The sequence below is a fragment of the Priestia sp. TSO9 genome (assembly GCF_021029645.1).
Taxonomy (GTDB): Bacteria; Bacillota; Bacilli; order Bacillales; family Bacillaceae_H; genus Priestia; species Priestia megaterium_E.
Map to the genome: position 1 here is coordinate 692,058 of NZ_JAJEKD010000009.1, position 57,671 is coordinate 749,728.

Genomic DNA, 57,671 nt, shown 5'->3' on the forward strand with positions numbered 1-57,671 from the left:
AACGGTTTCAGCTGATGATCATCACGTTGAACTTGCAGCTAACATTGGTACACCAGAAGATGTAAAAGGCGTATTAGAAAACGGCGGGGAAGGCGTTGGCCTTTATCGTACAGAATTCTTATATATGGGCCGCGAAGAGCTTCCGACAGAAGAAGAGCAGTTTACTTCTTATAAAACAGTTCTTGAACGTATGGAAGGTAAACCAGTGGTTGTTCGTACTCTTGACATTGGTGGAGACAAAGAGCTTCCTTATTTAAATCTACCAAAAGAAATGAACCCATTCTTAGGATTCCGTGCTATTCGCTTATGTCTAGAGATGCAAGACATGTTCCGTACACAGCTTCGTGCGCTTCTACGTGCAAGCGTATACGGTAATCTGAAAATTATGTTTCCTATGATTGCTACTGTTGATGAGTTCCGTCAAGCAAAAGCTATTCTTTTAGAAGAAAAAGCTAAACTTCAACAAGAAGGCGTACAAGTTTCGGAAGACATCGAAGTAGGGATGATGGTAGAGATTCCTTCCTCAGCGGTAATCGCAGATTTATTTGCTAAAGAAGTAGATTTCTTCTCTATCGGAACAAACGATTTAATTCAATACACGCTTGCAGCTGACCGCATGAATGAGCGCGTGTCTTATTTATATCAACCGTATAACCCAGCGATTCTTCGCTTGGTGAATATGGTAATCAAAGCGGCTCACAAAGAAGGTAAATGGGTAGGCATGTGCGGAGAGATGGCAGGAGATGAGATTGCAATCCCAATTCTTTTAGGTTTAGGCTTAGATGAATTCTCAATGAGTGCAACATCTATTCTGAAAGCTCGTTCTCAAATCCGTCAATTATCAAAAGCTGATATCGAACCTCATTTAGATACAATTCTATCAATGTCTTCTACGGAAGAAGTTATTGAGTTCGTAAAATCAACTTTTCATATTGGATAATAAAAAGGTGTGATCATATATGATCACACCTTTTTTATCTTTTAAGCGAAAATAGTAGGCAGAAGCATATTCGCAAACAGCATTGTAAGAAGTGCTGCTACGATCATGCCAAGGCTAGAAAAAGTACCTTCAATTTTTCCAAATTCAAAAGCTCTTGCTGTACCTGTCCCATGAGAAGCTACTCCTAAAAGAAGACCTCTTGCCAAAGAAGAGTGCAGTGCGAGGAGCTTAATCAGTTTTGGAGCGACCATACATCCTACTACACCGGTTATAATCACAAACATAATGGTGATATTTGGATCTCCTCCTAGCGTCTGAGATACATTCACGGCAATAGGAATCGTAACCGATCTTGGAATCAAGCTATGAACCAGCGTTGATTGTAAATGAAACACTAATGCTAACAGCATGGAAGATATCATGGCAGCAAACGTGCCGAGCCCTACGCTTAAGCTGATTTCAACACGATGTTTTTTGAGTAAATCAAAATACTTAAACATAGGAACAGCAAAAGCAACGGTTGCTGGTCCTAGCATAAAGCTAATAGCACTGGCACCTTGCTTATAATGATCATAAGAGCCATTCGTTACTAATAAGATGCCAATTAAAAGAATGGGGGCTAGTAAAATAGGGGAAACTAGCATAGACTTATATTTTTTATAGAGCACTTTTGTGCCGACATAAACGAGCAGTGTAAGCGGAAGAGCAATCCATGTGAGTAATGTCATTTTAGCGAACCTTCCTTTCTTCTTGAAATATGTTCTGCAATGATTCCCGTTATAGACATCACAATAATTGTACTGATTGTGATAATAATCACAATCTGGATTCCAAAATGCATCAATACATCTCCATAATTGATGAGTCCAACGACGGCTGGTATGAAAAATAATAATAGTTCTCCCACTAACAGTGTTCCACCTTGTTCAACCCAGCTTAATTTAATTACTTTAAAGTACAGTAAGAAAAACAGTAAGAAAAATCCGATGATACTACCTGGCACTGGGAGGTCAAACCACTGTGAAATACTTTCTCCTATTAAAAACAGAGCCGTTAGTAATAAAATCTGTAAAATCACCATAATCAATTTCATGATTAGCCTCCTTTATTTATGTTTTTATTCATTCATTCCTAGTTTGTTGAGACAATAATGGAGTCGTCTATGCTGAAAAGACGACTCCATCATGGGAAAAGAGAAACTATTTGGATTTTGCAAATGGGGATACAACTTAAGTAAATGAATGCTACATACTTATCTTACAAAAAAACGACTATAATATGAAATATATAATAACTATGATAACTATTCTTTTTAGTTATAGTTGAAAGAAATCTCTTTACAAATGCGTTGGTAACCTTTTCAAAAAAGAGTTTGTGAAATATAAGGTGCAATTATTTAATAAAAGGCAATCAAAAAAAGAGATGGAGACATGCCTAAATTAATTCCATCTCAAAACGAACCAATAGGATAAATGATTTAGTATGAATGACTTGTTACACCGCCATGAAAAAAATCCGAACGAGTTTGATTTTCTATCAAGAATCAAACTCATTCGAATTTTTAATTAAACTACTTTTGTCTCAGCTTTGTTAAACTGTACTTTTAATATAATCAATAAAAGCCTGTGTAGCATAAGAGATATAGCGATCTTTTTTAACGATTAAAGCAATTTCCCATGGAATAGCATTCTCGAGATTAATTACTTTCATATGCTCCAAATCAAGCTTTTCACATAATGAATAAGGGAAAAGAGCAATGCCGAGATTAGCAGCTACCAGCTCTCCAATGAAGTCCCACTGAGAGCTTTTAAAAGCAATATTAGGTGTAAATCCATTTTTTAAACATTCGTTATAGACCATTTCATGCATGGTGAAGTCTTCATGAAAGGAAATAAGCGTTTCGTCTTTTAACTCTTTTAATGAAATCGTAGAATGCTGAGCCAACGGATGAGATTTATGCACAACAAGCTGCAGTGTTTCTCGAGCTAAAGGAGTCGTAAAAAACATGTTTTCATCAACTGGAAGTAAAACTACGCCCACATCCACTTCTCCTTGTTCCACAAATTTTTGCATTCTTTTAGCTCCATATTCCACTAATTGAATATGAATCTCAGGGTATTGCTCTCGAAATGCTTTAATGATAGTAGGAAAAAACAATGTACCAATAATAGGGGGAATACCTATTTTGATGGTTCCTCTTTTTAAATGCATTAAATCATAGAGGGAATCCGATAAATCTCGGAGAGAAGATAAAATGCTTTCAGCTTGCTCGTACACGATTATTCCTGCATCGGTAAGCTGAACTTGTTTGCCAGCGCGATCAAACAAAGGGGTGCCGAGCTCTTCTTCTAATGATTTAACCATTTTACTGAGAGAAGGTTGAGAAATATGCAGGGCTTCAGAAGCTCTTGTGAAATTTTTATGTTTAGCCACTTCTGTTAAATAATGCAAATGGCGGACATCCATTTTGTATACCTCCGTGTTTATACATGCTAATTAATAAGATACACACATTCTACCACATTCACAATCAGCTCTATACCTTTCTTTTCTATCAAATAAAATGATCAGTAGAAGAGGCAGTGAATACAAAAGAAATTGCCAACAATATATATTTACACATTGTTTATTTTAGAAGTATAATATATAAATCAGTAGAACGGTTACATATCGATCACAGAATCAATCAATAAGGTGGTTAGAACGGTTGAGTAAAGCAGATGAAATAAGAGATATCGTTTATATTAATGGCCATGTAAATAAAAAATGCTTTATTACATATGGAATTGAATTTAAAGAGTTTTATCATTCCCTTCCTACGCCGCTTGCAAATATATTATTGTTAAAGCATGGTTTTGAAGACAGTGATTACCACTACCAAACCCATATGGACTACGTAGAAGAAGAACAAATTCATCTTTTAGCAGAAGATGATGTTTATAATTATGGTGACTTTTGTTGGATTGATTTTGAGGATATATCTTCGTTGGATTTGTTAGAACCTCAAGATATTGCAGCGCTGCTGTATTTAGGTCATTTAAAAAAACCGCTCAATTCACCATTTAATAATAAACTCGGTAATCAATTTGTTTATTTAGCTCATGATGATGGATTTTATAACAAAATCTATTTTCGAGATGTATATGATATGAAGCATATTTTAAGCCGAATCATTCCGTTAAAAATGTCAGAAATTAAGCAAAAAAGATTTGTATTTAGAAGGAAGAAGTTAGAGTATCCAATATTGCCGCTCGTGTTAGCAAATACGCTTCTTACTTTAACGAATGACGGTTTGTTTATTGATTTCGAACATATGGTTCAATCCCGTAAAGATATTAAAATTCCTTTGTATACAATCGGTGATTTTGACGATATGAATGAAATGTATAACGATCGGTTTGAGCACAAAGAGATGAGTAAATTGCAGGCGCATCTTGTTCTCACTCATAAAGAACTAGAGTGGAGCATTGAAGAAGTTCAATAATCTAAAAAGAGGTTGAGACATAACGAAATGAACCCAATCAACTGCTAGAAGGAACGAAACAGATAAAACTATATTCACCATCACAAAAAAACGAACCACTAATCAAACATGTTGATTAATGGTTCGTTTTTTACTTGGGCTAAAATACCTTTGTCCCAGCCTCTTTTTGAATAGCCGTATAAAATGGATTTTTCCATTCCATTAGTACGGCGTAGTTGTGTGAATCTTCATCTTCAATATAGTTTGCTGCGAGACCAATAGGCGTTCTGCCACAGCGCATTAAAAAGGTCATAACCGGGTCGTAGAGAGTTCCGGCTGATACAAGGTTCATGTATTCAACGGGCGTGTATAAGGAAGACACTGATGCGTATCCAGGGATGCGGCATCCGCCGAGCAGCCTTTCTAACTTGTAGTGAATCACGACTTCATATAAAGACTGCAAAAGAAGCTTCCCAAGCCCCATCGATCGATGCGAAGGAGTGACGCATACGTCCACTACATAAAGCGTATTACCAGAAGGGTCGTGCGTATGAATATATCCGCTTCCTGTTACTTCATCCCATGTGTGAGCCGCATTTCCTTCCACTGAAACAATCGTGCTTGTGATAGATCCGCATATTGTTCCGTCTATCTCCACGCATAGCGCTCCATCGGGAAAAAGGGAAACATGGTTATTTAACTGATCTTTGCTCCATAATAATTCAGAAGGGAAAGGAGGGGGAAAACTTTCTTCTTGAATCCGAATCAACTCATCGAAGTCGCTTGATGTATATGATCGTAATGTACATGTTACAGGCTTATTTTGATGAAAGACAAAGCATTGCTTTTTATACACTGCTTTTTTGCCTCCTTTAGAAAAAATTTTCAGATAATTAAGTATACCATATGGAAAAAAGAAACTATTTCATATTTATTGAAGAATTTGACGAGAACGTGATAAAGTTAAAAAGATTCGAACTATTAGACGAGGTGAAAGAAATGGATGTTGAATTAAAAGGAAAAACAGCGCTTGTATTTGCGGCCAGCCAAGGGCTTGGTAAAGCGATTGCTGCCAGACTTGCTGAAGAAGGCGCAAACGTTATGATTGCAAGTCGCTCAGAAGAGAAACTAATTCAAGTAGCAGAAGAGATTTCATATCTTGGAAGCGGACAAGTGTTACATAAAACGGCAGATGTCACGAAAACTCAAGACATTCAAGATGTTATTCAATATACAGTAGATAAGTTTGGAACCATTGATATTTTAATTAATAATACAGGAGGTCCTAAAGCTGGGAACTTCCTTTCGTTAACAGATGATGATTGGAAGCATGCATTTGAGTTAAATCTCCTCAGCTATATTCGTATTATCCGTGAGGTAGTGCCCGTTATGAAAAAGGGCGGAGGACGTATTGTCAATATTGCTTCTTCTTCCATTAAAGAGCCAATCCCTGGGCTGATTCTATCCAATACATTCCGTACAGGAATTGTAGGGCTCACCAAAACCCTTGCTTCAGAGTTGGCAGAGGACGGTATCTTAATCAACACGGTTGCGCCAGGAAGAATTGCAACAGACCGAGTGAAAGAGCTAGATACCATTCGTGCTGAAAAATTGGGAGTAGGCGTTTCAGAAATTGAAGAAGAGATGAGAAACCAAATTCCTCTTAAGCGCTACGGTCAGCCTGAAGAGTTTGCTAAAGCCGTTGCTTTCTTTGTCTCAGGAGCGAATTCATATATGACGGGCCAGTCATTTCTAATCGACGGAGGCATGGTTAAATCCATTTAGTTACATAGAAAAACCCTGCAGCTGCAGGGTTTTTTGTTAAATCCAAGTTGTAACTTGATCTAATGGTAAACGATCGCTAGCATGTGCTTCTTTAGCTGCTTTTCCAACTGAAATAAGCATAACTGGAATGTATCGATCCTCAATTTTAAACTCTTCTACAAATTTTTGTGCGTTAAATCCGCCCATTGAACATGTGTCATATCCTTTTGCTTTTGCTGCAAGCATGAATGTCATAGATGCAAGAGAAGCATTCGTAAACGCGGCATCGCGGGCAAAAGCACCGTTTTTATAAGCGCCGTTAATTTGTCCTGACAAAATGTTTTTAACGTCTTCTGTCATGTGACCTGCTTCGACTAGTGGGTTGTACACGTCATCTACATTTTTATTGGCTTCTAAATCACCTAAGACAGCTACTACAGCGCCTGCTTCTGTAATTTGTTTTTGGTTATAAGCAATTGGAAGTAGACGTTCTTTCGCATCTTGGTCTGTAATAACAACGAAATGCCAGTGCTGTAAGTTCCAAGCTGATGGTGACTTCACTGTTGCTTCTAAAAGTTCCGTTAATTCTTCTTTGCTTAATTTAGCTGAAGAGTCATATTCTCGAATCGATGTACGTTCATTTACCACATCAAAAAAATCTTTTGTCATAATAAAAACCTCCGTTAAAAGTATGTATTTCTTTAGTGAATCGATGCACATTTTATAATGATACACTATTGAAGTCAATTTATATGCTTCTAGTATACCCGCTCTTATGTGCTATCACTCAGAAAAAAATGCATACACTTCTTACCATCGGCTTAGCGTGATTGACGAGATGTAAGATAAGCTTCAATTCGATCACAGGCTTCACGCAGTGTGTTCATGGAATACGCATACGACAGGCGTACATATCCTTCACCGTGGGAAGAAAAAGCGCTGCCGGGTACTAGTGCAACACCTGCTTCTTTTACTAACTCCAGGGCAAAATCAAATGAATTGCTGTGGAAGTTCTGAATAGAAGGGAAGATATAAAAAGCACCAGTCGGCTTTTCTACGTCAAATCCCATGTTTACTAATCGATCATACACATAATTCAGCCTTTGTTCGTATTCTTTTTTCATATCCACCGCATCGTTTTTACCTGCTGTCAGTGCTTCGAGTGCAGCTGCTTGAGAGACAGAAGAAGCACAGCTCACGTTGTATTGATGAACTTTTAAAATATGTTTGGCTAAATAAGAAGGAGCAAATAAAAGGCCAATTCGCCAGCCCGTCATGGAATGAGACTTTGATACTCCGTTAATAACAATTGTTTTCTCTCTCATAGAGGAAATGGAGGCAATGGACTGATGTTTTTTATCAAAAACGAGCTCGCTGTATATTTCATCAGATAGTACAAAAATATTTTTATCGCTTAAAAGAGCAGCAATTTCTTCTAATTCTTGCTGTGACAACGTCACGCCTGTAGGATTAGACGGATAAGGTAAGATGACGCATCTTGTTTTAGACGTCAAATGTTGTTGGATTAAATCCGCTGTTAGTCGAAATCCTGTTTCGGTTGTATCAATATGTACAGGTTTAGCGCCGTTTAACCGGATAAGCGGTTCGTATCCTGGGTAAACAGGTCCAGGTAAAATAACTTCGGAATCTTCTTCTAAAATGGTGCGAAGAGCAATATCAATTGCTTGGCTAGCTCCAATGGTCACAATCACTTCATCAGCTGGGTTATAGTGCAAGTCATATTTTTCTTTGACAAATTGAGCTGCTGCCTCGCGCAGTTCTATTGTTCCAGCATTGTGGGTATAAGAAGTTTGGTTATCATCAATTGCAGATTTTGCCGCTTCTTTTACATGCTGTGGTGTTAAGAAGTCAGGTTGTCCAATTGTGAGGGATAAAACATCTTGGTATTGTGAGACCATATTATAAAATGTACGTATTCCTGATAGTTCAATTTCTTTGACACGTTTATTGATTAAATGCTCCATGGTTTCAAATCCTTCCGCGTATTTTCAACTCATTTTATCACAATGAAAATAGGTAAAAAACCACTATTTGCGCATTTTGCAAATAGTGGTTTTAAGTTAGGTGTTATATAGCTTATTATAAGCAGTTGTTAGTTCATAAAATTGTTCTTCGTCTCTGTTATCTAACGCATCGTCGATAAGAGATTTCAAATGCTGTTTATTAAAGTTTGTACTCATAGCCGTTAAAATACGATCAGCTTCTTTCGCGTAATAGTGTTGGTAAGGTGTGTACTGAGATGAGTGAGGATAGTGATTCATATTTTTTCGATAAGAACTCATAACATAAACCTCCTTTTTTAAAATAAAACGCAGCTTCTATTACTTGAAATGTACCCTTTCTATATAGTTGTTAACCCTGTTTTTAGCTGCGAATGTGCTAAGGTATGTGTTAGGAAATCAGAGGTTCCTTGCTTTACGTTCAATTCTAGATTCAAAAAAATAAGCGCATAAAAAGACCTGCATATATATGCAGGTCTTGTATATTAGTCAGTGTGTATTTGGCCTTCACGCCAATAAACGGGGGAAACGTAGCCAAAATCAACTTCATGATCGTCCAATGTTACAACGCAGTGATCAGAGCCTTCTTGTTCTTTAATATCTTGATATACAGCTTCTTCTACGTTTTCAATAATGGTCATTTCATTATCGTCATTAAAAAGAATGACGGAGCCTTTCATATTACGAACACCTTCTTTTAAGATTATTCATTCACTTTGTGTAGTATAAACCGTTTTGGCTGTAGAGTCCACAGCTATCTTCGATTTCTTGTTGAAAATTTGTGAACAGGCTTTTAGGAATGAATAAGAAACCCTCTAAATAGAAGAGTAACCGACTTGTCTATTCTTTCTTGAAGGGCAGTAGAGTCGGGTTGGTTGGTACACCAGTAGAGAAGTGTGCCAAAAAAATTAAGTATAGCAATAGAAGCCATTTCTTCGGCAGGGATATCGACTATAAGTTCGCCTCGGTCTTGTCCTGTTTGAAAAACTTTTGTAAAATGAGCGCGCATTTTTTCAATTTGAAGAATTTCAGATTGTTGAAAGGAACTGTTGGTAATAGCAATATGAAACCAAGAACGGATTAGGTGAGGGTTCGCTTCTTCGTTTGATTGTGCTAGTAATAAAAACAGTTGTTTAACAATGGCAGCAGTTGATTCTTCGGTTTGGAGGAGCTGTTCTAATTTATAGGAGATACGGTTTGTAAAATTAATTCCAAGGTAGTGAAGAACTTCTTCTTTTGTTTTAAAGTAATTAAAAAATGTTCCCTTTGCTACACCCGCTTCATGGGTAATTTGAGACACAGTCGTTTTTTGATATCCCTGCTGTTGGAATAAAGAGATAGCTGCTTTTTGGATGCGTTTTTTTGTTTCTTCTTTTTGTAATCCTCTGTTCATAAATTACACCTCGTTTGAATAGGAGTAGTCGTTTGACTCAAGTTCATAAGCTAGTATAGAGAAGTAAAGCAGAGCAATTAAAAAACTGAGCAGAGGATAAGACGAAAGGGATCAACGCTCATGTTTTTATATAGTATATAATATTCTGTTAATTCGTAAAACAATATTTTATGTATATGTTTTAGGGAAAAAGGATAACAAAATAAGAAAATTTTTCTTTACGGATATAAGAGGCGGTCACTATAATAGGAAATATGGACTATTAGATAAGCAGGTGAGATGAGAGGAGTAAGTGATATGAATCGAGATAAAGGAATACTGTTGGAAAGTGGTACAAACGAACTGGAAATTGTCGAATTTGAGATAGGAAATGTTTGGTTTGGCATCAATGTAGTAAAAGTTAGAGAGATTATTAATCCCGTATCTATTACACCTGTTCCAAATGCGCATTCTTACATAGAAGGTATTATAGAACTAAGAGGGGAAGTACTTCCTGTCGTTGACATAGCAAAAGCGTTGAAAATGGAACCTTCAAATACGCCGGAAAAAGATAAGTTAATTGTTACAGAGTTCAATCAGCAAAAAATTGTCTTTCATACCCATGCAGTGACGCAAATTCACCGTATTTCTTGGAAAGAAATTGAGAAGCCTTCGGATTTGTATCAAGGTTTGGAAACGCAGATTACTGGAGTGGTGAAATTAAACGGTCAAATGATTCTGCTGTTAGACTTTGAAAAGTTGATTTCTGACGTGAACCCTGATGCGGGTATTAATCAGTCGAAAATAAAAAAGCTAGGGGCTAGGGAACGCTCTAATAAAAAGATTGTCGTGGCTGAAGACTCGCCGCTGCTGCGCCGAATGATTGAAGATACTCTTGCACAAGCGGGTTATGAGAACACGGAATTTTTTGAGAACGGTGAGGAAGCATGGCACTATCTAAGCTCGGTGATCGATGAAGGAATGGAAATCAGTGATCAAGTCCAGCTGCTTATTACAGACATAGAAATGCCGCAAATGGATGGGCATCATTTAACTAAAAAAGTGAAAGAAAATCCTCAGCTTTCTATACTTCCAGTCATTATCTTCTCTTCTCTTATCACAGAAGATTTACGTCACAAAGGAAAGATGGTAGGAGCGGAAGGACAAGTAAGTAAGCCAGAAATCGGAGAGCTTGTTGAGTTGATCGATCTCTATATTTTGTAGAATCACAAAAAAGTGCCTGAACGCAGATTGCTCCACTTCAGGCACTTTTTTTTAAAAATAACTTTTACCCAGCGGTTTAAACACAGGTGCTTGCCGTTTTCTTGGAGTCGAAACAGGGCTTTTGGCCGGCTGTATGAGATGACCCGTATATTTAGATAATAAGCGCTTTGCATAAGATAATGACATAGTCGTTTTGGGATTTCGATACTGATGGTTTAAATGGCCGAGGTGTGATAACTCTTTGAAGTCTTCTTTCTTTGGAGGCATATGGAAAAAGTAGTCTCCAACTGATACAAGTACATCTGATTTTTGTTGACTTTTACCAGGGTTTGGCGAAAAGTGAAGTCCTTCTTTTTTTGCTTTTCCTTCTAAAATTAGTTGATCTAATGCAATTTTCTTTAACGTATATAACTGCTTAGGATCAGGAGCAGCTTTTGCGTGACGATTTACAGTGAAAATAGCTTGTGCAATCTCAGATACAGACGGGGTCAAAGAGCCTTGTCCATTTGCTTGAGACATACGTTCACTCCCTTTCTATCATATCAGCTGTTCAACCTATAAGCTGAAAGCTGATACGTTCATTATAGCGTGTCTTGTCCCATTTGAAAATAATTACACGAAGAAGTATTTTGGTAATTAATGAAATTTCCTATGTATAGGGTTTGTTTTGTTACGCTTCCTTATACAAGTAAAGTGGAACAGCACGCTATACTTTCTATTTTAAAAAATGCTGCTCGCACAGTTAAACAATCATTAATTAGTAAATCCTGAACTATTGAGCCATTCGTCGAGAAGGGCGAATATAAACACCAGTACCATTTGGCACAATTTGAGCTAGCTCATTTACTTGGGCATTATACATGCGAATGCACCCTTTGGATACGGCTTTTCCAATAGAACTTGGATCATTTGTTCCGTGAATGCCATATGACTTTTTAGACAAGCTTAGCCACATAGTGCCAAAAGGCCCCCCGGGGTTTGGCTCCCGGTTAACGATAACAAAGTCTCCAGTAGGTGTTGCGCTCAGCATTTTTCCTGCTGCAATGGGATAGACTTTTTGTACGATATTATTTTTTCGTAATTCAAGCTGTTTTTCAGCAATAAACACGTGGATTGTGTAAGGAATGAGCTCTTTATCAGGGAGGTTTGGAATGATGATTACTTGCCCAGGCTTCAGCGTGCTATGGCTTACAAAAGGATTAGCCATCCACAGGTCTTCAACCGGAATCCGGTAGTCACCTGAAACGCTTTGCCAGGTTTCACCGTGCTTTACTATATATATCATTAGCTTCGCTCCTTTGATGTATGACTATATTGTAACAGTATACGATTGAAAAAAGTAAAAGTGACCTTTGTGAGCATAAAGTTATTTTGAAAAAGGTGTTGAAATTACATTGACTTATAAGCATGGACTGATTGATATAGGTTCAAATACGATACGCCTTGTTATTTATGAATACAAAAAAGGCAGAGGGTTTAAGCAAATTGAAAACGTGAAAGTAGCTGCACGGCTTCGAAATTATTTAAGTAAAGAAGGAGTGTTAACAGCTAAAGGAATATATACCTTGCTTGATACGCTTAAAACGTTTGGAGTTATTACCAAGCATCAGCAGCTCCCGCACGTTACCTGTGTGGCCACAGCTACGATCCGTCAAGCGGCTAATGCAAAAGAAGTTCTAGCGCTTGTAAAAAAAGAAACCGACTTTTCTATTCAACTATTGTCTGAATATGAAGAAGCGTACTACGGCTTTGTTGCCGTTATTCATTCCACTTCGATCGAAGAAGCCATTACAATTGACATTGGAGGGGGAAGTACGGAAGTTACGTATTTTCGCAATCGAGAGTTAGTGGAGTGCCACAGCTTTCCGTTCGGTGCCTTATCTCTGCGTCTGCAGTTCGTCAAAGGCAATATCCCCACTGCAGAAGAAAAAATGAAAATCCGCAATTTTGTAATCCGGCATTTCCATACTGTCCCGTGGCTTTTAAATCGCCAAGTTCCGATTGTAGCAATTGGAGGAAGTGCAAGAAGTATGGTGCAAGTGCATCAAGGTTTTATCCACTATCCTCTCGCCGGTCTGCATCAATATGAAATGAATTTAGCTGATATATTGCATGTGAAATCTGCTATAGGCTTATTGTCTTATCACAATCTTCAAAAGCTAGACCGCTTGTCAAAAGATCGTGCGGATACAATTTTGCCAGCGATTGAAGTATTTCAATCATTATATGAAACAGTGAACGCGACTCGCTTCATCTTAAGCCGCAAAGGCTTAAGAGAAGGGGTGTTATTTAAGGAAGCGTCTGATGCTAATATCCAGCCAATGTACCCCGATGTCATACAGCAAAGTTTTCAAGAAATAATGGAAGAGTTTGAAGTAAGTAAAGATTACGTCAAACAGCTTACGCGCACAGCTATTATGATGTTTCAGCATTTTAGGGAGCAGGGGCCGGTTGATTTAAAAGAGGATGACTTAGCGCTTCTTATAAGAGCTGCGCAAGTGTATGATATAGGAAAGTATATTGATGCGGAATCAAGCAGCCAGCATACGTTTTATGTGCTTGCTAATCGTACAATTGATGGTATTTCACATATAGAACGTTTAAAGCTCGCACTTGTTTCTTCATATAAAGGGAAGTCTTCTTTTAGGCAATATGTTGCTCCTTTTAAAAAGTGGTTAACAAAAGAAGAACAAAAAAAAGTCCAGCTGCTCGGTGCGGTTTTAAAAATAGCTGACGGTTTACATGCAACAAAGCGAAATGTTGTTCAACATATTGATATGAAAAGCGATGAAAACACAGTTACGATTAAACTATTATGTACAAAAACCTTTCGTCCTGAACAATATCAGGCTGAAAAACAGAAAAAGCATCTAGAAAAAGTAGTGAAAAAAAATATTGTTCTTGAATTTACTAAGCTTTAGAATAACGCTGAATCGGTTAGAATATTCAGTATAGCTAACTAGATTAAATCCATTATCCTGGAAGGTGAGGCTAATGTTAGAAAGTAATCGCACTTATAAGCAAACCATACAAGTGGCTGATTCAGCTTATTACAATAATCGTGAATTGAGCTGGCTGGCTTTTAATAAGCGGGTGCTGGAAGAAGCAGTAGATAAGAAAAACCCTTTGCTTGAGCGGTTTAAATTTCTAGGAATTTTCAGTTCAAATCTGGATGAGTTTTTTATGATTCGGGTAGCCGGATTAAAAGATCAAGTGAAAGCTGGATTTAGCAAACCTGAGAACAAAGCAGGCTTAACTCCTAAACAGCAGCTATTTTCTATCTCCAAACAAAACCACGATCTAGTCAAGCAGCAGTATGATACGTATATTCACACACTTCTTCCCGAATTACAGAAATACGGCGTGGAAATCATTACGGTTGAAAAGCTGGAGAAATTAAATCTAGATAAGCTTGAACAGTATTTTGACGAGCAAATCTTTCCCGTCTTAACTCCTATAGCCATTGATGCCTACCGCCCGTTTCCTATGTTGATGAATAAAAGCTTGAACTTAGCAGTCGTCCTTTCAGAAAATTTAAATGATGAGAAGCAAATTGCCGAGGTAAAAGGAAAATTAGCTATCGTTCAAGTACCTTCGATGCTAACGCGCTACATTGAAATAGCCACGTCAGATTCTACCCGTCTATTTGTATTGCTAGAGGATGTAATTGTCTATTTTATTAAAAAGTTGTTTAAGGGATACTGCGTTTCTTCCGTTTCTCAATTTCGAATTACCCGCAACGCAGATATGACTATTCACGAAGAAGACGCTCAGGATTTACTAAAAGAAATTGAAGAAGAGTTACAGAAGCGAAAATGGGGAGCGGCTGTTCGGCTTGAGATTAAGAATCCATATGATCAGGGTGTACTAGCGTATTTAAAGTCAGTACTTGAAATTGACGATGAAGATGTGTATGAGATCGAAGGACAGCTGGATTTAACCAGTTTATTTTCGTTTTATAGATTACTTAAATCTACGCATGAAGAGTTGGCTGAAAAAGCCTTTATTCCTCAGCTTACAACAGAGTTACATCCCGATCAAAATGTTTTCGACCAAATAATGCAAAGAGATATTTTGCTTCACCATCCTTATGAATCATTTAAGCCGGTACTTGATTTTGTTAACCGTGCAGCAGACGATGAAAATGTGCTTGCTATTAAGCAAACGTTATACAGGGTAAGCGGAGATTCTCCCGTTATTAAAGCATTAAAACGAGCGGCTGCAAAAGGTAAGCAAGTGACGGTACTAGTTGAACTAAAAGCGAGGTTTGATGAAGAGAATAATGTGCAATGGGCTAAAGAGCTAGAGCGGGCAGGGTGCCACGTGATATATGGAATGACTCATTTAAAAACGCATGGTAAAATTACGCTCGTGGTGAGAAGAGAAGGAGAGCATATTAAACGATTTGTTCATCTTGGTACTGGGAATTACAACGATGCGACGGCAAAGATCTATACGGATATAAGTCTTTTTACTGTCAACCTAAACATCGGGATAGATGCGGCCAATTTTTTTAATTACTTAAGTGGCTATACGCAAAAACCAGTATATCATCATTTATCCGTTGCACCATTTGATATAAGAAACGATTTTTTGCATCTCATTGATCAGGAAATCCATTATCACAGAAGGTATGGAAATGGAAGAATCATTGGGAAAATGAATTCATTGACGGATAAGGTTTTAATTATGAAGCTATATGAAGCTTCTATAGCTGGTGTGACAATCGAACTCATTGTTAGAGGAGCGTGCTGCTTGCGCCCTCAAATTCAAGGCGTTAGTGAGAATATAAGAGTAAGAAGCATTGTCGGACGATTTTTAGAGCATAGCCGAATCTATTATTTTCATCATAATAAACAGGAAAAGTTTTTCTTTTCATCTGCAGATATGATGACAAGAAACATGGTGAAACGAGTAGAAATTTTATTTCCTATCTTGGATACACATTTGAAAAAAAGGGTGTGGAAGTGGCTTGAAGTTATGCTTGCTGATAATGTAAAAGCACGAGAACAAGACCAAGAAGGGAATTATCATTACGTCATAAAAAAAGAACATGAGCTCTCTATTAACAGTCAAGAGATCTTTTGTCAATATGCTCTTTGCGGCGATCAAGAATAACATAAAAAAAGCCGAAGACTCGGCTTTTTAGTCATGTTATTATCTAGGAATGGGACCAACAGGACCGTATCCAGGTCCGTAGTATGTGTTATAAACAGGAGCACCGCCTCCATAGCCGGCACCAGGGTAGCCTCCTCCAGGAAATCCACCGCCGTAAAACGGAACTGGATAAGGATAAGGTGGTGGACAGCACCCAGGTCTGCCTCCAAAACCGCCAACAGCTAGTCCGCCAAGCAGCCCACCAGCTAAGCCAGCAACAAAAGGAAATCCAAAAAAGCGCTCGTCACCATTTGGAATATTACGATATCCTGTATAGGGATATTGATAGTACATAATTTAACCTCCTTGTCAGTTGTCTTTGTAGTGTATGGCTGAACGGAAGCTTTTGAGCCTGGTTTATTTCTTTAAGACTAGAATTAGGCGGTCATGATCAGCTAAAAAAAGACAAAAAACATAAAAACGCCCTTACAGGGCGTTTTTATGTTGATTGCAAGGTGAAAAGCGTAATTTCAGGCGTAGCTAAAAAACGAAAAGGAATGCGAGTGGTTCCTAAGCCTCTATTCACATAAAGCTTCATTTTAGAATCTCCAACTTCGTACATTCCTTCGGGGTAAACCGTCCCAAAGGGCGGTGTAATCAAAGGACCGTAAAAAGGAATTTGAATTTGGCCTCCATGACTATGGCCGGAGAGCTGAAGATCTACTGGAAAAGGAGCTGCTTTGACAGCAACGTCAGGTTCATGAATCATAGCAATAGAAAAGATATCCGGCTGTAATTGCCCTAGCGTTCCTTCATATTGTGGGTTCCCAAGCATAATATCATCGAGTCCACAAATATGAATGTAGCTTTTATCGGGCATGGAAACCGTGTCAACTTCATTTACTAAAAGTCTAAATCCTGCGTCTTCAATGGCTTGTTTGTAGATATTTGTTCCATATCCCCCGTGATCATGATTACCATATATGGCATATTTTCCAAGAGGGGCCTGAAGCCTCTGTAAAATCGGGGGAATTCTTTCTGGATGCGGGTATTCATTAGGTACATCCATTAAATCTCCGGTAAATAATATAATAGTAGGCTTCAAATTATTTATGGTCACCATAAGCTGTTCCAGTTGTAATAAATCATAAGAGAGTCCAAGATGAATATCACTAAATTGTAAAATTTTTATTCCGTCAAAGCTTTTCGGAATGTTTTTAGAAGTAATTGTATGACGAACAATTTGCAGACGTCTAGGCTCAATATATTTGGCATATGTATACCCAAAAGACGTGGTGAGCAAAGACCCTAACGAAATAGACGCTAGTCCTTTCAAAAAAGATCGTCTTGTATACGTCTTTTTCATGCAAAATCAACCTATTCCTTATAGTTTTCAAGTCTTCATTATAGCATTGTTTTTTTTATCATCACAACGAGAAGTCTGCTTTTAAGTTAAATGGATAAAAGTTTCACTTTATTCAGAAAAAATAGTAAAATGATAGTTGTAAAACACTTATGTTTTGGGGAGGAATATAAATTGAAGAACAAGGTCGTAATTGTTACTGGCGGTTCAAGTGGAATGGGAAAACACATGGCGAAGCGATTTTCAGAACAAGGTGCTCATGTGGTAATCACAGGCAGGTCAGCCGATCGATTACAAGAGACAGAAAATGAAATTAAAACGTTTGATGGACAGGTACTTTCAGTGGTAATGGATGTACGCAATCCAGAAGATGTGGAACGAATGGTTCAAGAAACGGACAAGGCATTTGGCCAAATTGATTTTTTAGTTAATAACGCTGCAGGCAATTTTATATGTGCAGCTGAAGACTTATCCATTAACGGATGGAACAGCGTAATTAATATCGTATTAAATGGTACATTTTATTGCAGTTCCGCAGTAGGAAAATATTGGATCGATAAAGGTACAAAAGGGGCCATTACAAACATTGTGGCTACATATGCCTGGAATGCAGGAGCAGGTGTTATTCATTCAGCTTGTGCCAAGTCAGGAGTTTTAACCATGACGCGCACGCTCGCGGTCGAGTGGGGAAAGAAATATGGTATACGGGTAAATGCGATTGCACCAGGGCCGATCGAGCGAACAGGAGGAGCCGATAAATTGTTTGAGTCAGAAAAAATGAAAGCGCGTACATTGAATTCTGTACCACTAGGACGCCTTGGAACTCCTGAGGAAATAGCAGGATTAGCCAGTTTCTTATTCTCCGATGAAGCATCTTATATCAATGGGGAATGCATCACAATGGACGGGGGACAGTGGCTAAATCAGCATCCTTTTTAAGGTTGGATACGCACTAAAAAGTACAAAGCAAACCGAGAAGGGCTAGCAAAATTATGCTATTCGTATTATACTAACGTAAAGTGAACAAGGAGAGGGGAGAGTTGAGTGGACCCGTTAGATGTATTAACAAACATAGAGAAAACTCTTCCGTATTATCAAGCAATTTTTAGTGCAGATGGACATAGAGTAATTGGCTATGAAGTGTTGGCGAGGTTTCAAAATGAAGGGGAAATTGAAAGTCTCGGCCCATTCTTTCATGATGATGCGATTCCGGATGAATATCGCATAGAAGTTGATTATGCTGTTTTAACGCAAGCGCTCGAGCATATGTTGACCCAGGAAGAACAATTTTTAATTTTTATTAATCAGAACCCTAATTTATTAATGAACGATCATGGAGAATCCTTGCTGGAATTATTGCAACTTTTCGAAAATAAAGGATTATCGCTTGATCGAATTGTTCTCGAAATTACAGAACACAATTTTAGTGGAGATTTGGAATCACTTCAACACTTACTAAAGTATTATCAAACATATGGTATTAAGATTGCAATTGATAATATAGGAAAAGAAAGTAGTAATCTAGACAGGATTGGGTTGCTTTCACCAGATATCTTAAAAGTAGATTTACATATTCTGAGACAAACGGACATGGCGCAGTCGTATCAAGACGTATTGTATTCTTTATCTCTGTTAGCAAGAAAAATGGGTGCTACGCTTCTATACGAAGATATAGAAGCCTCCTATCAGCTGCAATATGCATGGAGAAACGGAGGCAGGTATTTTCAAGGTTATTATTTACATAAGCCGGCTGCTGAACTTGTCGATCCGAACATCTTAAAGGATAAACTAAAGGAACGTTTTGAAATGTATATCGCTCACGAAAAGAAAAAGCTGCTTGCTGTTTACCAGCTGACAGAACGCTTTCAAGATAAAATGCAGCAGGTAATGACAAAGTGCAGAAAGCTAGAAACGTATGACGATATGCTGCCTGTTATTGCAGAAGAACTATCCAACGTGTGTTTTCGCCTTTACATCTGCGATGAAAACGGATTTCAAAAGTCTTCTAACTATGTAAAGAAAAACGAGGATTGGATTCTTGAACCTGAATATGTAAAGAAAAATTGGAGCTGGCGCCCATATTTTCTTGAGAATATTATTCGAATGAGCTATGAAAAAAAAGGCATATTATCAGATTTGTATAATGATATTGAAACAGGTGAGAATATCCGGACTTTTTCGTATCCGATTGATAATATGCACTATATATTCCTTGATATTTCATATTCTTTTTTATACGAAAGAGACGTTTTGTAGAGAATAAATAAGTTAAAGTTAAACCGGCAACCAGCAAAAGTGGTTGCCGGTTTTTTATGTTTTTTTAGAGGAGAACGACAGTCGGTTGTAGGGATATGCATAGGCAGGGGAATTTTCGGAATTCTAATAAAAAAGAAGTTAAGGAGCTGATTTAATTTGAAGAAAATATGCTTACTTGTCTTTTTGCTGATTGTCTTGCACTCAGGAAAATCTGTTCATGCAGAAGTATCAGGAGAGACTAGGCATGAAATCTTTATAATTTTGCAGGACGCTTATCAGGCTCAGCTAAGAGCTGCGTCTGCCCATGCTAACCCAGACGCTGTTCGCGAGCTGAAATTGTTTTTAGATGATGAGTATGCATCTGTGTTTTTTAATGAGGCTCTCTTACAAAAAGCTCAAGGGTATGTCGGAGAGGGACCTGAATATTTAACACACTATATCCCTTTCTTTTCTTTCGATGAACAGACAAAGGTAGCTCTTCATTCCAACCAAAACAAAGCTTATGTCTATCAATTTTTTCCCGCTGTGCATAATGAACGGGTAAAATACCAAGATCATTACGAAATGATCACGTTAGTAAAAAAACAAGGGAAATGGAAAGTGCAAAAGTTTATATATAGTAAGAAACACTCAAAATAGCTGAGGAAAGCTTATTTTGAGTGTTTCTGTTACCCGATGTTAAGAAGCTTCTCAAGCGCTTGAAGGTCAAATCCTCTGATGATTTCCTGGTCAACACGAATGGTCGGAGTGGAATAAGACTCCAACTCAGTAGTCATTCGTTTTCGAGCAGAAGCATCTTTAGATACGTCAAATTCTTTATAGGAAACGTGATGATGCTGTAAAAACTGTTTAACAATTTCGCAAGGTGGGCAAGCTGGTTGTGTGTACAACTCTATAGATCTCAATGAAAGCACCTCCCTATATTAAAATGAATAGTGTTAAAGTAGAATGAAGTTTTGTATGATACATAGTATATCGCTATGTTATTATAATAAAAAACGACATATATCGCTATAATAAGGCATTTTCTTATGAAAAATCACGTAAAGTACTTGTGTTTTTTTAGTATGTGGCATATAGTGAAATGGTGTCTTTTAAGTATTAGTTTAGATAAAGGTTTTATTTGAATTGATATTGTAGAAAAGTCGAATGCGTAATGATGTAATAGGTGAAAGGAGAGATTATATGTCACAATTACAAGGTATTTTAACTCGTCTTGTGAATCTCCGTGAGCAAGCAAGTGGAAGTGAAGCGCCACAACGCTTCTTCGAAGTAGAGGGAAAAAGAATTTGCAGCGTGAAATATCATGCAAAAACTGAAACATACGAACTTGAAGTATATCAAGATGGTGAAAAGCCAGCCGTTTATCAATTCGATAACGTTGATATGATTGCAATTGAAATTTTTGAACTTATTCATTAAGGGATAAAGCAAAACGAATGCCGCAAAGGATTTTATACTTTGCGGCATTTTTTTGTTACTGCGTATGGAGTTTTTGCGGTGGCTTCTGCCCTATTTTCCCGAGAAATATCGACAAAGTGATAGCGGATTTTCTGATAAATGGAAGGAATGGGTCGAATGCCGTAAAAAAATCAAAATAAAAAAAATCAGATAATTATGAACTTTCGTTGACACTTGTTTTAAAAAAATCTAGACTTAACATATAAGGGAAAACATTGAGTGTGTCTGCTTCTATTCCCTCTTAAAGGTTCGCATTTACGTAAGCAAGCTATTTTCATTTTGTAGCTTGTTCTTTTTCTCTTTACACACGTGGAAGTTATGAGAAATGGAAGGAGAATGTATAAATGATTGATATTGATCACAATCAGTTAAATCAAATTGAACTTCGAGATCTGCTTGTCACTTCTGATAAAGTTGCTCATGTTCAAGTGGGAAATAATTTAGAACATGCTTTGCTTGTGTTAACAAAGACTGGATATACGTCCATTCCCGTATTAAATCCAAGGTTTCAGCTGCAGGGGTTCGTGAGCATGACGCTTATTTTAGATTCGATTTTAGGATTAAAGCGCATTGAATTTGAACGATTAGAAACCATGAAAGTAGAAGAAGTTATGAATCAAAATGTTCCTCGCGTCTCCATGAAAAAATCCGTATTAAAAGTCATAAATGCCATGATTAACCATCCTTTTTTGTGCGTAGAGAATGAAGATGGCATTTTTGAAGGGATTTTAACACGAAGAAATTTGTTAAAATCATTAAGAAGGCAGTCCATCATTCTCCCGAAAGAGTCATTTCAATAATTTTTTTAAGAAATCGTGTTTCAGCCTATCTTTCTCCGTTTTTTTCTTATATGATAAAGGTAAAATGAAAGTAAAAAGAGGCTTGAAAGGAATAACTGAATGCAATTAATAGAATGTCGAATGCTCGTTGTATTAGCTCAAGAATTAAATATGAGAAAAGCTGCAGAGAGATTATTTGTATCGCAACCAGCTTTATCACAGAGGCTGCAAACCATTGAAAAAGCATGGGATACACAAATCTTCATTCGTTCGCAAAAAGGACTGTCATTAACGCCTGCTGGAGAAAAGATTGTTCAATTTGCAAAAGAAGTAGTAGAAAAAGAAGATCGGGTTCGTGAGGACTTGCATCATTTAGATAATGAAGTATATGGTACACTCAAATTAGCGGTGGCTTCGATTATTGGACAGCACTGGCTGCCGGCGGTGCTAAAACGCTATATGGATCGCTACCCACATGCTAAAATCTCTCTTGTAACCGGCTGGAGCAGTGAAATGCTTCGCTATCTGTACGAAGATGAGGTACATATTGGAATCATACGCGGAAATCCGGATTGGAAAGGTGTCAAAGAACATTTGTTTACAGATCCTCTTTACCTAGTTGATTCAGAAATTGAAAGGGCAGCGGAAGTAGTAAATACTCATCGACCATTTATTCAATTTAAAAGTGACTCAACGTATTATCAAGAAATTTTAGAATGGTGGCATCGAGAGTTTCATACTACACCGAAGCGTACGATTGTAGTGGATCAGATTGAGACGTGTAAGCAAATGGCTTTAAATGGTCTTGGCTTCGCTATTTTACCATCGATTGCTATTAAAGAAGCTGGAAGCCATATTCACCGGACGCCGCTTCTGAAAGCAAATGGAGAGCCAATTACGCGAGACACTTCTTTAGTTGGATATGAATCAGCGTTTAAACTGAAGCAAGTTCGAGCATTTGTTGATATTGTACGTGAATATGTAACAGAAACGGTATAAAGCGAGCCTAGATGCTCGCTTTTTTTATTTGCAATCGTTATCTTTTTATTAAAACGATAATGATGCTTGTCATTGTGAAAGCATTTTGTTACATTAAATGAGACATTGCTTACTTAGGAGGAATACATAATGAAAATGATGGATGCTAATGAGATTATCTCATTTATTCAAAACAGCACAAAATCAACACCAGTAAAAGTTTACGTAAAAGGTGAAGTAGAAGGAATTGACTTTGGTTCATCTTCTAAAACATTCGTAACGGGAAACACAGGTGTAGTATTTGGTGAATGGAAAGAAATCAAAGCTGCTATTGAAGCAAACGAAGGAAAAATTGAAGACTACGTAATTGAAAACGATCGCCGCAACTCTGCGATTCCTTTATTAGATATGAAAGGAATTAAAGCTCGTATTGAGCCAGGCGCTATTATTCGCGATCAAGTTGAAATCGGCGACAACGCTGTTATTATGATGGGGGCATCTATTAACATCGGCTCTGTAATCGGTGAAGGAACAATGATCGACATGAACGTAGTACTTGGTGGTCGTGCGACAGTAGGTAAAAACTGTCACATCGGCGCAGGTTCTGTATTAGCTGGTGTTATTGAGCCACCTTCTGCAAAACCAGTTGTAGTAGAAGATGATGTAGTAATCGGTGCTAATGCTGTTGTTCTTGAAGGTGTAACAGTAGGTAAAGGTGCCGTAGTTGCTGCAGGTGCAATTGTGGTAGAAGATGTAGCTCCTTACACAGTAGTAGCAGGTACGCCGGCTCGCGTTATTAAAGAAATTGACGAAAAAACAAAGTCTAAAACAGAAATCAAGCAAGAATTGCGTCAATTAAACGAAGAATAAGAAAAACGATCAGTTTACGCTTTTTCTTTGTTGAATTAATAGGTTTTAGCGATTGGGATACTGAATCCTTAAACGTATCATATGGACAAGTTGGAAGCGTGGGCAACCACGCTTTCTTCTTTATTTCGTGAGGAGGACATACACATGGCTGAAAATGAATTTGTGAAAATAAGAAGAGAGCTACATAAAATTCCTGAATTAGGGTTTCAAGAGGTGAAAACACAGCGTTTTTTGCTTGATTATATTAACACTCTTCCGCAAGAGCGCTTAGAAGTAAAGACGTGGAAAACAGGACTCTTTGTTAAAGTACATGGTACAAACCCAACTAAAACAATAGGTTACCGAGCAGATATTGACGGTCTTCCTATCACGGAAGAAACGAATTATTCTTTTCAATCACAGCATGAAGGACTCATGCATGCCTGCGGACATGATATGCATATGGCCATTGGGCTAGGCGTACTGACTTACTTTGCTCAGCATGAAATAAAAGATCATGTATTGTTCATCTTTCAACCTGCAGAAGAAGGTCCAGGAGGAGCACAGCCGATGCTCCAAAGCGATATCATGAAAGAATGGCTTCCAGATTTCATCTTCGCCCTTCACGTAGCGCCTGAATATCCGGTTGGGTCGATTGCACTGAAGGAAGGGTTACTATTTGCTAACACGTCTGAGCTATTTATTGATTTAAAAGGAAAAGGCGGCCATGCTGCTTATCCACATACAACAAATGATATGGTAGTTGCTGCATGTCAGCTCGTTTCACAGCTTCAAACTATTGTTGCTCGCAACGTTGATCCGCTAGACAGCGCTGTAATTACAGTAGGGAAAATTCAAGGCGGGACGGTTCAAAATATTATTGCGGAGCGAGCTCGCATAGAAGGAACCATTCGCACGCTATCTCCTGAATCAATGACGCGTGTTAAAGAACGAATTGAAGCGATTGTTAAAGGAGTAGAAGTAGGGTATCAGTGTGAAACAGCCATTGATTATGGTTGTATGTATCATCAAGTATATAATCACCATGAAGTCACACGAGAGTTTATGGAATTTGCCAAAGCGCAAACGGACTTGGATGTGATTGAGTGCAAAGAAGCAATGACAGGAGAAGATTTTGGCTATATGCTAAAAGATATTCCTGGATTTATGTTTTGGCTTGGTGTTCAGTCTGAATATGGTCTTCATCATGCAAAGCTGCAGCCTCATGAAGGCGCAATAGATACTGCGATTTCACTTATTACAAAATATTTTGAACATAAAGGCAATCAATAAATCGTATAATCATTTTTCCTTATGGCTAAATTAATACCATGAGGAGGTGGGCAACGATGGCACGAATTGGTGTAGAATACGGTTTAACAGATGTACAGGCTGCACTTCAGCAGCTCGGACATGAAGTGGTACAATTACGCAACGAAAGTGATGCACAAGGGTGCGATTGCTGTGTTGTAACAGGACAGGATTCAAACGTAATGGGGATTTCTGATGCAGTAACGCAAGGCTCAGTTATTACAGCTAGCGGATTAACGGCAGAAGAAATTTGTCAGCAAGTAGGCAACAAGGTACAAGGATAAAAGAAAGCCGAAGGAATAAATCCTTCGGCTATTTTTTATGCATGCTGAGGCTGCTTGGCATCTTCAGGCTGCTTTTTATCAATATTTACTTGATGAGGGAACGGAATATCAATACCGGTTGCGTCAAACGCTTCTTTAAACTCTTTGCGAAGCTGACGTTCAACCCCCCACTGTTCACCGTTTTTAGCTTTGCCCACTACACGAAGCACAACGTCCGATGCGCCTAAACCTTGAACTCCTATCACGCTTGGTCCTTCTACAATGTTTTCATTTGTTGCAGCAACGCGCTCGCATACTTTTTCTAGTACGGAAATTGCTTTGTCAATATCATCATCATACGAAATGCCAATATCAATCAACGCGCGCATATTGCCTCGGGAATGATTGCTTAAGCTTGTAATTTCACGGTTAGGCACATAGTGCAAAGTTCCATCAAATCCGCGAATTTGAGTAGTACGAAGACCTACTGATTCGACAATTCCTGAAAAACTTCCGGTTGTTACATAGTCGTCAACATCCAGCTGTTTTTCAAGAAGTAAAAAGAAACCTGTTACAACGTCGCTAACCAGTCCTTGAGCACCGAACCCGATTGCTAGACCCACAACTCCGGCACCAGCTAATAGAGCTGTGGCATGGATATTTACTGCTTCAAGCAGCATAACGACAAAAATGAAGATAAGTACATATGAAAACACATTAACGGTTAAACTTTTGAGTGTGAGCATGCGTCCGCGCGTAGTATTTTCGCGCTCACTCATTTTTTCAAAGGAACGCTCAATAACTTTTTTACCAATTGCTCGTACAAGTAAAAAGACGATAGTAATGGCAATAAGTTTTAACACAATCACTCCGGCATTGGTAAGAAGCTGTTCCCAGTTGATGTCTTGCATCTTAAACATTCGTTGTTCATCCTTCCTATGTTCTGTTTCAATATTACTAAGTGGGAATGTATTCTGTGGAAAAGATTTTGTAAGAGTATGAGCACATTTGTTTATTCCCGATATTAGACATGCTAAACTGAGAAGGTAAATAAATGCAACCCTTTTATAGCATTTTTTTGCTGAAGTCAGGGTTTAATTTGCCCTAAAGGCGGGCATAACAACTATGTTACCATTATAAGATGTTGTTTAAATTCATTCTTAATTAATATTGACTAAAAAAACAATATCCATTATAATGAAAACCGTTATAACAGTACATAAGTGAGAATGTTTTATACATTTTCTCATTTAATAATTATTTGGAGGGATCATGTATGCCAGAACGTATGGTAGGTAAACAAGCTCCACGCTTTGAAATGGAAGCTGTATTATCAAACAAAGAATTCGGTAAAGTTAGCTTAGAAGAAAATATTAAAAATGACAAATGGACAGTATTATTCTTCTATCCAATGGACTTTACATTTGTATGTCCAACAGAAATCACTGCACTTTCTGACCGTTATGATGAGTTTGAAGATCTTGACGCAGAAGTAATCGGTGTTTCTACAGACACAATCCATACACACTTAGCTTGGATCAACACTGATCGTAAAGATAATGGTTTAGGTGATCTTAAATATCCATTAGCAGCTGATACAAATCACGTTGTTTCTCGTGAGTACGGCGTTTTAATTGAAGAAGAAGGTGTAGCACTTCGCGGTTTATTCATCATCAGCCCAGAAGGCGAATTACAATATTCAGTTGTAAACCACAACAATATTGGCCGTGACGTTGATGAAACTTTACGTGTTCTTCAAGCGTTACAAACTGGCGGACTTTGCCCAGCTAACTGGAAACCAGGTCAAGCTACTTTAAACGCGTAAGCACAACGTTTAAAAGGTCTAACGTCCACGTTAGGCCTTTTTTTCATCGGATAATAAAGAACATATAGTCAATAATAGTGAAAATAAGGGAGGCTTTTATTCATGAAATTACGTCAGCCAATGCCTGAGTTAACGGGCGCTACAGAATGGTTAAACGGAGAGGTTACAAAAGAGCAGCTAATTGGCGAAAAGCCAACGCTTATTCATTTTTGGTCAGTAAGCTGTCATTTATGTAAAGAAGCAATGCCTCAAGTAAATGAATTTCGCGACCAATACAAAGATCAATTAAACGTAGTAGCCGTTCATATGCCGCGCTCTGAAGATGATTTAAACTTATCAAAAATTAAAGAAGTAGCAGCAGAACATGATATTACGCAGCCAATTTTTGTAGACAGTGAGCATAAATTGACGGATGCATTTGAAAATCAATATGTACCGGCATATTATGTATTTGACAAAACAGGTCAGCTACGCCACTTCCAAGCTGGTGGAAGCGGTATGAAAATGCTTGAAAAGCGCGTGAATCGTGTATTAGGCGAGAACGAATAAATACAGGCAGTTGTAACAGGTGAAAAGCATTCGATGCTTAGTAGAACTTGCATCGAATGTTTTTCTTTTTTGTGTGTAGGAAGTAACTGATAAAGGAAATATAAAAATGTGGATTTTTTCTTGTGAGTTTACACCATACTAACACTAACAACATGATACGAAACTTACTATTGGAGGTAATTTACATATGAAATTAGGTATGATTGGCTTAGGGAAAATGGGAGCAAACTTAGTATTGAATTTACTAGATCATAATCATTCTGTAGTAGCATTCGATGTGAACAACGAAGCCGTACAGAAAGTATCAGAAAAGGGAGCAGAAGGCGCTTCTTCCATTAAAGAATTAGTGAGCAAATTAGAAAAACCACGCATTGCTTGGGTCATGGTTCCGGCTGGAGAGCTCACGGAAAAAGTAATTTCTGAGCTCCAAGAACTGCTTGAAGAAGGAGATATGATTATTGAAGGCGGTAATTCCAAGTATAAAGATTCTGTACGACGTGCTGCAGCTTCTGCTGAAAAAGGAATTCACTACTTTGATGTTGGAACAAGCGGCGGAATGGAAGGTGCCCGAAACGGCGCTTGTATGATGATTGGGGGAGATAAAGAAGCATTTGCTACAATCGAACCTATTTTCCGCGACATCAACGTAGAAAACGGCTATCTTTATTCAGGTGCAGCAGGAAGCGGCCACTTCTTGAAAATGGTTCATAACGGAATTGAGTACGGCATGATGCAAGCAATTGCTGAAGGTTTTGATGTGTTAGAGAAAAGTGAATTTGACTATGACTATGAAGCCGTAGCTCGCGTATGGAATAATGGCTCTGTTATTCGCTCATGGTTAATCGAATTAATGGAACGTGCATTTTCAAAAGATGCAAAACTTGAGGGGATTCGAGGAGTAATGAACTCTTCTGGAGAAGGCAAGTGGACAGTAGAATCAGCATTAGATTTACAAGTGCCAACGCCAGTTATTGCTTTATCTTTAATGATGCGCTATCGCTCACTTGAAGACGATACGTTTACAGGTAAAGTAGTTGCCGCTCTTCGTAATGAGTTCGGCGGACACGCAGTAGAAAAACAATAAAAAAAGAAGCTGGGATAAACGTATTTTAGACGAAGTGAAAAACGAACCATTGATCAACATGTTTGATTAGTGGTTCGTTTTTTTGTTATGGTGCATAGTTTCGTCTGTTTAGATCTTTCTAGCAGTTCAACTAATGTATTCCATTTGTTCGTCTTTAGATTGAATTCATTTAGTTATATCCCAGCCTCTTTTTTATGACTATTTACCTTTTTTTGAAAAAATATCTAAAAATTATGGTAATTTATTTCGGGAACCGATATATTTAAATATGTGTGGCACATTTTAGCTAAAGGAAGGACGGGGTATATGGAAACGTTTAAAAAACTAAAAGATTTTTATTTGCCGTACCGAATGTACTTTTTTTATTCTGCTATTTGTTTGTTATTTGTCACCTCCATCACTGTGATTTACCCTATTGTGTTGCAATATACGATTGATCATATTGTGTTAGGAAAACAATATCAGCTAGTCGATAATGTAGCATTTATTTTTATTGGGCTGATGATTGTCAAAGGAATCTTTACATATATTCAGCAATATTACGGCGACTTATTTGGAATTAAGTCCGTGTATACTCTTCGCAATAAACTTTACCGCAAACTTCAGTATTTACCGTTTTCTTACTATGACAATGCTAAAACAGGGGACTTGATGTCCAGGTTGACAGCTGATGTAGAAGGATTTCGTTTTTTTCTATCTTTTGGCTTCTCAGAATTAATTCGCTTCGTTATTTTACTTACTGCCAGCTTTTCCGTTATGTTCTACTACTCTATTTCACTCACTCTGGTCACAATCTGCCTGCTGCCATTTTTGGGGGTAGCTGTTTATCGTTTTGATAAACGTGTTCATCCAGCGTTTCGCTTAATTCGCCAATCGTTTGGGGAACTTAATACAAATGTTCAGGAAAATATAAGCGGCATACAAACGGTCAAGTCATTATCAAGAGAAAAATTTCAAACCTCTAAATTTAACGACTCCAACGGAGTTTATAAACATCGAAACATTGAAACCGCGAATGTGTGGGCAACTTATTTCCCTTTAATGGAGTTTATAGGAAACTTATCTATTGTTGGTCTCCTTGCGTATGGAGGAGCGCTTGTTATGAACGGAAGCGTACGTCCGGGGGAGCTTGTTGCTTTCTTTAGCTTAACCTCTTATTTAATGTGGCCTATTATGAATCTAGGGTTTGTTATCAATATGTTTTCACAGTCTAAAGCTTCAGGTGAAAGGCTGCTAGAAATTTTAGAAGAAGAAGAAAAAGTCCATGAGCATGCCGGAAGTTTCTCTATTAATGGAACGGTCGAGTTTCAACATGTTAGCTTATCCTATCCAAACGAAGAAAAAAAGTCGCTTGAGAACATATCATTTTCTGCTTCTAAAGGAAAAGTCGTAGGTTTAATTGGAGCAACTGGAGCCGGCAAAACAAGCTTAACACAGCTGCTTACGAGGTTTTACGAACCGACTTCAGGACAAATCTTAGTTAACCATCGTCCGATTAAAGAGTATCCGCTCTCTGTTCTTCGGAAAGAAATTGGCTTTGTACTTCAAGAAACGTTTTTGTTCTCAAGCAGCATAGGAACCAACATCTCTTATGGCGTGCCGGGTATTTCTAGAGAAGACATTATTGATGCTGCAAAACGAGCGCAGGCGCATGATTTTATTATGGAGCTTCCAGATGGGTATGACACGATGCTGGGAGAGAGAGGACTGGGGTTATCAGGAGGACAAAAGCAGCGCATTGCGATTGCACGAGCGCTTATCTTAAACCCGAGCATCTTAGTATTAGATGATGCGACGAGTGCCGTTGATATGAAAACAGAAAGAGAAATTCAATTGGCTTTAAAAGAAGTGATGAAAAATCGTACGACGTTTATTATCGCACACCGCCTTTCTTCTTTGCGACATGCCGATGAAATTTTGGTTTTACATGAGGGTCAAATAAAAGAGAGAGGAAGCCATGAAACGCTCATTCAAAAGCAAGGGATTTATAAAAATATTTATGACATTCAATATGAAAGCAATACGTCGGTGATGAACGTATAACAAGGGAGGAATAGAATGGAAGCCGAAAAAAATAAAGTTGTGCGAGAGCGCTTTTATTATCAAACAGATCAAATCATTGACAAGATGTTTAACTGGAAGCAAATGGCCCGCTTGTTTCGTTACCTTCATCCATATCGAAAAAATTTGCTTCCTTTCTCGTTTCTTATGGTCATTATCACGACGGTCATTAGACTTGCTATTCCTATTTTGATAGGTGTCTATACGCTTGATCACGCTGTAAAAGATAAGAATAGCACGCTGCTCATGCAGTTAGTTTTCATAATCTTTAGCTTGTATGTCCTCTCTTATATTTCGAATGTTTTTCGAATTAAATGGATGAACCAACTCGGGCAGCACGTTATATATGATTTAAGAAAACATTTATTTACGCATGTTCAAGGTCTGTCGCACCGGTTTTTTGATACGCGTTCAGGAGGCTCTATTCTTGTAAGGATTATGAATGATATTAACTCTCTTCAAGATTTATTTACCAACGGGGTAGTTAACCTGTTTATGGACCTCTTATTGTTAGTTGGGATTGTAGTTATCTTATTTTCTCTCAGTCCTGCTTTGACATGTGCTGTTTTAGTCATTTTACCGATTATGTTCTTGATTTCCACAAAGCTGAGAAGAAAAATTCGTCGGTCATGGCAAGTTGTTCGTATGAAGCAGTCAGTATTAAATTCACATTTAAATGAGAGTATTCAAGGCATTCGCGTCACTCAATCATTTGCTCAAGAACAAGAAAATATGCTGTTTTTTGATCGCATAAACAGTGAAAATTACGAGAGCTGGAGGCAAGCTACTCGAAAAAATGCCATGTTTCGACCGGTTGTAGAACTCACAAATGCTGTCGGAACGGCTATTTTAATTTGGTTCGGTGCCGCACTTATTCAAGATGAACGGCTAACAATTGGTATTTTTGTATCATTTGCTTTTTATCTTGGAATGTTTTGGGAACCGATTTCTCGTTTAGGGCAAGTGTATAATCAATTATTAATGGGAATGGCTTCATCCGAGCGTATTTTTGAATTTCTAGATGAAAAACCTCTCGTCACAGATTTGAAAACCGCTACCTCTTTAGACGGTATGAAGGGAAAAGTCCAGTTCAAACACGTCTCATTTTCTTATGATGGGAAGCGGAAAGCTCTCAACAACGTATCAATTGACATAAAAGAAGGCCAGACGGTTGCTTTAGTGGGGCATACTGGATCTGGAAAAACGTCCATTGCTAATTTAATCACCCGTTTTTATGATGTGAACGAAGGGCAGATTTTAATTGATAATATGCCTATTCGAGATATTACGTTAGCGAGTTTACGAGCGCAAATTAGTATTGTGCTGCAAGAAACCTTTATCTTTTCAGGAACCATTATGGAAAACATTCGGTTTGGAAAACCGGATGCTACTGATGATGAAGTGTTTAAGGCCGCAGAAGCGGTAGGGGCTGCAGGTTTTATAAAGCGTCTGAAAAAAGGCTATAATACGGAAGTAGAAGAACGAGGGAACGTCTTATCCGTGGGAGAGCGTCAATTGATTTCATTTGCTCGAACGCTGTTGGCTGATCCTCGTATTATCATTTTAGATGAAGCGACAGCAAGCATTGATACAGAAACGGAAGTGAAGATTCAACAGGCGCTTAAAACGCTGTTAAAAAACAGAACTGCCATCATGATTGCTCATCGGTTATCTACTATACGAGAGGCAGATAACATCATTGTATTAGATCATGGAAGCATTATTGAAACAGGGAATCACGGGGAACTAATGCAGCAAAAAGGCGTATATTATTACCTTGTTCAAACCCATGCTACAGCTTAAAAAACAGAGGGAGCTAAACTCTCTGTTTTTCTATGAGTGTGAGAAATGGTAAAGAGGTATAAGTGTTAACGGGAAAATGAGGTTGATGCAAAAGAATTGTGGTAAAATAACGGTAGTTCAGATTTTTTCCTGTACATAATGGAGGAATTCAAATGAAAAAAGAATTTGCAGTCATCGGATTAGGTAGATTTGGAGGAAGTATTTGTAAAACATTAAGCGATCAAGGAATGGAAGTTCTGGCGATTGATATTGATGAAGAAAAGGTAAATGAGTATGCTAATGTTGCTTCGCATGCAGTAGTAGGCGATTCAATGGATGAAGGGGTTCTAAAAAGTTTAGGAATTCGTAATTTTGATCACGTTATCGTAGCTATTGGTGACAATATTCAGGCAAGTATTTTGACGACCCTTATTTTAAAAGAGCTGGGTGTTGAAAAAATAACGGTAAAAGCGCAAAATGATTATCATGCCAAAGTGTTATCAAAAATTGGCGCCAATTTTATCGTGCATCCCGAACGAGATATGGGACGAAGAATTGCCAATAACATGATTTCAAACAGCGTGCTGGATTATTTAGAGCTATCTGAAGAACACAGCATTGTCGAATTAGTAGCGAGCAAAAGAATGGCTGGCAATACGCTGATTGAGTTAGACATTCGTGCGAAATATGGCATTAACATTGTAGCCATTAAGCGTGATCGAGATATCATCGTTTCTCCTCAGGCGTCCGAAACGATTCAAGAAGGGGACGTGTTGATTGTTATTGGAGCAGATGCAGATATCAACCGCTTCGAAAATAAATTTGCCAGTGCTTAATAAAAAAGAGCAGATGCAATTGCATCTGCTCTTTTTCTTGTATTAAACCTCCATAATGATTGGTAAAATCATTGGACGGCGCTTTGTTTTTTCGTAAAGGAATGGAGCCAATGTGTCTGTAATTTCATTTTTAATCTCAGACCATTGTGACGTACGACGTTCCATCACTTTGTTCAAGTGTTTTGTAATAAGAGATTGTGCATCATTAATTAAGTCACCAGATTCGCGCATATAAACAAAACCACGAGAGATAATGTCTGGACCAGCAGCGATCTTGAAGTCTTTCATATTGATGCTTACAACGACAATAACAAGACCTTCTTCAGATAAGATGCGGCGGTCACGAAGTACGATATTTCCAATGTCACCAATTCCGCTTCCGTCAATATATACAGAGCCTGAAGGGATTTTTCCAGCTACTGAAGCTTCGCTGTCGCTTAAAGCTAGCACCTCTCCATTATCCATAATGAAGCAGTTTTCTTCAGGAACTCCACAGTCTGTTGCAAGTTTGATGTGCATCTTCTGCATGCGATACTCACCGTGAATTGGCATAAAGTATTTTGGTTTCATCAAACGAAGCATTAATTTTTGCTCTTCCTGTCCGCCGTGTCCAGAAGTATGGATATCGTTTAGAGCACCGTGAATAACCTCTGCTCCTGCACGGAATAGCATATCAATTGTTTTGCTAACACTTACTGTATTTCCTGGAATAGGTGAAGATGAGAATACAACCGTATCTCCAGGGATAATTTGAATTTGGCGGTGAGTGCCGTTTGCAATTCTAGATAGCGCTGCCATCGGTTCACCTTGGCTGCCTGTACATAAAATAGTCACGCGGTTAGCTGGAATTCGGTTAATTTGAGAAGGCTCAATGAACGTATCTTTTGGACATGAAATATATCCAAGCTGTTGGCCAATCTCAATAGCTGCTTCCATACTGCGTCCGAATACAGCAACTTTACGGTTATGCAATACGGCTGCTTCCACTACTTGCTGTAAGCGGTGAATATTTGAAGCAAACGTTGCAAAAATAATACGGCCGTCTACTTTACGGAAAATGTCATGAATGCTGTCACCTACGCGGCGCTCAGACATCGTAAAGTTAGGAATTTCACTGTTTGTACTGTCTGAAAGCAAGCATAGAACGCCTTCTTTACCGATTTCAGCCATTTTTGTTAAGTTAGCCGGTTCGCCCACGGGTGTAAAATCAAACTTGAAATCTCCTGTATGTACGATTTGTCCGTTTGGTGTTTTTACCACAATTCCGTAAGAATCAGGAATACTGTGAGTTGTGCGGAAGAACGTTACCGATGTTTTACGGAATTTAATTACGTCATCTTCAGTAATTTCATGAAGCTGAGCTGTGCGAAGCAACCCATGCTCGTCTAATTTGTTGCGAAGAAGCCCAAGGGCTAATTTCCCTGCATAAATAGGAATGTTTAATTCTCTTAATAAGTAAGGAATTCCGCCGATGTGATCTTCATGACCATGTGTAACGAAAAGGCCACGGATTTTATCTGCATTTTTTACCAGATAACTGTAGTCAGGAATAACGTAGTCAATTCCTAAAAGCTCATCTTCAGGGAATTTAATTCCTGCATCAATAAGAATAATTTCATCTTGAAACTGTACGGCATACGTATTTTTACCGATCTCGCCTAGTCCACCTAGGGCGAAAACTGCCGTTTGATTATTTTTTACAAATTTCATTTTCATCATATCTCCAATACTTTAAAATCTTCATGCTGTTGTTCATATTCTAGATAGTCTCCAGTCACTGCTTGAACAAACTCAATATTAATTGAACGCGCTTTTAGCTTTTTACGAACGTCACGCTCAGAATCTGCGTTCACATACACTGTTTTTGTATTTTCACGTACAGCTACTTCATTCAGTTTTTCTTGAAAATAAACTTTAAAAATCATAACAAAAATCTCTCCTTAATTCCGAAATTCAAATAACTTATTTTATTATATTATAAAATGTGTATGTATTTCATGTATTTTCTAAAGAAACTTGCTTTCACTACATTTTAGTCATCTAAATATAACAAGTCAATTAATTATAGAATAATATTAATAGGAAACGGATACAAGACTATATTTTCCGGGCGTATAAAAAATAAGGGCTATTCCATTGTACGATGCAGACACACACTCTGCAAATTTTACAACAGAAAGCCCTAAAAAAATCGATTATGCCATCGTTTTTTTACGCAATAATTCATTCCAGCGTTTTAGCAGCCTTTTTCGAAAATCTTTTAACATGATTTTTCAGCTCCTTTGTTTTTTTTGCGATACCTGCCTGTCTCTCTCTGTACTTTTATTATATGATGAAAAGGGAGAGGTTTCTCGTGGTTAAATATGGAAAAAATGTAAATTGAACCGTCCATTTATAGAGAAACGAGCGCTTGTTTGATATAATTGGAAAGGCTTAACAAAGAGATAAAAAATTATAAAAAATAAGGTGATAAACGTGGAACGAAAGATTATTTTTTTTGATATTGATGGAACGTTATTGGATCATGATAAAAAACTGCCTGCTTCTACAAAAAAAGCTGTCCAGCTGTTAAAAGAACAGGGGCATGAAGTGGCAATTGCAACTGGAAGGGCTCCTTTTATGTTTAAAGATCTGCGTGAAGAGTTGGATATTCAAACATATATTAGCTTTAATGGTCAGTACATTGTTTTAAATGGAGAAGTTCTTTACAAAAACCCTTTAAATAAAGAAGAGCTTCAAGATTTAACAGCTTTTGCTGTTGAGCATGATCACCCTGTCGTATACATGGATCATGAAGATATGAAATCAAACATTGAATTTCATGATTATATCGAATCCAGCATCAGCACGCTGAAAATTGGATTTACCCACCCTCACCACGATCCTACTTATTTCAAAGGGCGTGAAATTTATCAATCCCTCTTATTCTGTACAGCGGGAGAAGAAGCTCCTTATGAAGAAAAATTTAAGAAATTTGACTTTATTCGCTGGCATGAATTTTCAACTGATGTTCTGCCAAAAGGTGGATCAAAAGCGCGAGGAATTGAGACCATGATTGAAAAGCTTGGCTTTGACAGAAAAGATGTATATGCATTCGGAGACGGCTTAAACGATATCGAAATGCTGGAATTTGCCGGAAATGGCGTAGCGATGGGAAATGCGGAAGAAGTCGTGAAAGAAGTTGCTAACCTTGTTACAAAAGATGTAGCAGAAGATGGTATTCTTCACGGATTAGAGCTAGTAGGATTATTAAAATAAGAAAAACGCGAGCTTTAGCTCGCGTTTTTTAGCGTTCATATGGAAAAGCATTTTCAGGTTCTTGAAATGGATTTTCTTTGTTAATGTAATCATAAAACATAATTCCGTCTAAATGATCAATTTCGTGCTGAAATACGACAGCAGGAAGGCCTTTCAAACGAATTTTCACTTCTTCGCCTTCAAGCGTTGTGCCTTTTACTGTGATACGTGCATATCGAGGAACAAATCCTGGGATATCTTGATCGACAGACAAGCAGCCTTCACCGCCTGTAAGGTATGTCTTTTCTACTGAGTGGCTAATGATCTTAGGGTTAAATAATGCATAGCTGTATAGCTTGCCTTTTTCATCCGTAACGTGTACCCCAATCATTCGTTTTGATACATTAATTTGAGGAGCGGCAAGCCCGATACCAGATCGCAGTCCATATTTAGCAGCAATTTCAGGATCTTGGCTGTTTTTTACATATTCTAATAAGCTATGTAAAATCTTTTTATCTTCTTCAGAAGCAGGTAACGGTACTTCTTTTGCTACTTCTCGCAGCGTTGGGTGTCCGTCTTGAATAATATCGTTCATTGTAATCAACTTTCACATCTCCCTAGGCTATTTTATAGGTATAAAGTGTACCAAATCCGTATAAAAAAGTCATTACCTCGACCTTGACCACATAAATGTTTCCACTAATTATATGTATCACACATATGGAAAAACATGCATAAGAAAAAATAAAAGCGACCGTTAGCCGCTTTTATTGTATAATTACCAGCCGCCACAGCTGCAGCCGATAATAACTAATAAAATGAACAGTACGATTAATAACACAAAACCTTTATTAGAACCGCCACAGCCATATCCACCATAACCCAACATAATGTAACCTCCCGTAGTTATCAATCCCAAGGTAAAAAGTAATAAACTCCCTTTTTTTCATGATTGGGTTAGTATAATATATTAAAAGGTGGAAAAAGGGTGTAGATAAATTGCTAATTTCCTACAAAAATTGTATAATGGCCCATGAATAAGGGAGGATTTACCAGATATGAAATGCGTCGGAAGATATATAGTTATCGGCATTGCTGCTATGTCACTAGCAGGCTGTGCAGAGGGCTCATCGCCTGAGCTTGAGGTATACAATGGATTAGAAAAAGTGGTAGCACAAGAAAAGCAATTTGCTGATCAGCAAAAACCGTTAGCTGATTTAGAACAGCAAGAAAATGCGATATACGACCAAATTATTGAGCTAGGGATTAAAGATAAAAAGAAAATAAAAAATAAAGCACAAAAAGCGCAGCAGTTATTAGATGAGCGTGAAAGTAAATTACAAAAAGAAGAAAAAAGCATCAGCGCTTCGCAAAAACAGTTTGAAGCGACAGAGCCAAAGATCCAAAAGCTAGAAGATGGCAAAGCAAAAGAAGAGGCGCTTGAACTATCTTCGTTAATGAAGAAGCGTTATAAGGCCTACCAGTCCTTACATGATGCCTATCTTCATTCCATTGAATTAGATCGTCAGCTATATACGCTCTTTGAGAAAGACAATGTGAAATTAGAGAATCTTGAAACACAAATCGCTTCGATCAACGCTACTTATAAAGAAGTTGAAAAGAAAAAAGAAACGTTTAACACATTAACAGCTGACTATAACAAAGCCAAAGAGGATTTTTATAATAAAACGAAGTTAAAGGTGAAAAATAGCGAGGATAAATAAGAAGGCCTGTGAAGTTTACAGGTCTTTTTTTTTTTTGGCTGAAAAGGAAGGTTTTCTGAAATAAAGAAAGAGTTTCGACATGATTCAAGTAAAAATTACAAAAGGTTATTGTTTTAAAAATTCGTTTATTTGTGGCAAGATAGGAGATGTGCAGACATAAAAAAAGAGAAGGTTATTATAAAACATATAATACAGTTTGTGTCTGTGTAATAGTACAGCATGTCTTTTTTATGTGTTTTATTTCACAAACTAAAAAAGCGTAATTTCTTGATGTAAATGCATTGACGAACTGTTTTAGTGTATTGTAAACTAGGTAGCGTAGTAAGTGTTGTATTAATCATTTTTGCAAAATAATTAATACAGTTTAACGAAACGCTCGTTTCGCTTAAACTTTCCTTTTACGTAAATGTTTGCACAGAATTCGCTGGGGAATACATAGAAATGTTAAGGATTAGCGAATTCAAAAAGCTACTCGACAAAATATGACTTTTACTTGTCCATTTGGGACATTCTAAAAGCGTGTATGTTTGTTTGATTAGTAAAATGAATTTATACGGCTTAAATGAAAGGAAGAGGTGACTTAGATGGCTGCTAAAACTAAAAAGGCTATTATTGATGTATCAAAGCAACTTGATAAAATCGCTGAGCAGTACCAAACGTTCCAAATTCTTAATGAAGAGGGCGAAGTAGTAAATAAATCAGCGTTGCCAGATTTATCTGACGAAAAATTAAAAGAGTTAATGACTCGCATGGTATACACTCGTATTCTTGATCAACGTTCAATTTCATTGAACCGTCAAGGTCGTTTAGGTTTCTATGCACCAACTGCTGGGCAAGAAGCTTCTCAAATCGCTTCACATTTCGCATTAGAAAAAGAAGACTTCATTTTACCTGGGTACCGTGATGTGCCTCAGTTAATTTGGCATGGTCTTCCACTATATCAAGCGTTCTTATTCTCTCGTGGTCATTTCCACGGTAACCAAGCGCCAGAAGGTGTAGATGTACTTTCTCCACAAATCATCATCGGTGCACAAATTGTGCAAACTGCTGGTGTGGCACTAGGTCTTAAAAAGCGCGGTAAAAAAGCAGTAGCGATCACTTATACAGGTGACGGCGGAGCTTCACAAGGTGACTTCTACGAAGGTATGAACTTCGCAGGTGCATTCAAAGCTCCAGCAATCTTTGTTGTACAAAACAACCGCTTTGCAATTTCAACACCAGTTGAAAAGCAATCTGCAGCACGTACAATCGCTCAAAAAGCAGCGGCTGTTGGTATCCCAGGCGTTCAAGTAGACGGTATGGATGCACTAGCAGTATACGTTGCAGTAAGCGAAGCTCGTGAGCGTGCAGTAAACGGTGAAGGTCCAACTTTAATTGAAACATTAACTTACCGTTATGGTCCACATACAATGGCTGGTGACGATCCAACTCGTTATCGTACAGCTGAGCTTGACACTGAGTGGGAAAAGAAAGATCCACTTGTTCGCTTCCGTAAATTCTTAGAAGCTAAAGGCATCTGGAATGAAGAAGAAGAAAACAAAGTAATCGAGCAAGCTAAAGAAGATATCAAACAAGCTATTAAGAAGGCTGACGATTATCCAAAACAAAAAGTTACAGATTTAATGGAAATCATGTACGAAACTATGCCTTCAAACTTACAAGAGCAATATGAAATCTACAAAGAGAAGGAGTCGAAGTAAGCCATGGCGCAAATGACAATGATTCAAGCGATTACTGATGCGTTACGCACAGAAATGAAAAACGACGAAAACGTATTAGTTTTTGGTGAAGACGTTGGCGTAAACGGTGGAGTATTCCGTGCGACTGAAGGTCTTCAACAAGAATTCGGCGAAGATCGCGTATTCGATACGCCATTAGCTGAATCTGGTATCGGTGGTCTTGCTGTAGGTCTATCGACTCAAGGTTTCCGTCCGGTTCCTGAAATTCAATTCTTTGGTTTCGTATACGAAGTACTTGATTCTGTATCAGGTCAAGCAGCACGTATGCGCTACCGTTCTGGCGGTCGCTGGAATGCACCAATCACATTCCGTTCACCATTTGGTGGAGGCGTTCATACACCAGAACTTCACGCTGATAGCTTAGAAGGTATCGTAGCATCTCAACCTGGTTTAAAAGTTGTAATTCCTTCAACTCCATACGATGCAAAAGGTCTTTTAATTTCATCAATTCGTGATAACGATCCGGTTGTATACTTAGAGCACATGAAGCTTTACCGTTCATTCCGTCAAGAAGTGCCTGAAGAATCATACACAATTGATTTAGGTACAGCTGATGTGAAACGTGAAGGTACAGACGTAACGCTTATCGCTTACGGTGCAATGGTACACTCATCATTAAAAGCAGCTGAAGAACTAGAAAAAGAAGGTATCTCTGCTGAAGTAGTGGACTTACGTACAGTTCAACCTTTAGATATCGATACAATTCTTGCATCAGTTGAAAAAACTGGTCGCGTAGTAGTAGTTCAAGAAGCTCAAAAACAAGCTGGTATCGCAGCTAACGTTGTAGCTGAAATTAACGATCGTGCAATCTTAAGCTTAGAAGCACCAGTATTACGTGTAACAGCACCGGATACTGTGTTCCCATTCTCTCAAGCTGAGGGCGTATGGTTACCAGACCACAAAGATATCGTTGAAACAGCTAAGAAAGTACTTGAATTTTAATTAGCATTTTACTGTGATAGAAATCAGCTTTGTGCTGATTTCTGTCTTAGATAAAATAAACACTAACAAATTGAACGCAACTAACTAGGAGGGTGAAGACACGTGGCATTTGAATTTAAACTGCCGGATATCGGTGAAGGTATCCACGAAGGTGAAATTGTAAAATGGTTCGTAAAAGCTGGAGATGAAATTGATGAGGATGATGTACTAGCAGAAGTACAAAATGACAAAGCTGTTGTTGAAATCCCATCTCCTGTAAAAGGTAAAGTATTAGAAGTAAAAGTTGACGAAGGTACAGTAGCTACTGTAGGACAAGTTATCGTTACTTTTGATGCTCCTGGATACGAAGACTTAAAATTCAAAGGTGACGATCATGATGATGCACCAGCAGAAGAAGCTAAAGAAGAAGCTTCAACTGAAGAAGTGACTGAAGAAGCAACAGCTCCTGCAGCACAAGCTGATGTTGATCCTAACCGTAAAGTAATTGCTATGCCTTCAGTGCGCAAATATGCTCGTGAAAAAGGTGTAGACATTAAAGCTGTTCCTGGTTCAGGTAAAAACGGACGTATTGTTAAAGATGACATCGATGGCTTCCTATCTGGTGGTTCTACAGCTACAGCAACTGCTGAAGCTCCAGCTAAAGAGGAAACTGCTTCAGCTGAACCAAAAGCAGCAGCAGCACAAGCTATTCCTGAAGGCGACCTACCAGAAACTCGCGAGAAAATGAGCGGTATCCGCCGTGCAATCGCAAAAGCTATGGTTAACTCTAAACACACTGCTCCACACGTAACATTAATGGATGAAATCGATGTAACAGCTCTTGTTGCTCATCGTAAAAAATTCAAAACAGTTGCAGCAGATCAAGGTATTAAATTAACATTCTTACCTTACGTGGTAAAAGCGTTAACTTCAGCACTTAAGAAGTTCCCAGCTCTTAACACTTCAATCGATGACTCTACTGATGAAGTAATTCAAAAACATTACTACAACATCGGTATCGCTGCTGACACTGAAAAAGGTCTTTTAGTACCAGTTGTGAAAAATGCTGATCGTAAATCTGTGTTCGAAATTTCTGATCAAATTAACGACCTTGCTGGAAAAGCACGTGATGGTAAATTAGCTCCTGCTGAAATGAAAGGCGCTTCTTGTACAATCACAAATATCGGTTCTGCTGGTGGACAATGGTTTACTCCTGTTATCAACCACCCAGAAGTTGCAATTTTAGGTATCGGACGTATCGCTGAAAAACCAGTTGTACGCGATGGTGAAATTGTAATTGCTCCAGTATTAGCATTATCACTAAGCTTTGACCACCGTATTATCGATGGCGCAACAGCTCAAAACGCTCTTAACCAAATCAAGCGTTTATTAAATGATCCAGAATTATTATTAATGGAGGCGTAATAAATGGTAGTAGGAGATTTCCCAATCGAAACTGATACTCTTGTCATTGGTGCTGGCCCTGGTGGCTACGTTGCAGCAATTCGTGCAGCTCAATTAGGTCAAAAAGTTACAATCGTAGAAAAAGGTAACCTTGGAGGCGTATGCTTAAACGTTGGTTGTATTCCTTCAAAAGCATTAATCGCTGCAGGTCACCGTTTTGAACACGCTAAACATTCTGAAGACATGGGGATTATCGCTGAGAACGTAACAGTTGATTTCTCTAAAGTTCAAGAATTCAAAAACGGCGTTGTAAACAAACTTACTGGCGGTGTTGAAGGCCTTCTTAAAGGTAACAAAGTTGACATCGTAAAAGGTGAAGCTTACTTCGTTGACAGCGAAACTGTACGTGTAATGGATGAAAATTCTGCACAAACTTACAAATTCAAAAATGCTATCCTTGCAACTGGTTCTCGCCCAATCGAGATCCCTGGATTCAAATTCTCTGAGCGCGTAATCAACTCTACAGGTGCATTAGCGCTTAAAGAAGTTCCTAAAAAATTAGTTGTAATCGGTGGAGGTTACATCGGTACTGAGCTTGGTACTGCTTTTGCTAACTTCGGTACAGAAGTTACATTTGTAGAAGCTGCTGATGAAATCTTAGCAGGTTTTGAAAAACAAATGAGTTCACTTGTTAAACGTAACCTTAAGAAAAAAGGAAACGTTGAAATCTATACAAAAGCAATGGCTAAAGGTGTTGAAGAAACTGCTGACGGCGTACAAGTTACGTTTGAAGTAGGCGGAGAGTCAAAAGTAATCGATGCTGACTACGTATTAGTTACTGTAGGCCGTCGTCCTAACACTGATGAGCTTGGTCTTGAGCAAGTTGGCGTTAAAATGACTGACCGTGGTCTTATCGAAATCGATAACCAAACTCGTACATCTGTAAGCAACATCTTTGCAATTGGTGATATCGTAACTGGACCACCACTTGCACACAAAGCTTCTTACGAAGGTAAAATCGCAGCTGAAGTAATCGCTGGCGAACCTGCTGAAATTGACTACTTAGGAATTCCAGCAGTTGTATTCTCTGAGCCTGAGCTTGCATCTGTAGGTTATACTGAAGCACAAGCGAAAGAAGAAGGATTAGCTGTTAAAGCTTCTAAATTCCCATTTGCTGCTAACGGACGTGCACTTGCACTTAACGCTGCAGAAGGCTTCTTGAAGCTTATCACTCGTAAAGAAGACGGAGTAGTTGTTGGTGCTCAAATTGCTGGACCTAGCGCATCTGACATGATCGCTGAGCTTGGTCTTGCTATCGAAGCTGGCGTAACAGCTGAAGATATCGCATTAACAATTCACGCTCACCCAACATTAGGTGAAATCACAATGGAAGCTGCTGAAGTAGCTATTGGAAGCCCAATTCACATTGTAAAATAATGTTTTTAAAAAGCTGATGCGTATGCATCAGCTTTTTTTTTTGAAGAAAACGGTTTTCATAAAGTATCAGATGCTTGTCAGGAAACTTTTGTTGCTGGTGAGTAATCCATTTAAAAGAAACGTGTAAAAAGCGCTGAGGCAGTCTTAAATGAGCTCTAGATGCATACATATGAAGTGGGACGTGCTTTCCTTATAGGTAGATAAAAAATTGCTTCTTTGGATAACGAATGAAAAGGCGGCGAAGGAGCTATGAAGACGTATTTCGTTTGGAGCTTACACATTGTTATTTGGATGGGTTATTCACTGGTTGAATTGCTATCAAAACGTGATCAGTTGACATCTAAAATTATTTTATTTTTAGTATTTGCTTATTTAGCTTACGGCATAGCCGAAATGAACGTCAAATCTAAAAGACTGGCGCTTATGATGACGGGTACAACTTCAGCTGTCTGCTTGACATGTTATCAACTAATTTTATTTTGTACGGCGTAAGATTGTATAAAAAAAGCGTTAGCTTATATAAGCTAACGCTTTTTTTGTCTTACACAGATTTCTTTTCTCTTTTTAATGCGCCTTCTTCTTTAAATGCTTTCATTAATGAGAAGACCGTTAGCACCAGCACAATTGAGAATGGAAGTGCTGCTATAATCGCAGCTGTTTGGAGCGCGTCCAAACCACCCGTCCAAAGCAGAATAATTGCTGTTAACGATTGAATTAAGCCCCACGTAAGTTTAATAGAGCCTGAAGGATTTAGATCACCATTTGTTGTCTGCATTCCTAAAACAAATGTAGCTGAGTCAGCTGATGTAATGAAGAATGTAGCGATTAAGCAAATAGCGACAATGGACATGAACGTACCAAATGGAAACTGTTCAAGTACATAGAATAAAGCAACTTCTGTTCCTTTATTGTTGATAACATCCATAACAGGAAGATCCTTAAAAAAGTCTAAGTAGACCCCAGAACCTCCGAATACAGCAAACCATAATCCGCCAAATACGGTCGGAACAGCTAGTACACCAATTAAAAATTCTCGAATGGTTCTACCTCGTGAAATACGAGCAATGAACGTACCAACGAACGGTGCCCAAGCAATCCACCATGCCCAGTAGAAAATTGTCCAATCTTGAACCCAGGTGCTGTTATCAAACGGGCTCAATCGAAAACTCATCGACGGCAAGTTTTGAATGTAGCTGCCAATTGTTGTAACGAATAAGTCCATAATAAAGTTGGTTGGACCTGCAAATAACAAGAATAGCATTAGCAGAATCGCTAAAACAATATTAATGTTACTCAAATACTTAATACCTTTGTTCAGACCAGTCTGTGCTGACAGCATGAACAAGAACGTCACGATAATAATAACAATTAATTGAGTCGTGAAATTATTATCAATACTTGGCGACAAGTAAGAGGCTCCACCGGTAATTTGAATAGCGCCAAGGCCTAGAGATGTTGCTACCCCAAAGACAGTTGCAAATACGGCGATGACGTTTATGATCGTTCCAAGAGGCCCATCAACACGTTTTCCTAGTAGTGGACGTAAAATATTGCTGATGATGAACGGGTAACCTTTTCTAAATTGAAAATATGCAAGGGCCAGTGCAAGAACGGAATAAATAGCCCAAGGATGTAAACCCCAGTGGAAAAACGAATAACGTAGAGCAGCGCGAGCCGATTCTGCTGTACCGCCTTCACCAGAAGGTGGAGTATGAAAATGATTGATTGGTTCTGAGACACCCCAGAATACAAGACCAATCCCCATACCAGCACTAAATAACATGGCAAACCATGAGACATAACCATACTGAGGTTTTTCGTCAGGCTTCCCTAGTTTGATGTTTCCGTACTTCGAAAAAATTAAGTACAGTGTAAAAACTAAGAATAATGTAGCTGCTAGTAAGTAATACCAGCCAAATTTCTCGATGATAAAACTATGTATTGCCGATGTGACAGGCGTAAGCGCTGCGCTTCCTAGCACAGATTCTGGAATAACACCCCATACGATAAATACTGCAGCAATAATAACCGATATGATAAAAACAGGAGTCAGTTTTTTCATCGATTATCGCTCCTTTCCTATTCTATTTTACATAACATAGTTTCTCATATAACCTTTTTAGCTATACATGAAACCACATGGTTATACATTCTAGTAAAGTTTACATGAAATGTCTACCCTATTAGTAAGAAAAAACGGCAAGAGCTCAAATTCTTATTTTTCGTAATTATTTTAAAGTGCGGAAATAGATATGAAAGTAGACATTGTTTTTTCATATAAATAGAGATGATGCTAAGCGTTCAGATTTTTGAAAACAAATATAACATTTATGAGAAAAATATTTTTAATGTGACATACTAATTAGTTGTTGACATATTTAATGTGACATAATAATATAATATCAAGAGTTGTAAAACGCTTACAAAAAAAGACGGTTAAAGGGGAGTTTACAAAATGGGAACAATCGTATGTCAAACATGTAACTGCACAATTGATCATTTCGAAGATGAGAAAGTGACGCGATTATACTCAACATGTAAAAGCGGAGAATGTCAAAAAGCAGATGAAGATTTAGATTAATTCAATAAAAAAAAGGTGCGGAACTTCGCACCTTTTTTTTATTGAATTGCTTTATGCTCTTTAATGACACGAAAGGTTTTTAATTCAAAGTCTTCCGGACCCTGCACTGGTAAACCTGCCTCTAAGTTTGTTTCAATGTAGGTTAAATTTTCCTCAGTGATGATTTCCCCAGGAATAAAAATAGGGATACCAGGAGGATAGACCATCACAAATTCTGCAATAATACGGCCTGCCGATTCATGAAAAGGTACCACTTCGGTTTCAGCGTAAAAAGCATCGCGAGGTGTTAAAGCCAATACAGGAATATCAGGCAATAAAATAGCGGGTTTTGCCGTTGTCTCAGAAAGATTATGGAATTTTGCAGATAACTCACGCAGAGCTGTGACCAGACGTGACAGATCTTCTTCTGTATCTCCAGGCGTGATAATACATAGGATATTATAAAGGTCAGACATTTCAACTTCGATATTATGAGCTTCACGCATCCATTTTTCTACGTCATAGCCCGTAATTCCTAAATCTGAAACAGAAATAATTAATTTAGTAGGGTCTAAATCATACGTAGCTTTTGTCCCTAAAATTTCTCTGCCTATACATCGGATATGCTCAATTGTATTAATTTCTTTTCGTGCTTTTTCAGCAAGAGAAATTGCACGTTCAGCCAGCTCTTTTCCTTCTGTAGCTAAACGTTTTCGTGCAACATCTAAAGAAGCCAGCAGCAGATAAGATGTTGATGTTGTTGTCAGCATGCTTAAAATAGACTGTACACGTTTTGGAGAAATTAAGCCTTCGCGTATGTTTAGAATTGAACTTTGCGTCATAGAGCCACCTAATTTATGCACGCTTGTTGCTGCCATATCTGCACCGGCCTGCATAGCAGACAGAGGCAAATCATCATGGAAGTGAATATGAACGCCGTGAGCTTCATCAACAAGTACAGGCACTTGATACGAGTGAGCGATTTCTACGATTTTACGAAGGTCTCCGGAAATTCCAAAGTAAGTTGGGTTGATAACCAGCACTGCTTTTGCTTCAGGGTGCTGCTTTAAGGCTTTTTCTACAGAGTCCGATGTAATACCGTGAGAAATGCCAAGGTTTTCGTCAATTTCAGGATGAATAAAAATAGGCGTAGCTCCTGAAAAAACAATCGCACTCATAACAGATTTATGCACGTTTCTAGGAACGATAATTTTATCTCCAGGTCCACATGTCGCCATAACCATTGCCATAATTGCTCCGCTCGTTCCTTGAACAGAGAAAAAAGTATGGTCAGCACCAAATGCTTCTGCAGCTAAATCCTGCGCTTGTTTGATAATGCCTTTTGGCTGGTGAAGGTCATCAAGAGGACCGATATTAATTAAATCAATGGATAAAGCATCATCGCCAATAAATGAGCGGAATTCAGGATCCATTCCATTTCCTTTTTTATGTCCAGGGATATGGAATTGTGTTGGGTTTTTCTTAGCGTGATTAACCAATCCAGTAAATAATGGAGTTGAAAATTGAGAAGACAACTTTGCTATACACCTCTTTTATCATAAATTGTCAGTCCCTCTAAGCAAAGCTTAGAGGGACTTTGATTGTTTTTTTATCAAATTACAGCATTCAATTTTATATAACCAAAACTAGTGGCTGTTGAATTCTACATATTAAAATAACAGATCTTTTTTCTATAAAAGAAATTCAACAGAAATTCTACTCGGCAGTTTTCTTGATTTTAACCATTATATAAATGAATGAAACGTGTATGTTTACTACTGTTTGATAATATAAATACAATTTTTAGTTAAAAAAATACAAGTAATTGTAAACTGCTTATTACTCATTATTTTATAGTTCTTTATGTTTTGAAAATCCCCATAAAACAAAAGAATTATAGCACTTATTAACCCATTTGCAAAGATATTTTAAAGAGAAAATAAAAAGAAAAAAAAGGAGAAATTTTCTTGTGTGAAAAGAGAATAAATTTTGTGTACATTATAGATTGTGATAGAGTTAAGAATATAGATATACATAGATTGAAGAAATAAATGGAGTGATGAGAAGTGGAATATCAATACCCTATCTCCCTTGATTGGAGTACAGAAGAAATTATTGATGTAGTGAAGTTTTTTGAAAGCATTGAACGCGCTTATGAAAAAGGTATTGAGCGTGATCACTTAATGGCAGTCTATCGCCGATTTAAAGAAATTGTGCCAAGTAAAGCAGAAGAAAAAACAATCTGTAACGATTTTGAAGATCAAAGCAAATACTCTTCTTATCGAACGATTCAAAAAGCAAAGGCTGCTTCTTCTGGAGACATCATAAAAATGTAAAAAATGGAGCCAAGCTTGGCTCCATTTTTTTTATATCAATTCGTTAAAATTATGCATATGCTTTTTTAGTTAGTTCATATAATGGAGTTACCGTATGAAATGTTTGTTCAATACGAGCTATCCATTCTTCGCCATTAATTGCAATCGCTTCTTCTTTTGGAATTGTAATGCCGCATAGGATCTCAGCTTTTTTAACCGTCTCTAGACGTTCAAACAAACTCTCTAGGTCTTCAGAAGATAAGTCGCCCATTTTGTCACTATCAGGTTTTGTATGATCTTTCGACCAAACAAACGAGGCTGGGATATTTTGACGAATCTCCTCAATGTTTTGTTTTAGCAGCTTTCCAAATTGTTCTTTAATAGGTGATTCGTAAATGACGGCGAACCACACAAAGACGTGTGTTTCCCAAAGGCCAATTTGAAAATGAGGGAGCTTTTTATACCCGCGTTTACTGTTAGCAAAGGCTACCCACGTATCTGCTGGCGGGTTAACTGTTCTTCGTGCATGTTTGGCAATGTGTACGAACATTTCATCTCCACAAAGTGAAGAAAGAGTAGGAGCAAAATGATTGCTCAATTGTTCGAATTTTGGGCGTATCGTTGTCTTGATGGCTTCCATACGTGCATCAAGTCCCTCGATACGGAATACGTTAAAGTCATCTTGTGAAAATCCTGAGAATGCCATGTGAAACCTCCGTTTTTTAGTGAATATGTATAGCTGCTGTGCATCTATGCAAGTAAGTATGATTTACGCGAAGATTCTACCACATGAAAAGCATAAACACCAATTAATTCGCATATGCTTGTCAAAACGTGTCTATCATTTTTTTATAGGTAATCACACAATTTAGTTACATGAGATTAGGTTTCGACATAGACTATATCAATCAAAATATCTGAAAATTTAGTTTTCTATAAGCGGGTTCAATAATTTGAGAGGGGTGTTTGAAGAATGAAACAAGTGGTGAATATGTATAAGAAGAATGATGGACAAAAAAGATTAGGTGTAATTCGTTTGGAGTTAGATTACGAGTTAGCGACATTATATGAAGCCATGATGGAGAATAATGAGGAACAAAAACAAAAATGTAAGCGAAAGCTCGAGAAACTTCGTGAAGAAATGATATCTCTTCAGTAGCAGATACGGGAATAAAATAGAACAAATAAGGGTAAACTGTAAAAAAGGATTAAACTGAATGAGCAGATTCATAAGTGGTAACAGAGCACGTGGGAGAAGAAGCGGCAGGTCTTCTCCCACGTGCTCTGTTAATTGACATCTTGCAGAGGTTTTTTTAAGCTTAAATAAGAGACGTATTTTTGAGGGGGAATTGAGATGACGCAACGCTGGAAAGAAATCGATACATACGTTAAAGAGTGGCTAAAAGAAGCTGGACAAAAAATTCAACAGTCGTTTAGTAAAGAACTTCTCATTCAAACGAAATCGAATCCAAATGATTTAGTAACAAATATGGATAAAGAAATTGAACAGTTTTTTATCTCAAAAATCAATGAAACCTTTCCGGAACATCATATTATCGGAGAAGAAGGATATGGAGAAGAGCTTGAATCAGAAGAAGGAACGATTTGGATTATCGATCCAATCGACGGTACGATGAACTTTGTTCATCAGCAGCGAAATTTTGCTATTTCCATCGGTATATTTGAAAATGGTGTAGGACAAGCAGGTTATATTTATGATGTTATTCATAATGAGTTGTATCATGCTTTAAAAGGACAGGGCGCGTTTATGAATGATATCCAATTGCCGAAACTTGAACCTGTACCAGTTGAACAAGCTATTATTAGCCTAAATGCAACATGGGTGACGGAGAACCGCCGTATTGATCCTTCCGTATTAAGTCCGCTTGTGCGTAAAGTAAGAGGGACCCGTTCATATGGATCCGCAGCTATTGAGCTTGCTTACGTAGCGGCTGGACGCTTAGATGGATACATTACTTTACGTTTGGCTCCATGGGACTTTGCTGCCGGTAAAGTATTGATTGAAGAAGTTGGAGGAGTTATGACGGATTTAGAAGGAAAGCCGTTAGAGATTCTTGAAAAAAGCAGTGTATTTGTAAGCAAACCAACATTACATGACGAAATCTTTCGTACGTACCTTGAAGGAAAGTGGAATAAATAAAATAGAAGTGAAGACTTACGTGTAGTCAAAGAATTTTGTGATGAAAAAACGTCATGAACCATTTTGATGTTGCAAATGGCCATGACGCTTTCAATCATCGCAAAAAAATTACAGCTGCCCTTTTTCTCGCATTTTTTTCTTAGTCGTAAAGCCAAGGCCCATTACAACAATTAAAGCTGCGATAGCTAAAATGACCCCGAGAGCGCTTCCTTCTCCGATAAATATGCCGATTGACATAATTGCCGCAGTTGCGATAAATGCATATAAAACAAGTACCCACTTAATGTTTCTCATGTTGATTCCTCCCATTTATAACGGATATTTATAGTGTACAACAAAATCATTCTGCAATTCTAGAGTTAGTGTGATATAATAGCTTAGTTATTACAAGCATAGGAGTGAAATGCGTGAACATTCGTAAAGATTTACGTAATATTGCCATTATTGCCCATGTAGACCATGGGAAAACAACGTTAGTAGATAAATTATTACATCAGTCCGGAACATTCCGTACTAATGAGCATGTTGAAGAACGTGCGATGGATTCAAATGACCTTGAGCGTGAGCGTGGAATTACAATTTTAGCGAAAAACACAGCTATTAATTATAAAGATACGCGTATCAACATTATGGATACGCCGGGACATGCTGACTTCGGTGGAGAAGTTGAGCGTATTATGAAAATGGTAGACGGTGTTCTACTTGTAGTAGATGCATACGAAGGATGTATGCCTCAAACTCGCTTTGTATTGAAAAAAGCATTAGAGCAAAACTTAACGCCGATTGTTGTTGTTAACAAAATTGACCGTGACTTTGCTCGTCCAACTGAAGTAGTTGATGAAGTAATTGACTTATTTATTGAACTAGGTGCAAGCGAGGAACAAATTGAGTTCCCTGTTGTTTATGCTTCAGCAATCAACGGAACAGCTAGCACGAATCCTGAAAAGCAAGATGAGAACATGTCATCTCTATTTGACTCAATCATCGAGCACATTCCAGCACCAGTAGACAACAGCGATGAACCACTTCAATTCCAAGTGGCAATGCTTGACTACAATGACTATCTTGGTCGTATCGGTGTAGGCCGCGTATTCCGCGGAACAATGAAAGTAGGCCAGCAAGTTGCATTAATGAAGCTTGACGGTACGGTAAAACAATTCCGTGTAACAAAATTATTCGGTTTCCTAGGCTTAAAGCGTGTTGAAATCGAAGAAGCAAAAGCAGGAGACCTGATCGCTGTATCAGGAATGGAAGACATCAACGTAGGTGAAACAGTATGTCCGTTTGACCACCAAGATGCACTGCCAATTTTACGTATTGATGAACCTACTTTACAAATGACGTTCTTAGTAAACAATTCACCGTTTGCTGGTCGTGAAGGTAAATTTGTTACATCTCGTAAAATTGAAGAGCGCTTAATGTCTGAACTTGAGACGGATGTAAGTTTACGCGTGGAAAATACTGATTCACCGGATGTATGGGTTGTTTCAGGACGTGGAGAACTTCATTTATCTATTTTAATTGAAAACATGCGTCGTGAAGGATATGAGATTCAAGTATCAAAACCTGAAGTAATCGTTCGTGAAATTGATGGCGTTCGCTGCGAGCCAGTTGAACGTGTGCAAATCGACGTGCCTGAAGAACATACGGGTTCTATTATGGAATCAATGGGTGCTCGTAAAGGTGAAATGGTTGATATGATTAACAACGGCAGCGGTCAAGTTCGTCTGATCTTTATGGTTCCTGCACGTGGTTTAATCGGTTATACAACTGAGTTCTTATCGTTAACTCGTGGATTCGGTATCATTAACCATTCATTTGATAGCTACCAACCAATGCAGCAAGGTCAAGTTGGAGGTCGCCGTCAAGGTGTGCTTGTTTCTATGGAAAGCGGTAAATCATCTACTTATGGAATCCAAGGCGTAGAAGACCGCGGTACAATTTTCGTTGAGCCAGGTACAGAAGTATACGAAGGTATGATCGTAGGAGAACACACTCGTGAAAATGATATCGTTGTTAACATCTGTAAAATGAAGCAAATGACGAATATGCGTTCTGCTAATAAAGATCAAACAACAGGTATGAAAAAACCTCGTATTATGTCTTTAGAGCAATCACTTGAATATTTAAACGAAGATGAATATTGTGAAATCACACCAGAATCTATTCGTCTACGTAAAAAAATTCTTGATAAAAATGAACGTGAAAAAGCAGCGAAAAAGAAAAAATACGCTGACACGAAATAATAAAAAAAGTAAGTCGTTAGCTCTATTTGCTAGCGGCTTGTTTTTTATCTATTATATCAGAATTTTCTATTTTTTGAAAGCGTTTTATAAATAAGGAATTTGGAAAGGAAAAAGGTGGCTTATATCGAATAATGTAAAGTAAGGAATAGGGGGAAGAAATATGGATGTAAAAGAACACCTTTCATTTTTTGCTGCTTTGTATCAAGTGGATGAACATGCAAAAATAGGAATGTGGCTGTTATACTTTACCATTTTAGGGCTATCTGTTCTCGTGTACAAACTCGGGTTTGCAAAGAAGCTGCCGCTTTTAAAATCTGTAGTTATTTATCTGTTTTTAGCTTTTGGATGTACGATCTTAACGTTTTTAGGCATTTTTTTACCTGTAGCTGAAGGGCTTGTGGTTGCAGCGCTTGTGTTGATTATTTATAAAATACGGCTGTATCAGGCTAAGAAGCAAAACTCCACGTTGGGTTCATAAAACTACATAAAAAGACGCTTGTAGCTACAAGCGTCTTTTTAGTATGATATAGCCGAAGACAAGAGCGGCTGCGAAAATTAAATGGCCAGCTGTCCAATAAAAAATCGCTACTGCATCATCCACCGCAGGCGTAGGCTTGAGCGCAAGCAGCGTCAACGGAAAATACAAAGGAATGGTTGGAAGTGTTAATAAAAAGGAACACAATACGATTTTTCGAATAGACATATTATTTAATTTACCTACTATGTAAACAAAAACGATCCCAATTGCAGCGGCAATGAGTAAATGAAAAACAAACTCTACCCATTCAGGCCATTGCATGGGGCCAATGATAGGAATAAAATCAACATTTAATAAAAGGGTATAAACTTGTTTGCCGGTTAGCCACTCTATCCATTTTAAACATAACCCAAGGATAATCCCGCTTAACATGCCAATACTTATTCCTAATCGGAGCACCTTACCAATCCTCCTCTGTCTTTTTCGACTCATATAGTTTAAAGTTACCAGTAGCTATGCGTTCTTTTGTTCGTTTTTCAATCCGTTCAGAACATTCATTGCACATATATGTATGGATAGGACGGTTGCGCAGTCGTTTTGCCACAAGCGTTTCATCCTCAATTGTTTCAATTTTATCGCACATGACACATTGTACTCTCATTTCTATCACCTCAACTTCTCTATACATCATTCTAGCCGAAAATTCTTGTTTTATAAAGTTTTTTTGCGGTGCTATCTCTCAGTAGAAAAGAAACGATAGGAAAACATTCCTAAAGAAGCAGGTAATTTTGCTTGGTAGCTCGAAGATAGTAACTAGTAAGTACATAAACAGTAGGAGGGATGAAAATGGCCAACGAAGTCGAGACTCAACTAGTAGATGCATTATACGATGAGCTACAGACAGAGAGATTTGCAACCATTTCAACTATTGATTTTGAAACAAACGGTCCAAATGTTAGTGCCATTTCGTGGTTAGTAGCTCCGACTAAACAAAAAATTCGATTTGCCGTAGATGTCAAATCGAGGATTGTAGAAAACATTAAACATACGAATAAAGCAGTGGTAAATATTCTTGCTAATGAATCATGCTACTCAATCAGCGGAATAGCTGAGGTAGTGCAAGAAAAGTTAGAAGGAGTAGCTTTAAAGCTGACGCTAATTGAACTAGATATTAATGAAGTAAGAGACGTCATGTTCTATGGTTCTAAGATTTCAGTAAACCCTTCATATGAAAAGACCTATGATCCAGTAGCAGCTGCTAAACTCGATAGGCAAGTAATTGAAGCGATAAAAAAAGCTTAGCAGCAGCCTGCCGCTAAGCGACTTTCTTATTCGTTTTTTTGAAGATGATTATTAGATTGTTTTTCCTGCTCATTCTTTAAATTTTGCTCTTGTTTATTATTTAATTTTTGATTATTTGTATCTGTTGAGCTAGGATTTCGGCGGATTTCTTCTGCAAATTCAGGCATCACTCGGTTTACAATGGCTGCTAATTCATCTAAAAACCCTGTAACCGGACGACCTTTGCGAATTTCATTTCCAATTTGTTTTAGCCGAGCGACCGTATCAGGATCTGCAATAACAACAGAATTAGCGCCGTACGGATCAGCTTTCAGACCTTCGGCAACTGTATATTTGATAGAACTTACTTCTGAACGATCAATATCTTTGCCGACGTCAATGCCTACGATTGCATACTTACCGAGCACAATGGCAGTAGCATCATTTACATTCGGAACGCTTGAAGCCAGTTCAACTAAATGAGCTGATATTTCATTAGCAGTACGCTTGTGTGAGCGTTCAGGAGATGAATTTTTAACCTGTACAATTCGATCTGTTTTTTGCCCTTCTTCAACATCTGCTTGGTTATTGTTGCAGCCGGTTAGTGTAATAAAACATAAGCTAATGGATAGAAAAAATTTGTTCATGTGGGAGACTCCTCCTTATGAATGACTCATTTTTTGTAGTAATTTGTATTTAGTTTCTAATAGTTCTTCTATCTTTATACACGTGTTCATATATTTAAAGAAAATGGTCCGTCCATTTAAGGTCACTTCACACATGTGCGTTACATAGTATATAAATGGATGGGTGCCTTGTTTCACTCCTTACAGGAAAAACAATCGGAGTAGGAGGCTGAATTATTGGGAAAAATTTATGTATTAGATACGAATGTTTTATTACAAGATCCGCATTCAATTTTTTCATTTGATGATAACGAAGTAGTGATTCCGGCCGTTGTGCTAGAAGAAGTTGATTCGAAAAAAAGAAATATGGATGAAGTCGGACGAAATGCAAGGCAGGTATCCAAACTCATTGATAACTTGAGACAACATGGAAAGTTATATGAGAAAATCCCTTTAGAAAATGGGGGCCATTTGCGAATTGAACTCAATCATCGCTCTTTTCAACAGCTTCAAGAAATCTTTGTGGAAAAAACAAATGATAATCGAATTTTAGCTGTTGCTAAAAATCTATCTCTTGAAGAGGAAACAAAAGAAGATGGACGTGAAGTGATACTAGTGAGTAAAGATGTGTTGGTACGTGTGAAGGCTGACGCAATCGGCTTAAGAGCAGAAGATTTTTTAAGTGATCGAGTAGTGGAATTTAATAGTATTTATACAGGCTTTTCGGAAGTCTATATTGCAAAAGAACTGCTGAGTCAATTTTACGAAAAAGGAGAACTGCTAACGTCTCAAATTGCGAACCACTCCTTTTTTGCAAATCAATTCTTAGTGATGAAAGATGCATTTGGGGGATCCGGATCAGCCATCGGCATTGTTGATCAAACAACAACAAAAGTAAAAAAGCTTTTATTTGAATATGATCATATCTGGGGAATCAAACCTCGAAATGTTCAGCAAATTATGGCGTTAGAACTTCTTCTTAGAGACGACGTTCAACTGGTCACGTTAATTGGAAAGGCAGGTACGGGTAAAACGCTGCTTGCTTTAGCTTCAGGACTTATGCAGACGGAAGATCTAGGATGTTTTAAAAAGCTACTTGTAGCTCGTCCAATTGTTCCTTTAGGGAAAGATATTGGATTCTTGCCAGGAGAAAAGCAGGAGAAGCTTCGTCCATGGATGCAGCCAATTTATGATAACCTAGAGTACTTATTCAACACTAAGAAGCCTGGAGAACTGGATGCGATTCTAGCGGGGCTCAGTTCAATAGAAGTGGAAGCCTTGACGTATATAAGAGGCCGAAGCATTCCGGAACAGTTCATTATTATTGATGAAGCGCAAAATTTAACGAAGCATGAAATTAAAACAATTTTAACAAGGGTAGGGGAAAAGAGTAAAATTGTCCTTATGGGAGATCCGGCTCAAATTGATCATCCTTATTTAGATGAGTATAACAACGGATTAACGTACGTAGTCGAAAAGTTTAAAGAGCAAAAAGTATCGGGCCACGTTCGGTTAATCAAAGGAGAGCGCTCAGGACTGGCACAATTAGCAGCTGATATTCTTTAAAAAAAGCGGGGTTCCTTTTGGAACCCCGCTTCTTTTATTATGTAACGATGATTTCTTCCACATATTTAATAGGGTTATTTCGGTTAGATCCGTCAGGTAAATAGACATAGATAGGCCCATCTTCTCTAAGAGGCTTTCCATCTTGGCTGAAACCAAAGATTAGTTTTTGCGCTTCTTCTAATGAAAAAGAAATTAGCGCGTCTTTTGTTTTAAATGAAACGTTGGTAGCTTCTTCAGTAGGTGAAGCGTTAGCTAGAAAAGGTGCAAATAAAATGCCAAATGTTCCATTTACTAGCTCCTGTTTTTTGAATTTCTTTTCGGTTTTTAACGTAGGAGGAAAGACGGCTCCTTCTTGAATTTCACGGTCCCAATGCTTCGAAACAGCCTTTGTGTACGCTTCTGTCTCGTCTTTTTGCTCCGGTGGATGTTCAAAGAAAACGTCCATATCGAGCTTGCGGTCATCGAAAATCCACACGCTTGGGTCGAGTGTCAGCGTATATTTTACTTTTCCTTTTAACATAATAATTGAATTCATCATAAATGCCCCCTTGCTAAAAGTATAAGCGCTTTCTACTTATTTGTCACTTTGATGAAAAAATTTAGTTGAGAGTGATTCTCGTATGATATAATGTAAGAGTCAACGAAAGTGCGAAATTCCCTACATCTATGGTAATGCTTTTGAGAAAGTAACAGTATAA

General features: G+C 38.0%; 63 protein-coding genes (1 of these 63 only partly in view). 36 read left to right on the forward strand and 27 right to left on the reverse strand.

The genetic code is table 11. From position 1 onward, the window contains the following. Positions 1-940: the 3' portion of a phosphoenolpyruvate--protein phosphotransferase gene (gene ptsP / locus LJC66_RS06220; protein ID WP_045292764.1), read on the forward strand. It extends 782 nt beyond the left edge of the window; the window shows 940 of its 1,722 coding nt (coding positions 783-1,722); its start codon lies off the left edge, out of view; the stop codon is at positions 938-940. Positions 941-981: 41 nt separating this feature from the next. On the opposite strand, the gene LJC66_RS06225 is transcribed toward ptsP, so the two are convergent. The 3 genes from LJC66_RS06225 to LJC66_RS06235 form a co-directional block, all read right to left on the reverse strand. Next, positions 982-1,668 carry an LrgB family protein gene (locus LJC66_RS06225; RefSeq protein ID WP_013056013.1) on the reverse strand — a complete coding sequence of 229 codons (687 nt, stop codon included), beginning with the start codon at positions 1,666-1,668 and terminating at the stop codon, positions 982-984. After that, complete coding sequence (locus tag LJC66_RS06230; RefSeq protein ID WP_013082263.1) at positions 1,665-2,033, reverse strand: CidA/LrgA family holin-like protein; 369 nt, start codon at positions 2,031-2,033, stop codon at positions 1,665-1,667. Before LJC66_RS06230 ends, LJC66_RS06225 begins: the two co-directional genes overlap by 4 nt. Positions 2,034-2,530: 497 nt before the next feature. After that, positions 2,531-3,406, reverse strand: a complete 876-nt coding sequence (locus LJC66_RS06235; protein ID WP_014461028.1) for a LysR family transcriptional regulator — start codon at positions 3,404-3,406, stop codon at positions 2,531-2,533. 241 nt (positions 3,407-3,647) lie between these two features. Between LJC66_RS06235 and LJC66_RS06240 the strand changes: the two genes are divergently transcribed. Next, the gene (locus LJC66_RS06240) at positions 3,648-4,424 is read left to right on the forward strand and encodes a hypothetical protein (RefSeq protein ID WP_045292759.1); all 777 of its coding nucleotides are present in this window, start codon (positions 3,648-3,650) and stop codon (positions 4,422-4,424) included. Between the two features lie 139 nt (positions 4,425-4,563). Here the strand turns inward: LJC66_RS06240 and LJC66_RS06245 are convergent, their stop codons facing one another. Further along, on the reverse strand, positions 4,564-5,259 hold the full coding sequence (locus LJC66_RS06245; RefSeq protein ID WP_195695030.1) for a GNAT family N-acetyltransferase: 696 nt from the start codon (positions 5,257-5,259) through the stop codon (positions 4,564-4,566). Between the two features lie 143 nt (positions 5,260-5,402). Here LJC66_RS06245 and LJC66_RS06250 point away from each other — a divergent pair, with 143 nt between their 5' ends. Further along, entirely contained in the window at positions 5,403-6,188 is a 786-nt protein-coding gene (locus LJC66_RS06250) for an SDR family oxidoreductase (protein ID WP_195695029.1), read from the forward strand. A 36-nt stretch (positions 6,189-6,224) separates the two neighbouring features. Here LJC66_RS06250 and LJC66_RS06255 read toward each other — a convergent pair whose 3' ends face one another. The 5 genes from LJC66_RS06255 to LJC66_RS06275 form a co-directional block, all read right to left on the reverse strand. Further along, positions 6,225-6,836, reverse strand: coding sequence for a nitroreductase family protein (locus LJC66_RS06255; RefSeq protein ID WP_014461024.1), 612 nt, complete (start codon positions 6,834-6,836; stop codon positions 6,225-6,227). A 152-nt stretch (positions 6,837-6,988) separates the two neighbouring features. Further along, on the reverse strand, positions 6,989-8,152 hold the full coding sequence (locus LJC66_RS06260) for an aminotransferase A (protein ID WP_116074125.1): 1,164 nt from the start codon (positions 8,150-8,152) through the stop codon (positions 6,989-6,991). 96 nt (positions 8,153-8,248) lie between these two features. Continuing rightward, entirely contained in the window at positions 8,249-8,470 is a 222-nt protein-coding gene (locus LJC66_RS06265; protein ID WP_028414125.1) for an IDEAL domain-containing protein, read from the reverse strand. 203 nt (positions 8,471-8,673) lie between these two features. Beyond that, positions 8,674-8,868 carry a hypothetical protein gene (locus tag LJC66_RS06270; protein WP_013056022.1) on the reverse strand — a complete coding sequence of 65 codons (195 nt, stop codon included), beginning with the start codon at positions 8,866-8,868 and terminating at the stop codon, positions 8,674-8,676. Between the two features lie 113 nt (positions 8,869-8,981). Further along, positions 8,982-9,581, reverse strand: coding sequence for a TetR/AcrR family transcriptional regulator (locus LJC66_RS06275; RefSeq protein ID WP_025749405.1), 600 nt, complete (start codon positions 9,579-9,581; stop codon positions 8,982-8,984). Between the two features lie 297 nt (positions 9,582-9,878). Between LJC66_RS06275 and LJC66_RS06280 the strand changes: the two genes are divergently transcribed. Further along, on the forward strand, positions 9,879-10,784 hold the full coding sequence (locus LJC66_RS06280) for a chemotaxis protein (RefSeq protein ID WP_230932064.1): 906 nt from the start codon (positions 9,879-9,881) through the stop codon (positions 10,782-10,784). A gap of 51 nt (positions 10,785-10,835) precedes the next feature. Here the strand turns inward: LJC66_RS06280 and LJC66_RS06285 are convergent, their stop codons facing one another. Both LJC66_RS06285 and LJC66_RS06290 read right to left on the reverse strand, forming a co-directional pair. After that, positions 10,836-11,303: a YkyB family protein gene (locus tag LJC66_RS06285; protein ID WP_195695027.1), complete on the reverse strand. Its 468-nt coding sequence runs from the start codon at positions 11,301-11,303 to the stop codon at positions 10,836-10,838. Between the two features lie 253 nt (positions 11,304-11,556). After that, a complete protein-coding gene (locus LJC66_RS06290; RefSeq protein WP_230932065.1) occupies positions 11,557-12,069 on the reverse strand; it encodes a L,D-transpeptidase family protein in 513 nt (170 codons plus the stop codon). Positions 12,070-12,178: 109 nt separating this feature from the next. Here LJC66_RS06290 and LJC66_RS06295 point away from each other — a divergent pair, with 109 nt between their 5' ends. Together LJC66_RS06295 and LJC66_RS06300 are read left to right on the forward strand one after the other, a co-directional pair. Further along, complete coding sequence (locus LJC66_RS06295) at positions 12,179-13,705, forward strand: Ppx/GppA family phosphatase (RefSeq protein ID WP_230932066.1); 1,527 nt, start codon at positions 12,179-12,181, stop codon at positions 13,703-13,705. 73 nt (positions 13,706-13,778) lie between these two features. Next, positions 13,779-15,902 (forward strand): RNA degradosome polyphosphate kinase, encoded by a 2,124-nt coding sequence (locus tag LJC66_RS06300; protein WP_230932067.1) that lies wholly within the window; start codon positions 13,779-13,781, stop codon positions 15,900-15,902. Between the two features lie 39 nt (positions 15,903-15,941). Here LJC66_RS06300 and LJC66_RS06305 read toward each other — a convergent pair whose 3' ends face one another. Together LJC66_RS06305 and LJC66_RS06310 are read right to left on the reverse strand one after the other, a co-directional pair. Next, positions 15,942-16,235 (reverse strand): hypothetical protein, encoded by a 294-nt coding sequence (locus tag LJC66_RS06305; protein WP_013082274.1) that lies wholly within the window; start codon positions 16,233-16,235, stop codon positions 15,942-15,944. A 145-nt stretch (positions 16,236-16,380) separates the two neighbouring features. Beyond that, complete coding sequence (locus LJC66_RS06310; RefSeq protein WP_153251871.1) at positions 16,381-17,247, reverse strand: metallophosphoesterase; 867 nt, start codon at positions 17,245-17,247, stop codon at positions 16,381-16,383. 171 nt (positions 17,248-17,418) lie between these two features. On the opposite strand from LJC66_RS06310, the gene fadH reads away from it, so the two are divergent. From fadH to LJC66_RS06325, 3 genes are all read left to right on the forward strand, one after another. Then, positions 17,419-18,183, forward strand: coding sequence for a 2,4-dienoyl-CoA reductase (gene fadH, locus LJC66_RS06315; protein ID WP_230932068.1), 765 nt, complete (start codon positions 17,419-17,421; stop codon positions 18,181-18,183). Between the two features lie 105 nt (positions 18,184-18,288). Beyond that, a complete protein-coding gene (locus LJC66_RS06320; RefSeq protein WP_013056032.1) occupies positions 18,289-19,500 on the forward strand; it encodes an EAL domain-containing protein in 1,212 nt (403 codons plus the stop codon). Positions 19,501-19,656: 156 nt separating this feature from the next. Beyond that, entirely contained in the window at positions 19,657-20,139 is a 483-nt protein-coding gene (locus tag LJC66_RS06325) for a DUF3993 domain-containing protein (RefSeq protein ID WP_230932069.1), read from the forward strand. Between the two features lie 29 nt (positions 20,140-20,168). Here LJC66_RS06325 and LJC66_RS06330 read toward each other — a convergent pair whose 3' ends face one another. Beyond that, positions 20,169-20,405, reverse strand: coding sequence for a glutaredoxin domain-containing protein (locus LJC66_RS06330; protein ID WP_013056034.1), 237 nt, complete (start codon positions 20,403-20,405; stop codon positions 20,169-20,171). Positions 20,406-20,685: 280 nt separating this feature from the next. Between LJC66_RS06330 and LJC66_RS06335 the strand changes: the two genes are divergently transcribed. From LJC66_RS06335 to LJC66_RS06360, 6 genes are all read left to right on the forward strand, one after another. Beyond that, positions 20,686-20,922: a YkuJ family protein gene (locus LJC66_RS06335; protein ID WP_013056035.1), complete on the forward strand. Its 237-nt coding sequence runs from the start codon at positions 20,686-20,688 to the stop codon at positions 20,920-20,922. Positions 20,923-21,305: 383 nt separating this feature from the next. Further along, positions 21,306-21,761, forward strand: a complete 456-nt coding sequence (gene cbpB / locus LJC66_RS06340; RefSeq protein WP_013056036.1) for a cyclic-di-AMP-binding protein CbpB — start codon at positions 21,306-21,308, stop codon at positions 21,759-21,761. Positions 21,762-21,860: 99 nt separating this feature from the next. Further along, positions 21,861-22,739: a transcriptional regulator CcpC gene (locus tag LJC66_RS06345; RefSeq protein ID WP_230932070.1), complete on the forward strand. Its 879-nt coding sequence runs from the start codon at positions 21,861-21,863 to the stop codon at positions 22,737-22,739. A gap of 129 nt (positions 22,740-22,868) precedes the next feature. After that, on the forward strand, positions 22,869-23,588 hold the full coding sequence (gene dapD, locus LJC66_RS06350) for a 2,3,4,5-tetrahydropyridine-2,6-dicarboxylate N-acetyltransferase (protein WP_013082280.1): 720 nt from the start codon (positions 22,869-22,871) through the stop codon (positions 23,586-23,588). Positions 23,589-23,732: 144 nt separating this feature from the next. After that, positions 23,733-24,860 (forward strand): N-acetyldiaminopimelate deacetylase, encoded by a 1,128-nt coding sequence (locus tag LJC66_RS06355; protein WP_230932071.1) that lies wholly within the window; start codon positions 23,733-23,735, stop codon positions 24,858-24,860. Positions 24,861-24,916: 56 nt separating this feature from the next. Further along, positions 24,917-25,162, forward strand: coding sequence for a YkuS family protein (locus LJC66_RS06360; RefSeq protein WP_013056040.1), 246 nt, complete (start codon positions 24,917-24,919; stop codon positions 25,160-25,162). 35 nt (positions 25,163-25,197) lie between these two features. On the opposite strand, the gene LJC66_RS06365 is transcribed toward LJC66_RS06360, so the two are convergent. Next, on the reverse strand, positions 25,198-26,061 hold the full coding sequence (locus LJC66_RS06365; RefSeq protein WP_050689393.1) for a mechanosensitive ion channel family protein: 864 nt from the start codon (positions 26,059-26,061) through the stop codon (positions 25,198-25,200). A 356-nt stretch (positions 26,062-26,417) separates the two neighbouring features. Here LJC66_RS06365 and LJC66_RS06370 point away from each other — a divergent pair, with 356 nt between their 5' ends. The 6 genes from LJC66_RS06370 (at position 26,418) to LJC66_RS06395 (ending at position 33,278) form a co-directional block, all read left to right on the forward strand. Next, positions 26,418-26,966: a peroxiredoxin gene (locus tag LJC66_RS06370; protein WP_014461006.1), complete on the forward strand. Its 549-nt coding sequence runs from the start codon at positions 26,418-26,420 to the stop codon at positions 26,964-26,966. A gap of 102 nt (positions 26,967-27,068) precedes the next feature. Continuing rightward, positions 27,069-27,515: a TlpA family protein disulfide reductase gene (locus LJC66_RS06375; protein WP_230932072.1), complete on the forward strand. Its 447-nt coding sequence runs from the start codon at positions 27,069-27,071 to the stop codon at positions 27,513-27,515. Between the two features lie 187 nt (positions 27,516-27,702). Continuing rightward, complete coding sequence (gnd, locus tag LJC66_RS06380) at positions 27,703-28,599, forward strand: phosphogluconate dehydrogenase (NAD(+)-dependent, decarboxylating) (RefSeq protein ID WP_230932073.1); 897 nt, start codon at positions 27,703-27,705, stop codon at positions 28,597-28,599. 306 nt (positions 28,600-28,905) lie between these two features. Beyond that, entirely contained in the window at positions 28,906-30,642 is a 1,737-nt protein-coding gene (locus LJC66_RS06385; RefSeq protein ID WP_230932074.1) for an ABC transporter ATP-binding protein, read from the forward strand. Positions 30,643-30,657: 15 nt separating this feature from the next. Next, positions 30,658-32,463 carry an ABC transporter ATP-binding protein gene (locus LJC66_RS06390; protein WP_230932075.1) on the forward strand — a complete coding sequence of 602 codons (1,806 nt, stop codon included), beginning with the start codon at positions 30,658-30,660 and terminating at the stop codon, positions 32,461-32,463. 152 nt (positions 32,464-32,615) lie between these two features. Beyond that, a complete protein-coding gene (locus LJC66_RS06395) occupies positions 32,616-33,278 on the forward strand; it encodes a potassium channel family protein (RefSeq protein WP_013056047.1) in 663 nt (220 codons plus the stop codon). A gap of 42 nt (positions 33,279-33,320) precedes the next feature. On the opposite strand, the gene rnjA is transcribed toward LJC66_RS06395, so the two are convergent. Beyond that, positions 33,321-34,988, reverse strand: a complete 1,668-nt coding sequence (gene rnjA / locus LJC66_RS06400; protein ID WP_013056048.1) for a ribonuclease J1 — start codon at positions 34,986-34,988, stop codon at positions 33,321-33,323. A 5-nt stretch (positions 34,989-34,993) separates the two neighbouring features. Next, a complete protein-coding gene (locus tag LJC66_RS06405; RefSeq protein ID WP_116515471.1) occupies positions 34,994-35,203 on the reverse strand; it encodes a DNA-dependent RNA polymerase subunit epsilon in 210 nt (69 codons plus the stop codon). A gap of 550 nt (positions 35,204-35,753) precedes the next feature. Between LJC66_RS06405 and LJC66_RS06410 the strand changes: the two genes are divergently transcribed. Then, the gene (locus LJC66_RS06410; RefSeq protein WP_230932076.1) at positions 35,754-36,536 is read left to right on the forward strand and encodes a Cof-type HAD-IIB family hydrolase; all 783 of its coding nucleotides are present in this window, start codon (positions 35,754-35,756) and stop codon (positions 36,534-36,536) included. Between the two features lie 28 nt (positions 36,537-36,564). Here LJC66_RS06410 and def read toward each other — a convergent pair whose 3' ends face one another. Both def and LJC66_RS06420 read right to left on the reverse strand, forming a co-directional pair. After that, positions 36,565-37,119, reverse strand: coding sequence for a peptide deformylase (gene def, locus LJC66_RS06415; RefSeq protein ID WP_013056051.1), 555 nt, complete (start codon positions 37,117-37,119; stop codon positions 36,565-36,567). A 174-nt stretch (positions 37,120-37,293) separates the two neighbouring features. Beyond that, complete coding sequence (locus tag LJC66_RS06420; protein ID WP_016763434.1) at positions 37,294-37,404, reverse strand: YjcZ family sporulation protein; 111 nt, start codon at positions 37,402-37,404, stop codon at positions 37,294-37,296. A 169-nt stretch (positions 37,405-37,573) separates the two neighbouring features. Between LJC66_RS06420 and LJC66_RS06425 the strand changes: the two genes are divergently transcribed. From LJC66_RS06425 to LJC66_RS06450, 6 genes are all read left to right on the forward strand, one after another. Then, on the forward strand, positions 37,574-38,239 hold the full coding sequence (locus tag LJC66_RS06425) for a YkyA family protein (protein ID WP_164797425.1): 666 nt from the start codon (positions 37,574-37,576) through the stop codon (positions 38,237-38,239). Positions 38,240-38,823: 584 nt separating this feature from the next. After that, entirely contained in the window at positions 38,824-39,939 is a 1,116-nt protein-coding gene (gene pdhA, locus LJC66_RS06430) for a pyruvate dehydrogenase (acetyl-transferring) E1 component subunit alpha (RefSeq protein ID WP_013056054.1), read from the forward strand. Between the two features lie 3 nt (positions 39,940-39,942). After that, complete coding sequence (locus LJC66_RS06435) at positions 39,943-40,920, forward strand: alpha-ketoacid dehydrogenase subunit beta (RefSeq protein ID WP_013056055.1); 978 nt, start codon at positions 39,943-39,945, stop codon at positions 40,918-40,920. Between the two features lie 102 nt (positions 40,921-41,022). Further along, on the forward strand, positions 41,023-42,324 hold the full coding sequence (locus LJC66_RS06440) for a dihydrolipoamide acetyltransferase family protein (protein WP_013082294.1): 1,302 nt from the start codon (positions 41,023-41,025) through the stop codon (positions 42,322-42,324). A gap of 3 nt (positions 42,325-42,327) precedes the next feature. Continuing rightward, the gene (gene lpdA, locus LJC66_RS06445) at positions 42,328-43,740 is read left to right on the forward strand and encodes a dihydrolipoyl dehydrogenase (protein ID WP_013082295.1); all 1,413 of its coding nucleotides are present in this window, start codon (positions 42,328-42,330) and stop codon (positions 43,738-43,740) included. Positions 43,741-43,989: 249 nt separating this feature from the next. Then, positions 43,990-44,232, forward strand: coding sequence for a hypothetical protein (locus LJC66_RS06450; protein ID WP_016763437.1), 243 nt, complete (start codon positions 43,990-43,992; stop codon positions 44,230-44,232). A gap of 49 nt (positions 44,233-44,281) precedes the next feature. Here LJC66_RS06450 and LJC66_RS06455 read toward each other — a convergent pair whose 3' ends face one another. Further along, positions 44,282-45,802: a glycine betaine uptake BCCT transporter gene (locus LJC66_RS06455; RefSeq protein ID WP_193423632.1), complete on the reverse strand. Its 1,521-nt coding sequence runs from the start codon at positions 45,800-45,802 to the stop codon at positions 44,282-44,284. A 393-nt stretch (positions 45,803-46,195) separates the two neighbouring features. Between LJC66_RS06455 and LJC66_RS06460 the strand changes: the two genes are divergently transcribed. Next, a complete protein-coding gene (locus tag LJC66_RS06460) occupies positions 46,196-46,321 on the forward strand; it encodes a GapA-binding peptide SR1P (protein WP_013056059.1) in 126 nt (41 codons plus the stop codon). 38 nt (positions 46,322-46,359) lie between these two features. Here the strand turns inward: LJC66_RS06460 and LJC66_RS06465 are convergent, their stop codons facing one another. After that, positions 46,360-47,835: an aminotransferase class I/II-fold pyridoxal phosphate-dependent enzyme gene (locus LJC66_RS06465; RefSeq protein ID WP_028414107.1), complete on the reverse strand. Its 1,476-nt coding sequence runs from the start codon at positions 47,833-47,835 to the stop codon at positions 46,360-46,362. Positions 47,836-48,366: 531 nt separating this feature from the next. Between LJC66_RS06465 and LJC66_RS06470 the strand changes: the two genes are divergently transcribed. Next, complete coding sequence (locus LJC66_RS06470) at positions 48,367-48,636, forward strand: UPF0223 family protein (RefSeq protein WP_013056061.1); 270 nt, start codon at positions 48,367-48,369, stop codon at positions 48,634-48,636. A 49-nt stretch (positions 48,637-48,685) separates the two neighbouring features. On the opposite strand, the gene LJC66_RS06475 is transcribed toward LJC66_RS06470, so the two are convergent. Continuing rightward, a complete protein-coding gene (locus tag LJC66_RS06475) occupies positions 48,686-49,321 on the reverse strand; it encodes a YktB family protein (RefSeq protein WP_230932077.1) in 636 nt (211 codons plus the stop codon). Between the two features lie 267 nt (positions 49,322-49,588). On the opposite strand from LJC66_RS06475, the gene LJC66_RS06480 reads away from it, so the two are divergent. Together LJC66_RS06480 and LJC66_RS06485 are read left to right on the forward strand one after the other, a co-directional pair. Continuing rightward, positions 49,589-49,774: a hypothetical protein gene (locus LJC66_RS06480; protein ID WP_013056063.1), complete on the forward strand. Its 186-nt coding sequence runs from the start codon at positions 49,589-49,591 to the stop codon at positions 49,772-49,774. A 195-nt stretch (positions 49,775-49,969) separates the two neighbouring features. Then, positions 49,970-50,776: an inositol monophosphatase family protein gene (locus tag LJC66_RS06485; RefSeq protein WP_230932078.1), complete on the forward strand. Its 807-nt coding sequence runs from the start codon at positions 49,970-49,972 to the stop codon at positions 50,774-50,776. A 108-nt stretch (positions 50,777-50,884) separates the two neighbouring features. Here the strand turns inward: LJC66_RS06485 and LJC66_RS06490 are convergent, their stop codons facing one another. Further along, positions 50,885-51,070: a YlaF family protein gene (locus tag LJC66_RS06490; RefSeq protein ID WP_195695017.1), complete on the reverse strand. Its 186-nt coding sequence runs from the start codon at positions 51,068-51,070 to the stop codon at positions 50,885-50,887. Positions 51,071-51,183: 113 nt separating this feature from the next. Between LJC66_RS06490 and typA the strand changes: the two genes are divergently transcribed. Together typA and LJC66_RS06500 are read left to right on the forward strand one after the other, a co-directional pair. Then, on the forward strand, positions 51,184-53,022 hold the full coding sequence (gene typA / locus LJC66_RS06495; protein ID WP_013056066.1) for a translational GTPase TypA: 1,839 nt from the start codon (positions 51,184-51,186) through the stop codon (positions 53,020-53,022). 160 nt (positions 53,023-53,182) lie between these two features. Continuing rightward, the gene (locus tag LJC66_RS06500) at positions 53,183-53,500 is read left to right on the forward strand and encodes a YlaH-like family protein (protein WP_013056067.1); all 318 of its coding nucleotides are present in this window, start codon (positions 53,183-53,185) and stop codon (positions 53,498-53,500) included. A 24-nt stretch (positions 53,501-53,524) separates the two neighbouring features. Here the strand turns inward: LJC66_RS06500 and LJC66_RS06505 are convergent, their stop codons facing one another. Then, positions 53,525-53,959, reverse strand: coding sequence for a hypothetical protein (locus tag LJC66_RS06505; protein ID WP_195695016.1), 435 nt, complete (start codon positions 53,957-53,959; stop codon positions 53,525-53,527). A 1-nt stretch (position 53,960) separates the two neighbouring features. Further along, positions 53,961-54,161 carry a YlaI family protein gene (locus LJC66_RS06510; protein ID WP_013056069.1) on the reverse strand — a complete coding sequence of 67 codons (201 nt, stop codon included), beginning with the start codon at positions 54,159-54,161 and terminating at the stop codon, positions 53,961-53,963. A gap of 185 nt (positions 54,162-54,346) precedes the next feature. Between LJC66_RS06510 and LJC66_RS06515 the strand changes: the two genes are divergently transcribed. After that, complete coding sequence (locus tag LJC66_RS06515) at positions 54,347-54,802, forward strand: pyridoxamine 5'-phosphate oxidase family protein (protein WP_028407949.1); 456 nt, start codon at positions 54,347-54,349, stop codon at positions 54,800-54,802. 26 nt (positions 54,803-54,828) lie between these two features. Here the strand turns inward: LJC66_RS06515 and LJC66_RS06520 are convergent, their stop codons facing one another. Continuing rightward, positions 54,829-55,428 (reverse strand): YhcN/YlaJ family sporulation lipoprotein, encoded by a 600-nt coding sequence (locus tag LJC66_RS06520; RefSeq protein ID WP_013056071.1) that lies wholly within the window; start codon positions 55,426-55,428, stop codon positions 54,829-54,831. Positions 55,429-55,644: 216 nt separating this feature from the next. Between LJC66_RS06520 and LJC66_RS06525 the strand changes: the two genes are divergently transcribed. Continuing rightward, positions 55,645-56,973 carry a PhoH family protein gene (locus LJC66_RS06525; RefSeq protein WP_013056072.1) on the forward strand — a complete coding sequence of 443 codons (1,329 nt, stop codon included), beginning with the start codon at positions 55,645-55,647 and terminating at the stop codon, positions 56,971-56,973. A gap of 37 nt (positions 56,974-57,010) precedes the next feature. On the opposite strand, the gene LJC66_RS06530 is transcribed toward LJC66_RS06525, so the two are convergent. After that, the gene (locus LJC66_RS06530) at positions 57,011-57,511 is read right to left on the reverse strand and encodes a hypothetical protein (protein WP_013056073.1); all 501 of its coding nucleotides are present in this window, start codon (positions 57,509-57,511) and stop codon (positions 57,011-57,013) included. Positions 57,512-57,671 lie beyond the last annotated feature (160 nt).

Bases quoted from the DNA above. Each gene is read 5' to 3' on its own strand.
- LJC66_RS06225 (WP_013056013.1), bottom strand. From the start codon at position 1,668: ATGACATTACTCACATGGATTGCTCTTCCGCTTACACTGCTCGTTTAT.
- LJC66_RS06230 (WP_013082263.1), bottom strand. From the start codon at position 2,033: ATGAAATTGATTATGGTGATTTTACAGATTTTATTACTAACGGCTCTG.
- LJC66_RS06235 (WP_014461028.1), bottom strand. From the start codon at position 3,406: ATGGATGTCCGCCATTTGCATTATTTAACAGAAGTGGCTAAACATAAA.
- LJC66_RS06250 (WP_195695029.1), top strand. From the start codon at position 5,403: ATGGATGTTGAATTAAAAGGAAAAACAGCGCTTGTATTTGCGGCCAGC.
- LJC66_RS06255 (WP_014461024.1), bottom strand. From the start codon at position 6,836: ATGACAAAAGATTTTTTTGATGTGGTAAATGAACGTACATCGATTCGA.
- LJC66_RS06260 (WP_116074125.1), bottom strand. From the start codon at position 8,152: ATGGAGCATTTAATCAATAAACGTGTCAAAGAAATTGAACTATCAGGA.
- LJC66_RS06265 (WP_028414125.1), bottom strand. From the start codon at position 8,470: ATGAGTTCTTATCGAAAAAATATGAATCACTATCCTCACTCATCTCAG.
- LJC66_RS06270 (WP_013056022.1), bottom strand. From the start codon at position 8,868: ATGAAAGGCTCCGTCATTCTTTTTAATGACGATAATGAAATGACCATT.
- LJC66_RS06275 (WP_025749405.1), bottom strand. From the start codon at position 9,581: ATGAACAGAGGATTACAAAAAGAAGAAACAAAAAAACGCATCCAAAAA.
- LJC66_RS06280 (WP_230932064.1), top strand. From the start codon at position 9,879: ATGAATCGAGATAAAGGAATACTGTTGGAAAGTGGTACAAACGAACTG.
- LJC66_RS06285 (WP_195695027.1), bottom strand. From the start codon at position 11,303: ATGTCTCAAGCAAATGGACAAGGCTCTTTGACCCCGTCTGTATCTGAG.
- LJC66_RS06290 (WP_230932065.1), bottom strand. From the start codon at position 12,069: ATGATATATATAGTAAAGCACGGTGAAACCTGGCAAAGCGTTTCAGGT.
- LJC66_RS06300 (WP_230932067.1), top strand. From the start codon at position 13,779: ATGTTAGAAAGTAATCGCACTTATAAGCAAACCATACAAGTGGCTGAT.
- LJC66_RS06305 (WP_013082274.1), bottom strand. From the start codon at position 16,235: ATGTACTATCAATATCCCTATACAGGATATCGTAATATTCCAAATGGT.
- LJC66_RS06310 (WP_153251871.1), bottom strand. From the start codon at position 17,247: ATGAAAAAGACGTATACAAGACGATCTTTTTTGAAAGGACTAGCGTCT.
- LJC66_RS06335 (WP_013056035.1), top strand. From the start codon at position 20,686: ATGTCACAATTACAAGGTATTTTAACTCGTCTTGTGAATCTCCGTGAG.
- cbpB (WP_013056036.1), top strand. From the start codon at position 21,306: ATGATTGATATTGATCACAATCAGTTAAATCAAATTGAACTTCGAGAT.
- LJC66_RS06345 (WP_230932070.1), top strand. From the start codon at position 21,861: ATGCAATTAATAGAATGTCGAATGCTCGTTGTATTAGCTCAAGAATTA.
- dapD (WP_013082280.1), top strand. From the start codon at position 22,869: ATGAAAATGATGGATGCTAATGAGATTATCTCATTTATTCAAAACAGC.
- LJC66_RS06355 (WP_230932071.1), top strand. From the start codon at position 23,733: ATGGCTGAAAATGAATTTGTGAAAATAAGAAGAGAGCTACATAAAATT.
- LJC66_RS06360 (WP_013056040.1), top strand. From the start codon at position 24,917: ATGGCACGAATTGGTGTAGAATACGGTTTAACAGATGTACAGGCTGCA.
- LJC66_RS06365 (WP_050689393.1), bottom strand. From the start codon at position 26,061: ATGTTTAAGATGCAAGACATCAACTGGGAACAGCTTCTTACCAATGCC.
- LJC66_RS06370 (WP_014461006.1), top strand. From the start codon at position 26,418: ATGCCAGAACGTATGGTAGGTAAACAAGCTCCACGCTTTGAAATGGAA.
- LJC66_RS06375 (WP_230932072.1), top strand. From the start codon at position 27,069: ATGAAATTACGTCAGCCAATGCCTGAGTTAACGGGCGCTACAGAATGG.
- gnd (WP_230932073.1), top strand. From the start codon at position 27,703: ATGAAATTAGGTATGATTGGCTTAGGGAAAATGGGAGCAAACTTAGTA.
- LJC66_RS06385 (WP_230932074.1), top strand. From the start codon at position 28,906: ATGGAAACGTTTAAAAAACTAAAAGATTTTTATTTGCCGTACCGAATG.
- LJC66_RS06390 (WP_230932075.1), top strand. From the start codon at position 30,658: ATGGAAGCCGAAAAAAATAAAGTTGTGCGAGAGCGCTTTTATTATCAA.
- LJC66_RS06395 (WP_013056047.1), top strand. From the start codon at position 32,616: ATGAAAAAAGAATTTGCAGTCATCGGATTAGGTAGATTTGGAGGAAGT.
- rnjA (WP_013056048.1), bottom strand. From the start codon at position 34,988: ATGAAATTTGTAAAAAATAATCAAACGGCAGTTTTCGCCCTAGGTGGA.
- LJC66_RS06405 (WP_116515471.1), bottom strand. From the start codon at position 35,203: ATGATTTTTAAAGTTTATTTTCAAGAAAAACTGAATGAAGTAGCTGTA.
- LJC66_RS06420 (WP_016763434.1), bottom strand. From the start codon at position 37,404: ATGTTGGGTTATGGTGGATATGGCTGTGGCGGTTCTAATAAAGGTTTT.
- LJC66_RS06425 (WP_164797425.1), top strand. From the start codon at position 37,574: ATGAAATGCGTCGGAAGATATATAGTTATCGGCATTGCTGCTATGTCA.
- pdhA (WP_013056054.1), top strand. From the start codon at position 38,824: ATGGCTGCTAAAACTAAAAAGGCTATTATTGATGTATCAAAGCAACTT.
- LJC66_RS06435 (WP_013056055.1), top strand. From the start codon at position 39,943: ATGGCGCAAATGACAATGATTCAAGCGATTACTGATGCGTTACGCACA.
- lpdA (WP_013082295.1), top strand. From the start codon at position 42,328: ATGGTAGTAGGAGATTTCCCAATCGAAACTGATACTCTTGTCATTGGT.
- LJC66_RS06450 (WP_016763437.1), top strand. From the start codon at position 43,990: ATGAAGACGTATTTCGTTTGGAGCTTACACATTGTTATTTGGATGGGT.
- LJC66_RS06455 (WP_193423632.1), bottom strand. From the start codon at position 45,802: ATGAAAAAACTGACTCCTGTTTTTATCATATCGGTTATTATTGCTGCA.
- LJC66_RS06460 (WP_013056059.1), top strand. From the start codon at position 46,196: ATGGGAACAATCGTATGTCAAACATGTAACTGCACAATTGATCATTTC.
- LJC66_RS06475 (WP_230932077.1), bottom strand. From the start codon at position 49,321: ATGGCATTCTCAGGATTTTCACAAGATGACTTTAACGTATTCCGTATC.
- LJC66_RS06480 (WP_013056063.1), top strand. From the start codon at position 49,589: ATGAAACAAGTGGTGAATATGTATAAGAAGAATGATGGACAAAAAAGA.
- LJC66_RS06485 (WP_230932078.1), top strand. From the start codon at position 49,970: ATGACGCAACGCTGGAAAGAAATCGATACATACGTTAAAGAGTGGCTA.
- LJC66_RS06490 (WP_195695017.1), bottom strand. From the start codon at position 51,070: ATGAGAAACATTAAGTGGGTACTTGTTTTATATGCATTTATCGCAACT.
- LJC66_RS06500 (WP_013056067.1), top strand. From the start codon at position 53,183: ATGGATGTAAAAGAACACCTTTCATTTTTTGCTGCTTTGTATCAAGTG.
- LJC66_RS06510 (WP_013056069.1), bottom strand. From the start codon at position 54,161: ATGAGAGTACAATGTGTCATGTGCGATAAAATTGAAACAATTGAGGAT.
- LJC66_RS06515 (WP_028407949.1), top strand. From the start codon at position 54,347: ATGGCCAACGAAGTCGAGACTCAACTAGTAGATGCATTATACGATGAG.
- LJC66_RS06520 (WP_013056071.1), bottom strand. From the start codon at position 55,428: ATGAACAAATTTTTTCTATCCATTAGCTTATGTTTTATTACACTAACC.
- LJC66_RS06530 (WP_013056073.1), bottom strand. From the start codon at position 57,511: ATGATGAATTCAATTATTATGTTAAAAGGAAAAGTAAAATATACGCTG.